The 57,223-nt window shown below is 41.5% G+C and carries 60 protein-coding genes (1 of these 60 cut by a window edge); 19 read left to right on the top strand and 41 right to left on the bottom strand.

From position 1 onward, the window contains the following. The 3 genes from abbA to AS29_RS06755 all read right to left on the bottom strand — a co-directional run. Window positions 1-9 carry the start of an antirepressor AbbA gene (abbA, locus tag AS29_RS06765; protein ID WP_035407108.1) on the bottom strand. It extends 180 nt beyond the left edge of the window, so 9 of the gene's 189 nt are visible here — the first part of the coding sequence; the start codon lies at window positions 7-9; its stop codon lies beyond the left edge, outside the window. An 87-nt stretch (window positions 10-96) separates the two neighbouring features. Continuing rightward, window positions 97-615 (bottom strand): ribonuclease H-like YkuK family protein, encoded by a 519-nt coding sequence (locus AS29_RS06760; protein WP_035407105.1) that lies wholly within the window; start codon window positions 613-615, stop codon window positions 97-99. A gap of 100 nt (window positions 616-715) precedes the next feature. Beyond that, window positions 716-955, bottom strand: a complete 240-nt coding sequence (locus tag AS29_RS06755) for a YkuJ family protein (RefSeq protein ID WP_035407102.1) — start codon at window positions 953-955, stop codon at window positions 716-718. A gap of 371 nt (window positions 956-1,326) precedes the next feature. Here AS29_RS06755 and AS29_RS22035 point away from each other — a divergent pair, with 371 nt between their 5' ends. Both AS29_RS22035 and AS29_RS06750 read left to right on the top strand, forming a co-directional pair. Next, window positions 1,327-1,704: an MBL fold metallo-hydrolase gene (locus AS29_RS22035; protein ID WP_442854520.1), complete on the top strand. Its 378-nt coding sequence runs from the start codon at window positions 1,327-1,329 to the stop codon at window positions 1,702-1,704. Window positions 1,705-1,880: 176 nt separating this feature from the next. Next, the gene (locus AS29_RS06750; protein ID WP_035407098.1) at window positions 1,881-2,114 is read left to right on the top strand and encodes a glutaredoxin domain-containing protein; all 234 of its coding nucleotides are present in this window, start codon (window positions 1,881-1,883) and stop codon (window positions 2,112-2,114) included. Between the two features lie 24 nt (window positions 2,115-2,138). Here AS29_RS06750 and AS29_RS06745 read toward each other — a convergent pair whose 3' ends face one another. From AS29_RS06745 to fadH, 5 genes are all read right to left on the bottom strand, one after another. After that, the gene (locus tag AS29_RS06745) at window positions 2,139-3,032 is read right to left on the bottom strand and encodes a manganese catalase family protein (RefSeq protein ID WP_035407096.1); all 894 of its coding nucleotides are present in this window, start codon (window positions 3,030-3,032) and stop codon (window positions 2,139-2,141) included. A gap of 260 nt (window positions 3,033-3,292) precedes the next feature. After that, the gene (locus tag AS29_RS06740; protein WP_082883763.1) at window positions 3,293-3,820 is read right to left on the bottom strand and encodes a DUF3993 domain-containing protein; all 528 of its coding nucleotides are present in this window, start codon (window positions 3,818-3,820) and stop codon (window positions 3,293-3,295) included. 128 nt (window positions 3,821-3,948) lie between these two features. Continuing rightward, window positions 3,949-4,179 (bottom strand): hypothetical protein, encoded by a 231-nt coding sequence (locus AS29_RS06735; RefSeq protein ID WP_051860653.1) that lies wholly within the window; start codon window positions 4,177-4,179, stop codon window positions 3,949-3,951. Between the two features lie 50 nt (window positions 4,180-4,229). Continuing rightward, window positions 4,230-5,447, bottom strand: coding sequence for an EAL-associated domain-containing protein (locus tag AS29_RS06730; RefSeq protein WP_035407087.1), 1,218 nt, complete (start codon window positions 5,445-5,447; stop codon window positions 4,230-4,232). Between the two features lie 466 nt (window positions 5,448-5,913). Further along, a complete protein-coding gene (gene fadH / locus AS29_RS06720; protein ID WP_035407081.1) occupies window positions 5,914-6,678 on the bottom strand; it encodes a 2,4-dienoyl-CoA reductase in 765 nt (254 codons plus the stop codon). 155 nt (window positions 6,679-6,833) lie between these two features. Between fadH and AS29_RS06715 the strand changes: the two genes are divergently transcribed. Further along, window positions 6,834-7,700 carry a metallophosphoesterase gene (locus AS29_RS06715; RefSeq protein WP_035407079.1) on the top strand — a complete coding sequence of 289 codons (867 nt, stop codon included), beginning with the start codon at window positions 6,834-6,836 and terminating at the stop codon, window positions 7,698-7,700. A 32-nt stretch (window positions 7,701-7,732) separates the two neighbouring features. On the opposite strand, the gene AS29_RS06710 is transcribed toward AS29_RS06715, so the two are convergent. Next, window positions 7,733-9,838, bottom strand: a complete 2,106-nt coding sequence (locus tag AS29_RS06710) for an RNA degradosome polyphosphate kinase (protein ID WP_035407076.1) — start codon at window positions 9,836-9,838, stop codon at window positions 7,733-7,735. Between the two features lie 133 nt (window positions 9,839-9,971). Further along, complete coding sequence (gene ppx / locus AS29_RS06705) at window positions 9,972-11,510, bottom strand: exopolyphosphatase (protein WP_035407073.1); 1,539 nt, start codon at window positions 11,508-11,510, stop codon at window positions 9,972-9,974. Between the two features lie 150 nt (window positions 11,511-11,660). Here ppx and AS29_RS06700 point away from each other — a divergent pair, with 150 nt between their 5' ends. The 4 genes from AS29_RS06700 (at window position 11,661) to AS29_RS06685 (ending at window position 15,740) form a co-directional block, all read left to right on the top strand. Next, window positions 11,661-12,155, top strand: a complete 495-nt coding sequence (locus tag AS29_RS06700; protein WP_035407070.1) for a L,D-transpeptidase family protein — start codon at window positions 11,661-11,663, stop codon at window positions 12,153-12,155. Window positions 12,156-12,271: 116 nt separating this feature from the next. Continuing rightward, on the top strand, window positions 12,272-13,567 hold the full coding sequence (locus AS29_RS06695; protein ID WP_035407067.1) for an MFS transporter: 1,296 nt from the start codon (window positions 12,272-12,274) through the stop codon (window positions 13,565-13,567). Between the two features lie 113 nt (window positions 13,568-13,680). Next, window positions 13,681-15,189, top strand: a complete 1,509-nt coding sequence (locus tag AS29_RS06690; RefSeq protein WP_035407065.1) for an HD-GYP domain-containing protein — start codon at window positions 13,681-13,683, stop codon at window positions 15,187-15,189. Window positions 15,190-15,275: 86 nt separating this feature from the next. Further along, window positions 15,276-15,740: a YkyB family protein gene (locus AS29_RS06685; protein WP_035407062.1), complete on the top strand. Its 465-nt coding sequence runs from the start codon at window positions 15,276-15,278 to the stop codon at window positions 15,738-15,740. A 26-nt stretch (window positions 15,741-15,766) separates the two neighbouring features. Here the strand turns inward: AS29_RS06685 and AS29_RS06680 are convergent, their stop codons facing one another. From AS29_RS06680 to AS29_RS06665, 4 genes are all read right to left on the bottom strand, one after another. Next, window positions 15,767-16,318, bottom strand: a complete 552-nt coding sequence (locus AS29_RS06680) for an HD domain-containing protein (protein WP_035407058.1) — start codon at window positions 16,316-16,318, stop codon at window positions 15,767-15,769. Window positions 16,319-16,499: 181 nt separating this feature from the next. Further along, the gene (locus AS29_RS06675) at window positions 16,500-17,405 is read right to left on the bottom strand and encodes a chemotaxis protein (RefSeq protein ID WP_035407055.1); all 906 of its coding nucleotides are present in this window, start codon (window positions 17,403-17,405) and stop codon (window positions 16,500-16,502) included. 81 nt (window positions 17,406-17,486) lie between these two features. Then, window positions 17,487-18,137, bottom strand: a complete 651-nt coding sequence (locus AS29_RS06670) for a glycoside hydrolase domain-containing protein (protein ID WP_035407052.1) — start codon at window positions 18,135-18,137, stop codon at window positions 17,487-17,489. 58 nt (window positions 18,138-18,195) lie between these two features. Further along, window positions 18,196-19,527 carry an MFS transporter gene (locus tag AS29_RS06665; RefSeq protein ID WP_051860651.1) on the bottom strand — a complete coding sequence of 444 codons (1,332 nt, stop codon included), beginning with the start codon at window positions 19,525-19,527 and terminating at the stop codon, window positions 18,196-18,198. Between the two features lie 194 nt (window positions 19,528-19,721). Between AS29_RS06665 and AS29_RS06660 the strand changes: the two genes are divergently transcribed. Then, window positions 19,722-21,029, top strand: coding sequence for an NCS2 family permease (locus tag AS29_RS06660; protein WP_035407049.1), 1,308 nt, complete (start codon window positions 19,722-19,724; stop codon window positions 21,027-21,029). 26 nt (window positions 21,030-21,055) lie between these two features. Here AS29_RS06660 and AS29_RS06655 read toward each other — a convergent pair whose 3' ends face one another. Beyond that, window positions 21,056-21,520, bottom strand: a complete 465-nt coding sequence (locus tag AS29_RS06655; protein WP_035407046.1) for a DinB family protein — start codon at window positions 21,518-21,520, stop codon at window positions 21,056-21,058. A gap of 46 nt (window positions 21,521-21,566) precedes the next feature. After that, a complete protein-coding gene (locus AS29_RS06650; RefSeq protein WP_035407043.1) occupies window positions 21,567-22,823 on the bottom strand; it encodes an ATP-binding protein in 1,257 nt (418 codons plus the stop codon). Window positions 22,824-22,999: 176 nt separating this feature from the next. Here AS29_RS06650 and AS29_RS06645 point away from each other — a divergent pair, with 176 nt between their 5' ends. The 3 genes from AS29_RS06645 to AS29_RS06635 all read left to right on the top strand — a co-directional run bounded on the left by AS29_RS06645 (window position 23,000) and on the right by AS29_RS06635 (window position 26,147). Continuing rightward, window positions 23,000-24,526, top strand: a complete 1,527-nt coding sequence (locus AS29_RS06645; protein WP_051860650.1) for an MDR family MFS transporter — start codon at window positions 23,000-23,002, stop codon at window positions 24,524-24,526. 155 nt (window positions 24,527-24,681) lie between these two features. Continuing rightward, window positions 24,682-25,653: a GGDEF domain-containing protein gene (locus AS29_RS06640; protein WP_051860649.1), complete on the top strand. Its 972-nt coding sequence runs from the start codon at window positions 24,682-24,684 to the stop codon at window positions 25,651-25,653. An 80-nt stretch (window positions 25,654-25,733) separates the two neighbouring features. After that, window positions 25,734-26,147: a hypothetical protein gene (locus AS29_RS06635; protein ID WP_035407040.1), complete on the top strand. Its 414-nt coding sequence runs from the start codon at window positions 25,734-25,736 to the stop codon at window positions 26,145-26,147. A gap of 62 nt (window positions 26,148-26,209) precedes the next feature. Here the strand turns inward: AS29_RS06635 and AS29_RS06630 are convergent, their stop codons facing one another. After that, window positions 26,210-26,764, bottom strand: a complete 555-nt coding sequence (locus tag AS29_RS06630) for a TIGR00725 family protein (protein WP_035407037.1) — start codon at window positions 26,762-26,764, stop codon at window positions 26,210-26,212. A gap of 142 nt (window positions 26,765-26,906) precedes the next feature. Here AS29_RS06630 and AS29_RS21885 point away from each other — a divergent pair, with 142 nt between their 5' ends. Beyond that, window positions 26,907-27,035: a hypothetical protein gene (locus AS29_RS21885; protein WP_269449390.1), complete on the top strand. Its 129-nt coding sequence runs from the start codon at window positions 26,907-26,909 to the stop codon at window positions 27,033-27,035. A gap of 15 nt (window positions 27,036-27,050) precedes the next feature. Here AS29_RS21885 and AS29_RS06625 read toward each other — a convergent pair whose 3' ends face one another. Further along, entirely contained in the window at window positions 27,051-27,254 is a 204-nt protein-coding gene (locus AS29_RS06625; RefSeq protein WP_035407034.1) for a hypothetical protein, read from the bottom strand. A 51-nt stretch (window positions 27,255-27,305) separates the two neighbouring features. After that, window positions 27,306-28,280 carry a magnesium/cobalt transporter CorA gene (gene corA, locus AS29_RS06620; RefSeq protein ID WP_156505881.1) on the bottom strand — a complete coding sequence of 325 codons (975 nt, stop codon included), beginning with the start codon at window positions 28,278-28,280 and terminating at the stop codon, window positions 27,306-27,308. 188 nt (window positions 28,281-28,468) lie between these two features. Between corA and AS29_RS06615 the strand changes: the two genes are divergently transcribed. Then, on the top strand, window positions 28,469-29,629 hold the full coding sequence (locus tag AS29_RS06615; RefSeq protein WP_035407028.1) for an aminotransferase A: 1,161 nt from the start codon (window positions 28,469-28,471) through the stop codon (window positions 29,627-29,629). An 86-nt stretch (window positions 29,630-29,715) separates the two neighbouring features. On the opposite strand, the gene AS29_RS06610 is transcribed toward AS29_RS06615, so the two are convergent. From AS29_RS06610 to AS29_RS06605, 3 genes are all read right to left on the bottom strand, one after another. After that, complete coding sequence (locus AS29_RS06610; RefSeq protein WP_035407025.1) at window positions 29,716-31,500, bottom strand: PAS domain-containing protein; 1,785 nt, start codon at window positions 31,498-31,500, stop codon at window positions 29,716-29,718. 651 nt (window positions 31,501-32,151) lie between these two features. Further along, entirely contained in the window at window positions 32,152-32,322 is a 171-nt protein-coding gene (locus tag AS29_RS21565; protein ID WP_197491585.1) for a hypothetical protein, read from the bottom strand. A 108-nt stretch (window positions 32,323-32,430) separates the two neighbouring features. Continuing rightward, entirely contained in the window at window positions 32,431-34,599 is a 2,169-nt protein-coding gene (locus AS29_RS06605; protein ID WP_082883761.1) for a peptidoglycan D,D-transpeptidase FtsI family protein, read from the bottom strand. 382 nt (window positions 34,600-34,981) lie between these two features. On the opposite strand from AS29_RS06605, the gene AS29_RS06600 reads away from it, so the two are divergent. Next, on the top strand, window positions 34,982-35,869 hold the full coding sequence (locus AS29_RS06600; protein ID WP_035407022.1) for a CAP domain-containing protein: 888 nt from the start codon (window positions 34,982-34,984) through the stop codon (window positions 35,867-35,869). 46 nt (window positions 35,870-35,915) lie between these two features. On the opposite strand, the gene AS29_RS06595 is transcribed toward AS29_RS06600, so the two are convergent. The 11 genes from AS29_RS06595 to AS29_RS06545 all read right to left on the bottom strand — a co-directional run bounded on the left by AS29_RS06595 (window position 35,916) and on the right by AS29_RS06545 (window position 47,908). Continuing rightward, a complete protein-coding gene (locus AS29_RS06595; protein ID WP_035407019.1) occupies window positions 35,916-36,794 on the bottom strand; it encodes an NAD(P)-dependent oxidoreductase in 879 nt (292 codons plus the stop codon). A 29-nt stretch (window positions 36,795-36,823) separates the two neighbouring features. Beyond that, window positions 36,824-37,609 carry an SDR family oxidoreductase gene (locus AS29_RS06590; RefSeq protein WP_035407015.1) on the bottom strand — a complete coding sequence of 262 codons (786 nt, stop codon included), beginning with the start codon at window positions 37,607-37,609 and terminating at the stop codon, window positions 36,824-36,826. Between the two features lie 217 nt (window positions 37,610-37,826). Continuing rightward, complete coding sequence (gene splB, locus AS29_RS06585; protein WP_035407013.1) at window positions 37,827-38,855, bottom strand: spore photoproduct lyase; 1,029 nt, start codon at window positions 38,853-38,855, stop codon at window positions 37,827-37,829. A 28-nt stretch (window positions 38,856-38,883) separates the two neighbouring features. Further along, window positions 38,884-39,129 carry a transcriptional regulator SplA domain-containing protein gene (locus AS29_RS06580; RefSeq protein WP_035407008.1) on the bottom strand — a complete coding sequence of 82 codons (246 nt, stop codon included), beginning with the start codon at window positions 39,127-39,129 and terminating at the stop codon, window positions 38,884-38,886. 112 nt (window positions 39,130-39,241) lie between these two features. Beyond that, entirely contained in the window at window positions 39,242-40,786 is a 1,545-nt protein-coding gene (locus AS29_RS06575; protein ID WP_035407005.1) for an ATP-binding protein, read from the bottom strand. A gap of 213 nt (window positions 40,787-40,999) precedes the next feature. Next, window positions 41,000-42,718, bottom strand: a complete 1,719-nt coding sequence (ptsP, locus tag AS29_RS06570) for a phosphoenolpyruvate--protein phosphotransferase (protein ID WP_035407003.1) — start codon at window positions 42,716-42,718, stop codon at window positions 41,000-41,002. Next, entirely contained in the window at window positions 42,718-42,984 is a 267-nt protein-coding gene (locus AS29_RS06565; RefSeq protein ID WP_035407000.1) for a phosphocarrier protein HPr, read from the bottom strand. Before AS29_RS06565 ends, ptsP begins: the two co-directional genes overlap by 1 nt. Before the next feature lie 102 nt (window positions 42,985-43,086). Next, window positions 43,087-45,186, bottom strand: coding sequence for a glucose-specific PTS transporter subunit IIBC (gene ptsG, locus AS29_RS06560; RefSeq protein ID WP_035406997.1), 2,100 nt, complete (start codon window positions 45,184-45,186; stop codon window positions 43,087-43,089). Window positions 45,187-45,423: 237 nt separating this feature from the next. After that, entirely contained in the window at window positions 45,424-46,269 is an 846-nt protein-coding gene (gene glcT, locus AS29_RS06555) for a glucose PTS transporter transcription antiterminator GlcT (protein ID WP_035406994.1), read from the bottom strand. Window positions 46,270-46,387: 118 nt separating this feature from the next. After that, the gene (locus tag AS29_RS06550; RefSeq protein WP_035406991.1) at window positions 46,388-46,798 is read right to left on the bottom strand and encodes a DUF6843 domain-containing protein; all 411 of its coding nucleotides are present in this window, start codon (window positions 46,796-46,798) and stop codon (window positions 46,388-46,390) included. 45 nt (window positions 46,799-46,843) lie between these two features. Further along, complete coding sequence (locus tag AS29_RS06545; protein ID WP_035406988.1) at window positions 46,844-47,908, bottom strand: Gfo/Idh/MocA family oxidoreductase; 1,065 nt, start codon at window positions 47,906-47,908, stop codon at window positions 46,844-46,846. 138 nt (window positions 47,909-48,046) lie between these two features. On the opposite strand from AS29_RS06545, the gene AS29_RS21880 reads away from it, so the two are divergent. Then, a complete protein-coding gene (locus tag AS29_RS21880) occupies window positions 48,047-48,172 on the top strand; it encodes a hypothetical protein (RefSeq protein WP_269449389.1) in 126 nt (41 codons plus the stop codon). 327 nt (window positions 48,173-48,499) lie between these two features. Here the strand turns inward: AS29_RS21880 and AS29_RS22030 are convergent, their stop codons facing one another. The 3 genes from AS29_RS22030 to AS29_RS06535 all read right to left on the bottom strand — a co-directional run bounded on the left by AS29_RS22030 (window position 48,500) and on the right by AS29_RS06535 (window position 49,384). Continuing rightward, window positions 48,500-48,583: a putative holin-like toxin gene (locus tag AS29_RS22030; protein ID WP_426845114.1), complete on the bottom strand. Its 84-nt coding sequence runs from the start codon at window positions 48,581-48,583 to the stop codon at window positions 48,500-48,502. A 258-nt stretch (window positions 48,584-48,841) separates the two neighbouring features. After that, window positions 48,842-49,084 (bottom strand): hypothetical protein, encoded by a 243-nt coding sequence (locus tag AS29_RS06540; protein ID WP_035407134.1) that lies wholly within the window; start codon window positions 49,082-49,084, stop codon window positions 48,842-48,844. Between the two features lie 90 nt (window positions 49,085-49,174). Continuing rightward, window positions 49,175-49,384 carry a hypothetical protein gene (locus AS29_RS06535; RefSeq protein ID WP_035406986.1) on the bottom strand — a complete coding sequence of 70 codons (210 nt, stop codon included), beginning with the start codon at window positions 49,382-49,384 and terminating at the stop codon, window positions 49,175-49,177. 115 nt (window positions 49,385-49,499) lie between these two features. Between AS29_RS06535 and AS29_RS06530 the strand changes: the two genes are divergently transcribed. Both AS29_RS06530 and AS29_RS06525 read left to right on the top strand, forming a co-directional pair. Further along, entirely contained in the window at window positions 49,500-49,715 is a 216-nt protein-coding gene (locus tag AS29_RS06530) for a WYL domain-containing protein (protein WP_035406982.1), read from the top strand. A 142-nt stretch (window positions 49,716-49,857) separates the two neighbouring features. Next, window positions 49,858-53,022: an efflux RND transporter permease subunit gene (locus AS29_RS06525; protein WP_035406979.1), complete on the top strand. Its 3,165-nt coding sequence runs from the start codon at window positions 49,858-49,860 to the stop codon at window positions 53,020-53,022. A gap of 43 nt (window positions 53,023-53,065) precedes the next feature. Here the strand turns inward: AS29_RS06525 and AS29_RS06520 are convergent, their stop codons facing one another. The 4 genes from AS29_RS06520 to AS29_RS06505 all read right to left on the bottom strand — a co-directional run bounded on the left by AS29_RS06520 (window position 53,066) and on the right by AS29_RS06505 (window position 54,224). Beyond that, window positions 53,066-53,260 carry a YvrJ family protein gene (locus AS29_RS06520; RefSeq protein WP_035406975.1) on the bottom strand — a complete coding sequence of 65 codons (195 nt, stop codon included), beginning with the start codon at window positions 53,258-53,260 and terminating at the stop codon, window positions 53,066-53,068. 53 nt (window positions 53,261-53,313) lie between these two features. Then, a complete protein-coding gene (locus AS29_RS06515; RefSeq protein ID WP_035406972.1) occupies window positions 53,314-53,532 on the bottom strand; it encodes a DUF2922 domain-containing protein in 219 nt (72 codons plus the stop codon). Between the two features lie 17 nt (window positions 53,533-53,549). Then, on the bottom strand, window positions 53,550-53,768 hold the full coding sequence (locus AS29_RS06510) for a DUF1659 domain-containing protein (protein WP_035406968.1): 219 nt from the start codon (window positions 53,766-53,768) through the stop codon (window positions 53,550-53,552). Window positions 53,769-53,858: 90 nt separating this feature from the next. Beyond that, on the bottom strand, window positions 53,859-54,224 hold the full coding sequence (locus tag AS29_RS06505; protein ID WP_035406965.1) for a PilZ domain-containing protein: 366 nt from the start codon (window positions 54,222-54,224) through the stop codon (window positions 53,859-53,861). A 156-nt stretch (window positions 54,225-54,380) separates the two neighbouring features. On the opposite strand from AS29_RS06505, the gene AS29_RS06500 reads away from it, so the two are divergent. Further along, window positions 54,381-54,845: a membrane protein gene (locus AS29_RS06500; protein ID WP_035407131.1), complete on the top strand. Its 465-nt coding sequence runs from the start codon at window positions 54,381-54,383 to the stop codon at window positions 54,843-54,845. A gap of 37 nt (window positions 54,846-54,882) precedes the next feature. On the opposite strand, the gene pfkA is transcribed toward AS29_RS06500, so the two are convergent. Beyond that, window positions 54,883-55,842, bottom strand: coding sequence for a 6-phosphofructokinase (gene pfkA / locus AS29_RS06495; RefSeq protein WP_035406962.1), 960 nt, complete (start codon window positions 55,840-55,842; stop codon window positions 54,883-54,885). Window positions 55,843-56,033: 191 nt separating this feature from the next. Between pfkA and AS29_RS06490 the strand changes: the two genes are divergently transcribed. After that, window positions 56,034-57,056, top strand: coding sequence for an EAL domain-containing protein (locus tag AS29_RS06490; RefSeq protein WP_051860647.1), 1,023 nt, complete (start codon window positions 56,034-56,036; stop codon window positions 57,054-57,056). The last annotated feature ends 167 nt before the right edge of the window (window positions 57,057-57,223 follow it).

Raw genomic sequence — 57,223 nt, 5'->3', positions numbered from 1 at the left:
CAAACCCATATTTTTGCCCCCCTGCTGCCTGTTGTCACTACAAGCATAATCAAAGGGGTTTTCTTCGTCAAACGCAATTTTCGACATACTTTTTCCTTATTTTGTATATCGATTTGCATAGCTGAAGGCTGTGTAAGAATCTGGTTTAATTCTCGCTTCGACCCCCATTGCTGTAATTCTCCCTGTCATTTCCTGAATGAGGTCTTTCGTAACGCCTTTTCTTCCGATATCCAAATGGATTTCGAAGGAAAAATCAGCCCCTTCATCTGAAAACGGGATGAGAATATCAGTCAGTTCTCCCAAATAAAGGGTGATGAAAGAATAAGCCAATTCTTGACTGAGCGCGGTTTCCGTCGAAATTTTTTCATGTACACTAGTAATCGGCCTGGGCAGGATATAATTTTTCAGACATCCCCAGGCCCCTTTTCCCACTCGATGAAGATGAATGGCTGTAATAAATTTCGTTTCCTTGTAATGAACATGGGAGTCTGTACCGATCGACAACACATAAACAGAGCGCGGATCCTTGAGAATAAAGGATTTCAAGCGTAAAATTACATCCTGAAGTGTCATGTTCTCTTCCGTTACATTATAAAAGGCAACCGTATCGCTCATCATGCATCTCCTTAAAAGGTTCTTGTTAACCTTATACGCAATCTAAAACCGATATGTTATCCTTTTCTCCCAATCATGTTAAAAATATGTAAATGCCTAATTAGGCTTGTAAAAGGTCGAAAATTTCAATAGCAATGATATCAATATTATCAAATTGATATGTCTGCGGTTTTCCGCCTTTTTCAAATACTTCAAGTTCAAACATTTCGTTTTTCTCGAAATATTTTACGCTGCAGCGCTTCTCTCCTTCAACTTCAAAAAAACGCTGGGAAGGTTCATTCCCCACTGCTGTTTCCTGTAGACTTTGTAGACGGCTGATAATACCTGTTAATTGAGACATTTTTTTCTCCTTCCAAAGAACAACCTGTTCTTATCAGTTATTTTCCTCATATTTGCTATTCTTAACCATATTGCTTCATCCTATTTCTATTAGAAAGTTTACCACATTTGCCTTCAGGATAATATGTCCGCAGTCATCTAATTTTCTTACAGCTTTTGCCGGACAATAATAAAAGAGGAATGGCAAAAGGGAGAAGGAAAATAAGATTTGTAAAACGATGATCAGACCCAACGGATGATTGGTACCCATTACTTAGGGAATAAGGGCGGGACATCTGCATATTTGTATCATGAAGGTTTATTAAGAACATTATGATGTTCTTTTTGATCCGGTTCTGCCTGTCCAAGAAGAACGGCTTCTAATTCTTAAGGATAAAAAAACAACTGGCGATTAGCGAAAATTGTGCACTGGAGTTTATTGATTCACCCGGACATGCCAATCATCATTTCAGCATATTTAATCCAATAAGTAAAGGGATTTTTACCGGAGACGTTCTAGGGATTTTTAATGAGGGTGATTTATTCGGAAGATTTTGTCTTCCTTCCACCTCTCCTACCCAGTTCAATCCTGAGGTAATGATTGATTCTGCAGCACGCCTGGAATCTTATCGCCCTGAAGTATTTTTTTTGAGCCATTTTGGACTCATAATGTTCCAAATCAGGTACTTGCCGAATTTCGGATCATGCTGCATGTCTTCCTTGGGGCTGCCGATGCAGTATTTTCGAGCGCCGAAGATCTGCCTCTATTAGGTATTGCATGTTAAACAGAGAAAGAATGAAAGAAACGGGTGTTCAAAGCTCTTAAAGACAAAATCATTCCCAATAATCATCCTGTATATGATATTCTAAGTCTTGATTTGTCTGTAAGCGCAATGGGCCTTGTCCATTAATATCATAGTTTAAGCAAAAAGAAAGCAGGGATAAATATGACTAAAAAGGTTTTGGTGTACACTCAGCCCGACTGTCCCCCATGTAAAATCGTCAAGCAATTTTTGGATCACCACCATGTGATGTTTGAAGAGATAGATATCACGAAGGACGAAAAAGCGAGAGACCACTTAATTAACGTCTTGCAATCCTATTCTACACCTACGGTTACTGTGGATGAGGTCGCTGTTAAAGGTTTTGATCTTCCTGCACTTGAAAAATTAGTCCTGTAAAAAGAAGAAGCCGACCGGCTTCTTCTAAATGCCCGCTGATCTTTGTAGACGGCGGGCAATTTCCTGAAAATCCTCCTCCGAAATTCCCGGAGCGAACTCTTCAGGAATCTCTTCAAGGTCTGGGACAGGTACACCTTGAGGATGGCCAATTATCACTTCGAGAGGCTCTCCCTTTGGCCCCCTTCCCTTCCAGATTTTATAGATATCCCTATAATATTGATCACTGAACGTATAAAGCCTTCTATTCACTCCTAAGTCTTCAAACTTTTTAGCAGAAGCAAATTTCGAATTATCCAGATTTGGAATAGGGAGCATTTTCATTACATCAACGCCTGTAGCTATTTCCAAAGCTTTTGCATAAGCAACAACATGCACGCCCCCCCTTACAAGCAGGTAGCCGATCATTTCCCTCGCAACAGGGTTATCTGTCATTTCATATACCCTCATCTTGTGAGTGCGCGCTCCGCATTCCAAGAAAAAGTTGTGAAGGAGATCAAGCACAAGATTACCGCTGTTGAATACGTTATCTCCAGTCCACGCCCGCCCCATTGAGTCAAAAGGAAAAGCGGTTTGAGCAGTAGAGATAAAATGCAGCGTGTTTCTTTTATTGACTGCTTCTCTCATAGGGGTAGAGTCTGGCGGACCAGGGTGAGTGGTCCCAATAATCATCAGATTAATTGTATTTGCCACAAGCTCTACATGACCCATTTCTTCTGCGGTTATACTTGCTACAAGATCATAGAATGGCTTTAGCTTTTTTTTGCTGCGAAAATTAAAAGACTGGTACAGATAATTATTTAAGGTAGACATCTCACCGAATTTTCCACCAAGCAGCTCCTGCACTGCCGCTGCTGCATTTGCATCTGGATTTTTGGGCTTTGGAAGATCAATGAGCAGGCGGTCGATACGAGTAAACACGCAAATTCCTCCCTTTTATAAGGCACTGTTATTTACCTATGTGGGAGGTGCATGGCCATATTCTTTATTTAAGACAATTCTTCAGGCTATAATTGATACGGTTAAATTCATATCTTTCTTTAACCTATAAAAAAACAAGAAAAAACCCGGTCAAAAAGGACCGGGTAGATTATTCCTCACTTTTTGGGGGAGCGGGAACATAAAGCAGTTTATTTGTAACTCAATGATAATGATTATCATTCTCTGTGTCAACATCCATTTTACTTAGGTTCCTCTTTGCTTTCCGTGATGGATGACACCTTCCATTTCCCACCCGTTTTAGTCAATGTTACTGCTTCATAATGATTATCGTAAGAAACGGGTCCCTCATCTGTTTTTTCGAAAAATTGATAGATAATTCTTTTATCACCCTTATCCTTGAGTTTTGTCTCTGGACCATAGCTGAAAAACGGAATGGATAATATAGGGAAATCAGTGCCGTATACGATAAATTGTTTTTGCCCTTTCACAGCATTATGCTTTAAATAGATATCTGCCATATCATCCGTAAAATATGGAGCCAGAATACGCTTCATTTCTGATTTGGTGCGTTCTTTGCTGCTTAGTGATATTTGAGTCTGATATGCAGCCTGAAGCATGTTAAAAGAACGCTGCTTTACAGTAGTTTGATCCTGAACAGATTGATGCGGACGATCGGTTTTAACCGATACGGTTTCACCTGTGGCCGGGGATCCCATTGAAAAAAATAAAACAGATGCTGCAACAATAGTTGATAACGCTTTCATCATTTATTCCTCCCTATCATCCTTTAGCACATCGATGTAATTTACCGGCTCCAATCATTTATATCTTTGTTATTCCACTATTTTTTAAAACGAAACGTAAAAAAACAGAGCGTGTGAAAATACTCTGTTTCCTAATAACCACCATATTTAAAGACAAAATAAAGAATCAGTACGATTACAAGAAGCCCCGCTCCTAAATAAACGAGAAAAATCGGGTTAAATAGATAGGGGTGTGCTTGAACCGGCTTTGGAGCTGAAACATCAAATTCCTTGTTCCTGGCCTGTGTCCAAATCCCAGTACGGAATGTGATAACAAGTCCTGCCACCAATATAAGCAGAGCAATGACACCTAAAGCTATCATAAATGCCTCCATTATTTTTCCCTTATTGTCTGCCTATTGCGGAATTTCATTCACAGCATCCCGTTTTGATCGTAGAGGTACTGATAGGGCAGATCAATAAAAAGGTAATGGCCATCATCGAGAGGGTAAGAGTAAGTTCGGATGGTTTCACCGGTTTCGATGTCGCTGTATAAATCACTAAAGAAGCCTTTTCTGCCAATTCTCATCTTCATGAGATTTTCTAAGAAATACGGGCGCCAGCTCCAATTTTTATTCTTATATTGCTCCTGAAAGACCCAGCCATCGCTCCCCTTGAAAATATTGCCGGTTGTCTGGAAACCATCTGAGTCACAAATATAAATACGGAAGCTGCAATCGGAAAGCTCTTTAGACAGGATGGTAATTAATTTGTCCTGGCTGTCGCACAGCTTTTCATTGATTAGGGCAAGATGATGAACTCTTTGATAAAATTGTTCGGATAACTCATAAAAGGTTTCTAATTTCTTCTTCTCATGAACGATAAAGTGATGAAATTCACTGGAAAGCTTCTTTTTCAATAAATCCTTTTTAAGAAACTGTGCTTCCGGTTTGGTTAAGTAAAAGCCCTGGAAATAGCGCCCCCCGTTTCTCCAGGCATACTGAAGCTGAAAATTAGCCTCAATATCTTCAAAAAGAATGGACGCACCTATTTTTCTTGCAAGCAATGATATGGAATACAGCACATCATTGTAAGATGCGGATGCAGAAGTCATTCTTAGCGGCTGAAGATCAATTTTCAAAATGTCTGGTGAAAGCTTGCCAATTCGATCCAGGTTACTGCTTTCCCTGCCAATATTAGCAGCAGCAAGTTTAATTCCGTATGTCCTGTAATAAAGAATCAGATGCTGAAGACGCTCAATATCCCCTTTAAACTGATGCTCTGTTACCTCGATAGCAATTTGCTCAAGCTTCAAGCCTTTTGCCTGAAAACGCAGCAATAGTTCAAGAAAGCTTTCTCCGTGATCCATCATAAGTAAATTAGCATCCCGGTTAATAAAAATTAGGGCATCCAGCTTCTCTGCAAGGGCATACTCAAGTGCCTGTTCAACTATGTAATCATCAATCTCAATTTTGTATTCATCGGGAACATTTTCATCCTCAAAAAAGTCCTCCAGACTTAAAATCTCCCCACGGGACTGGATTCTCCCAAGCACTTCATAACCTGCAATGGTTTGTTCATCGGCACTGAATATAGCTTGATAGTACGGCACAACATCTTGTTTATTCGAAAGAATATCCAGAGCATCCATGCTTCTTTCCCCCTCATTCTGTCTCTATTATGCAAATTATATCATAATTCTGACGGGGAGCTCTTTGTCCAATCCTACCCTTTTTTTGCCGGCAAGTGGTTTCTATTAAGAATGAATTTTCAAGAACGTGCAGCGTTATGGGTGTTGTTAAATCCCTGTATCTGGCCGGTGGTACTTTAATTACGACCGTTCCGCTCTTCAATTTAGCCAATGATCCCCCCTTTTGCAGCCGGTCATTACAGGCTTTGTCCGTAAAGGGGACAGTCAAGTTCGCCGGCTGCGATCATCATTGATTCAGAATGCTGATCCTTACGCTCAAGAGGGCGGAACCTAAGAAATCCATCTCTTTGTTGAACTAAGCCAAATAGTCGATATCCGCTCAAAATAGCCGATATCTTTCCCGCTGCCCCACGAGGAACCTGCTCTAATTAAAAAACCTGCAGAAATTCTGCAGGCTGATCTTCTGTCAAAATGGATGCTGATTAAGCCATTGACCCCCATCCATCGTGATGCATTCTCCATTAATATATGCAGCTTCATCTGACATTAAAAAGGCAGCAATACCTGCGATTTCTTCAGGGGTTCCAAGCCTTTTTAACGGAACGCTTGCTAGTGTGCGTTTAGCTGCTTCTTCTGATTCCCACAATTTATCGGCTCCGCCTGTCCGCTCAATTGGTCCAGGCGCTATTGCATTCACCCTTATGCCATAGCGGCTGCCCCATTCAACAGCCAATGTGCGTGTCATGGAATGTACACCTGCTTTTGCAGCTGCTGAATGAATTACTCCGGCTCCCGCTCCCCATGCATATGTAGCAAGCATGTTGATGATTGCCCCTTTTTGTTTTTGCTCAATCCAATAGTTTCCAACACTGGAGCTTAAATAAAATGTTCCATTTAGGACGATATTGATTACGGAATTCCAGCCGTTAACCGATAGTTTTTCTGCCGGGCATATAAAATTTCCTGCAGCATTGTTGATGAGCCCGTCTATTCTCCCGAATTGGGCATGAACAGCCTGGACGAGCTCTAATGCTTGTTCAGGCTGTCTGACATCCATTGCAAAAGTCATAACCTGCCCCTCCGACTGCTGAATCTCTTTTTTCGTTTGTTCAAGCGTTTCCTCAGTTCTACCGGTTATAACCACATTTAGTCCATCCTGTGCAAATCGTTTTGCCATGGCTTTTCCCATCCCGCTGGATCCGCCCGTAATGATTATAACTTTTTCTCCCATGAATAATCCCCCTCATCTAGTGAATGAATACTCATTCATATCTTAGCATACACAGCCATCCATTTTGAACTATTTTCTTCTTGTCCGCCATTCGATCATTTTCTTAAAAAAACCATGGTATAATTAGTCATTACTTATTAGGATGGTAGGGAAATATGAATAAAAAGATGTCCCGGCGGTTATTCCTAAAGAGTTTTCTGTCTTTTACTGCTGCTGGTTTTTTTTGCTCCATTGGCGGATATAGCTACGCAAGGTACTTGGAGCCGAAGCTGCTGGATATTCAGGAACTGGAGCTGATCAGTCCTAAAATTCCAACCGGATTCAATGGAATGAAAATCGTGCAATTCAGTGATACGCATTTAAGCGAGTATTACTCAATCAGCCAGCTTGCGGAAATTAAAGATACGATCAATGGATTTACCCCTGATTTAGTCGTCTTCACTGGTGATTTAATGGACGATCCTCTTCATTACAGCCGAACGGAAGAGATCATTCCGCATCTGGAGGATATTAAAGCTCCACTTGGAAAATATGCTGTATACGGGAATCATGATCACGGGGGCTATGGCAGCGATATTTATGCGGAAATTCTGAAGCGCTCAGGCTTTAAAGTCTTGAAAAACGAATCTGAAAAAGTCAGTCTCCTGGATGGCTCGTATATAAACATCGCAGGTTTGGACGATTTGATTCTTGGGAGACCAGACTATCAAAAAACAGTTCGCTCATTTACCCCTAACACATACAACATTCTTCTAGCTCATGAACCGGATGCCTGGATTCAGGCAAAAAAGCTTCATATCGATTTGCAGCTCTCCGGCCACAGCCATGGAGGCCAAATACAGCTTCCTTTATACGGCCCGCTTATCACCCCTCCATATGCTGATAAATATACAGAAGGTCTGTATGAATTCGGTTCTAAAAAGCTTTATGTAAACCGGGGGCTAGGAACAACCAGGCTGCCTTTTCGCTTTTTATCTGTACCTGAATTAACTGTATTCACATTAAAAGGTGTCAGCACATAAAAAAAAGTCCGGGAAATATCGGACTTTTTTTGTTATTCTTCATCTTCAAGCACTTGATAGGCCATCCCAAACATTATAAGCTGACTGTCGATCTCAGGGGCATCCTTATCTTTTTTCACATAGCTGTATATCCCGTCTGAGTCCTGCTCCCTTGATTTCATATTATCTTCAAGCTGAATAGCAAGGATCCGATTAATGCGTTTTTTAATGTGGCCATCAAAGATTGGAAAGGCGATTTCCACCCTTTTTTCCATATTTCTCGTCATCATATCGGCTGAGGACAGGTACATTCTTTCTTCTCCATTGTGATGGAAATAGTAAATGCGGCTGTGCTCAAGAAAACGGCCTACAATGCTGCGTACCCTAATGTTTTCGCTCACACCTTTAACTCCAGGACGCAGACAGCAGATTCCTCTCACGATCAGGTCAATCTTTACGCCTGCATTCGATGCTTCATACAGTTTCATAATGATGGATTTATCGGTCAGTGAATTCATTTTGGATATAATACGGCCATTTCCATATTTTTTTTGAAAGGCAATTTCCTCATCAATCAGCTGAATAAAATCTTTTCTGATGTCGAAAGGCGCAACGGATAGATGGTGGAACTCAGGTTTTTCCGTATAGCCGCTTAAATAGTTAAAGAAGTTGGTGGCATCTATGCCAAATTTTCTTTTTGAAGTAATCAGCCCCATATCGGTATAGATATTGGCTGTCTTTTCATTGTAATTTCCTGTCCCAAGATGGACAAACCGCTCAATCCGGTTGTTCTTTTTGCGGACAACGAGGGTGATTTTGCTATGGGTTTTTAAATATGTCATTCCATAAATAACATGGCAGCCTGCTTTTTCAAGCTCTTTCGCCCATTGAACATTATTTTCTTCATCGAACCTTGCTTTTAGTTCAACCAGAACCGTTACCTGTTTCCCGTTTTCTGCAGCTCTCTTCAGCCCTTCAATAATGGGAGAACCGCCGCTCACACGGTAGAGAGTCTGCTTGATTGCCAGTACATCGGGATCATCTGCTGCATCCGCTACAAAGTCAACAACAGGCTGAAACGATTCATAGGGATGATGAAGAAAAATATCACGTTCTGAAGCTTGTTCAAAAACGTGCTGATCAGAATGGAGGTCTTTAGGCGGCTGTGGAATCAGCGTCTGGAATTCAAGATGGTCATGCTTTGCAGAAAGCTCTTTAGAAAAACCGAATAAAAAGGTTAAATCCAGCGGCCCTTCTACTTCGTAAACATCTTTTTCATGGATTTCAAGCTCATGCAGCAGATATTGAAGGACATTTCTGTCATATCCATCTTTTTTCAGTTCCAGACGGACCGCTGCTCCCCATTTCCTTTTTTTCAGTTCTTTTTCAATCTCTTTCAGCAGATCACGCGCACCCTCTTCGTGGATGGTCATATCGGCATTTCTTGTAATCCTGAACTGGGTAACAGATTGCACTTGGAATCCTTTAAAGAGCTTAAAAATAAAATGAGCAATAATATCTTCAAGCAGAACATAATGATCTTTTTCAGGATGCTCCAATTTAACAAACCGCTCAAGGACTGATGGAACCTGAACAATCGCTGTTTTCTGGCGAAGCTCATCCGGAGCATCCGGATCACTTAATACAATCGCAAGGTTCAAACTTTTATTCAAAAGCATCGGAAACGGCCTGTATGCATCTACAGCCATAGGGGTTAAAACCGGAAAAATCTGCTCGTCAAAATAATCTTCCAGCTGATTCAGCTGCTTTGAAGACAGCTGATCAAACGTTAAAAACTCAATTTTCTCTTCTTTCAGTGCCGGAAGAAGTGTTTTTGTAAAGGTACTGCTTTGCACGGCAACCAGCCGGTGATTAAGCTCTGCTATTTTAGCGAGCTGTCTTTTCGGTGTCAGCCCTGCCTTATTTTCCGGCTTATTAAAACCGGCTTTCACTTGATCTTTCAAGCCTGCAACTCTTACCATAAAAAACTCATCAAGATTGGAGCTGAAAATTGCAAGAAATTTAAGTCTCTCAAGCAAAGGGTTTCTTATATCAATCGCTTCTTCTAATACTCGTTCATTAAACGCAAGCCAGCTAAGTTCCCTGTTGTTATAATAAGCAGGACTGCTTAACTCAATCGCATTCTTCGTTGTTGTCATTAAATTATCCGCCACCCTTCTCTATTAGTTATCCTAGCAAAGTATATTCAAAGCTATGTAAATTTTTTGTTATAATTGTGTGAATGAAGAAAAACCGATTTGTTCAATTCCTACTTACCCTCAACAAGAAAGATTAAACTCTTTCAGAATAACTAAATATAATCTCTACAGGCATTCTGAATAATTTTTCCACATGCTTTTTATGTTTTTCTGCCTGATACGCCTCCGGTCCCCAGTCAGCGGAACAATAGGCATGAACCGTTAAAACACCGTTTATAATCGCCAGGTCCAAAGAGTCAACAATGTTTCGCTTCGTTGAATTAAAGCTGTATATGAATTTTAAAACAGCTCCGGATGTCCGGATGTTTTTTTGTTCTTCCTTTGTAAACCAATCCTGAAATGGCTCCAAATATTGCTTTAAGGATGCTTTGCTCACGAATGATGCAATTAAGGCTGTTTTAAGCCTTTCCTTATGTGTCAATCCATCTATGGTCCGGTTGGCAAGCAGATAGAAAGTATGCTTGCTGCTTGATTCTGAATCAATATATTGTCCTAAATTAAAAACAAAGGCACCCCTCTTTAAGTCGGTCAGTTCTTCATCTGAGTAGGAAACAAGAGAATGGTGCTCCAGTAGCCGGACGAAATCAAAAACCATGTTTGTAACCGGTATGACGTGATTTAAATCAATACGAAAGTCAGCAGCCATTTCATAAAAGCTCTCCTCTACCACGTTCGGATAAGCGCTGATTCCATACTCCCTGGAAAGGTCTTCAAAGAACACGCCGTCTCTGAGTCCTTTGCGGCTCATGACGAATCGATCCGCTTGTACCTGGCTGCAAAGAATTTGAAACACCATCCCTGCAGGAATAATCAGATCGGCACGGTCTTTGGACAGACCATCTACACGCTGTAAGTCTTCGAACGATTGTGACTTCAAATATGTGAGGACGTTTTTTATATCCTCCGGTGTCATTTCATATTGGTGAACGCCCGCAAACGGATATTCCTTTAATGCCTGATCGACTTGTACAAGATTCCGCGCGCTTCCTCCAATTCCAATCACCGGCAGACGTTTATTATTAAGCCACGGAAGAGTTTGAAGCTGCTCTTTAATATAAGCATTCAAAAGGGCCGATTCTTTTTCATCTGGAAGTTCTCCGTTAACAAACCTTTTTCTTAAGGAAAGGGCTCCAAAAGGAAAGCTGTGATATTCCTTTAGCTCCCGGTTTTCAAAGAGGGTTATTTCTGTACTTCCTCCCCCAATATCAATTGTAATTCCATTTTTAATCGATGTGGAATTAACGACTGCCAAGTATCCGTAATAAGCTTCTTCATATTCTGAAAGCAGCCGGATAGAAAAGTCTGTTTCTGTTTCTGCGCGCTGTAAAATTTCCTCTTTATTAACTGCTTGTCTAATTGTTGCTGTCGCTACTGTATGGACATTCTTCATCTGATGATGGCGGGATACCTCCTGGAAGCTTTTAAGGGTATCCAGCATTTTTTTTATGCCTTCTTCTTCCAGTACATTTTCTTCATTAAGATAATTCCGCAGACGCGCTACAGCTTTTACGTTTTCAATTTCTTTAAGCCTGCCGCTGTTATCGCGTTCATAAATGACGAGCCTCATTGTATTAGAACCGATATCCACTATCGCAAATTTTTCTTTTTCCATTTTAAACACCCTTAATTCAATATGAATTTTGCACCTCATTATACCATAATCTGCACTATTGACTTCATTCCCAGAAGGAAACAAACGGATGCATTTGCATATTTTGTTTCCATGGGCACTCATTATGACGCAGCAAGGGGGAGATTATGATTGATTTATACGGTCAAGGCTTTAGAAACAGTAAGTTCTATCGCAAAAGATTTCAGAATCAGTCCTGAGGCACTGGCAAAAGCCAATGGTCTCACAGTTCAGTCTGCCCTCTCACCAGGCAGATCGCTTTTCATTCCCGGTCTTCGTGATCCGAAAACGATTCCTTATCATATTGCTGTATCGATCAGCAAAAAAAAGCTGGGGCTTTACAAAAACGGAATTTTAGTAAAGCAATATCCGATTGCTACCGGACGCATGCTGTATAGTACACCTACTGGAGAATTTGTTATTGTGAACAGAGAGCCGAGTCCCGGCGGTCCCTACGGAGTGATGTGGCTTTCCTTATCAAAAGCAGGTTACGGAATACACGGTACAAATAACCCTTCTTCCATAGGTCAATCCGTTTCAAAAGGGTGTATAAGAATGTATAATAAAGATGTTCTTGAGTTAGCTGCTGCGGTTCCGAATGGTACACGAGTGTCCATCATCGGCTAGATGGGCCGATGTAAAGAATTTTGTAGTTAAAAATTTACAAACATTCCATGTTAAAAAAAGATTGAATCACTTATAATAACAATTGATTGGACTTAAAGGTGAATAGGAGCGTTTGAATGGAGATTTTTAAGAATCCTAATTTCGTAAAGCTCTTTTTTGCAGCCCTTTCCTCGCAAATGGGTACAACCATAGGCAACATGGCCTTTGCTTTTTACATGCTGGAGCATTTCAGCAGCCAGCCCTATTATGCGACGCTTGCAGAGCTTATGTACTCTCTCCCGACTATCTTTGTATTCTTTGTAGTAGGAGTTGTAGCAGACCGGTTTGACAGAAAAAAAGTAGCTGAAAATTGTGACTGGATCCGTGCCGGGCTTAGTGTTGTCCTATTCGGAGCTCTGTTTCTGAATTCAATTCCTCTCATCTTTTTTATTCTATTTTTAAGAAGTGCTGTTACGAAATTTTTCTTCCCGGCTGAAAACAGCCTCGTTCAGGGAATATTAAAGAAGGAACAATACGCACAGGCAGCTGGTTTGAACCAAATCCTTTTTAGTTTATTTATGGTGTTTGGCGTCGGCCTTGGCGCAATTGCATACAAAACGATTGGGATTCATGGTGCAGTTGTTATTGATTTTATTAGCTTTGTAATCTCTGCATTATTAATCAGAGCATGCAAAATTCCAAAAGGTGCAAGACTTCCAAATGGCAGCCCTAACTGGAAGGACATTAATTTCAAAACATCTTTCAAGGATTTTAAAGATGGAATTGTTTATATCATTCAAAACAAGCTTCTAGCTGTCATCATTTTTGGGTTCTTTGTATTTGGATTTGTTAACGGGGGTTTTGCTATACTCCCGATGTTTACAATGAAATACAAGTTATCACCTGAAAATTACGAATGGTATGCTTCATTTTTTGCCATATCGCTCGGAGTCGGCCTTCTTGCCGGCAGTGCGATTGCAACATTCATTGAAAAAAGAATTAAACCTCACCTCATGATGATCGTTCCCATCCTGGCGGCTTCAGCACTCATTGTTCTTCTGGGCTTTACCGACCATTTATGGGTATACTTAACAGCTGTTTTCTTTATTGGCATATGCTTAGGTCCGATAAATATTGCAATTGGCGGCTGGATGCCTAAAATTGTGAATCCTAAGCTAATGGGAAGAGTAAGCGGATGGATTGATCCGCTTATGATGACAGCACAATCACTGACTTTAGGATTCATCGCTCTTGTTTTCCCTAAATTCATTGAAACGATTGATTATATTTATTATGGAATGGCTTCCGTAATTTTTCTTGTTTTTATCTTCTATGCGCTAACGCTCCCTAAACTCAGCGAGCAGGCAGACCTGGAAGAAAAACGGAAAAATCTCCGCGAAAAAAAAGCTAAAAAAACAATGAACACTATATAATAGACGGCTGATTCGATATCAGCCGTTTTTTTATTATTTTTAGTAATGAATATCCTTGTCGAATTTAGTATAATTAGGGATATCATGCTATTGCTTCCAAAGGTTGTGAAATATTGAAGACTTATGCAAATTTTATTAAAAAGGTAATTTCGAACTATATTGCCGGCTCACTGATTGCAGTTTTTGGTGTAGGCTCTGTTTTTATTTTTTCTACCATTTCAATCACTCCAAAAGAAATACTTCTTTTGTTTGGTATTATGATGATTTCTTTTCTGTGTATGATCGCTTCCGATATTGTGTTTCTTAAGTTCCAGCTAATACCGATCAAAACAGGTCTCCAGCATGATGCTTCTCTAGAGGAAATCAAAAAAGCATTTGATCAAGTACACAGATTTCCTTTGCGTACAATCTTCAGGATCAATATCCCCCATTTGCTTGGCTTTTCACTGCCTGGTTTCTCCCTAGCTGTCTATTTGTATCAATTAGGTTTATTCAGCTTTCCATCGTACTATATGATACTTGCAATGGTTGGGGCCATTCTTATAGCCGGTATGCATAGTGTCATCGAATATTTTCTGACGACCAGTTCCATCAAGCCTTTGCTTTATGACCTTAGAAAAAGGGCACTCATGCTGTATGATCAGGATTTGGCACAGCCTTCCAAGATATATACATCCATTCGAAGCAAGGTTTTATTCACGGCCATATATATCGGCATTTTCCCCCTCCTCCTCTTCAGTTTGGCAACCCAAGTACACCTTTCCGAGGCTGCTGCTGAAATGACCCAGGAGTACTGGAGCTGGGCAGCAATTGTTATGTTTATGTCCATTGCATTTTCATCCTTTGTATGTTTTCTCTTGCTGAAGGATATAGGCGAACCGATAGCAAGCCTTGAGAAAGGAATGCGTCTCGTTAAAAAAGGAAAATATGAATACCGGAATGAAGTTTATTCAGATGAATTCTCCCGGCTTATCGCTGGCTATAATCAGATGCTGGAAGGACTGAAAGCAAAGGACCGTATAAACAGTCTTCTGACGGAAAGTCTATTCAGGACTCTTGCTATGACTTTAGATGCAAAGGATCTATATACAGCGGGCCATTCCATCCGGGTTGCCGAATACGCGTTTATTATTGGTGAACATTCGGGTATGAGTAAAGAAGAATTAGATTTGCTGAAGAAAACCGCCCTGCTGCATGATATCGGCAAAATCGGAATAAAGGACAGTATCTTATTAAAAGACGGAAGGCTTACAGAAGAGGAATTTGAAGAAATTAAGCTTCATCCGGTCATTGGAGCAAATATTCTCGCCAATGTAGAGCCGGCTTCTGCAATGGCTCCCCTAATTCCAGGTGTCAAATACCATCATGAAAGATATGATGGCAAAGGGTATCCAGAGGGGCTTAAGGGCGAGAACATCCCTAAATTCGGCAGAATTCTTGCGGTTGCTGACGCCTATGATGCCATGACCTCTGACCGTCCCTACCGTAAAGGTATGCCGGTCTCCAAAGCCCTTTCTATTCTCCGTGAAGGAAAAGGTACACAGTGGGATCCGAAATATACTGACCTGTTTTTAGAGCACATGGAAAATCAAGGTTATTTGGGGGAAGAAGTTAGTTCGTGATTCTCCTCCCTGGTTGCATTTATTTCAAGGTTCCGTATAATTGTACTAAACCAGTTATTATAAATGGAATATTAAGGAGATTTCGTATGATGGATAGACAGAAGGAACAATCCCTGCCCATGACAGCTGACAATATTGCAAAAGCCATATATACCGTTAACCGTCATGCAAAAACAGCTACAAACCCTAAATTCCTTTATTTTTTAAAGAAAAAAGCCCTGATAAAATTAATTTCTGAAGGCAAGGCCGAAAAGAGAGGGCTCCACTTTTCTCAAAACCCCAAATTCAGCAAACAGCAGTCTGATGTTTTAGTATGTGCAGGCTCCTATTACTTTCACATGCCCCCTACAAAAGAAGATTTTCATCAACTACCGCACTTAGGTGCACTCAACCAATCGTATCGCAACCCTAAAACCCATTTGTCATTGCAAAAAGCAAAAGATTTGCTTCAGATGTATACTGGAATAAGGGAAGAAAAGACAAGTAAGCCCGTGCAGCAAGCCCGTACATACGTGAAACCTGTATTTAAAAAACTTGGCGAACATTATTAAAAAGCCGCGCAATCATTTGCGCGGCTTTACTTTATTGTCTCAGAGAACAGCCTCTTCTGAAGCCTTTGAAGCGAATAAAAATACGTAGGAACCTCTTCTGGCTTTAAATTTGCGTACAGCTGCTGCACAACCTGGCTGTAATACCAAGCCTGCTGTTCCTTCCCTCTGCTAAAGTGCTGCCACACCTGATCCCCGTATTTTATTATCTCATGATCTATGCTTTTAAGATTATCTAATTTATCTGCAGCTAACAGCATTTTTTCTTCCAGGCTTGCGGATGCTGCGTGATCAATTGTAGCTTGTTTGCGTTCTTCCCAGGATTTTGTTTTATCTTCCGTATTAAAGGCCACCAGTGCTGCCACAGCAGATCCGAATTTTTCTTTAATATCATCGAGTTTAGTATCTGTATCTTCCACAATATCATGAAGATATCCTGCTGCGACTAATTCCTCAGAAGCTCCTGCTTTGAGCAGGATGGTCGCGGTGTTTTCAACGTGAACAAAGTATGGGACTCCGGACAATTTGCGCACCTGGCCCCTATGCGCAAATTCTGCAAACCTCTTCGCTTCGCTTATCATCCACATCCCATCCTCTCTTTCTTAATCATGTGCAGCTTTGAAGAAAAATCCAGTTAAAAGCGGAATCTAGTGCAGGTCAGATTTTTTAATTTCCTTCTCTCTGATTCGAAGAAGATTAAGCATAGTAAATACCTATGTAAAAAATCGCCTTATTATAGTATCATTCTCTAGCATAGCCTAACTATAAGATAAATTGATCAATTAATGCAACCAGCTTATCAATCTCTGGTTTGCTTACCTGAGCAGCAGCTCCAACCTTTACACCTTTATGCATTAAATCGTTTGTAATTAAGGAAGAAAAAATAATGACCGGAAGCTCTTGCAGCCTGGTGTTCTCTTTAATCCTCTTTGTCAAATGATGCCCGTCCATCTGCGGCATCTCAATATCCGTGATAACAAGCTGAATGCGATCACGCATCGGGCCGTCAGCAGACGCCATATTCTCAAGAAATTCAAGCGCATCTCTTCCGTTTTCGAAAAACTCCACTTCTGAAAATCCAGCCTCTTCCAGCGTTTCTTTCAAAAGCTTCCTCAGCATCGGAGAATCTTCTGCAACCACTATTTTCTTGCCGGATCGCTCTCTTTTTCCAAGCTTCTTTATCCTGTCTATTGTCAAGCCTGAAGACGGATCAATATCTACCACTATTTTTTCGAAATCCAGCATTAATACCATTTTCTCATTTAGCTGAACCACTCCTGTAACATGAGCTTCAAGTCCCTGGTACATGGACGAAGGCTTCTCAATGTGATCCCATGTAACCCGATGAATTTGTGTAACTCCATGAACGTGAAAAATGAGTTTTTGATTATTAAACTCGGTAACAATAAATTTGTCGGCTCTCGTTGGTTCTTGATCAGGTAAATTTAGAGCTTTTGCTGTATGAATTACAGGAAGCACCTCACCCCGGAGTTCCATAATTCCTGCAATATTTGGATGAGAATGAGGCACCACTGTTACTTCAGCAGGCTGAATGATTTCTTTAACTTTTATTACATTAATACCAAAGCGGTTTTCTCCAATTAGAAACTCAACCAATTCCAATTCATTTGTCCCGCTGTCAAGTAATATTCCTTTGTTCATATCCATGCTGTTCTTCCTTCCATTGACTGTTATAGCGATTATATCGGCTGTTTTTGCTTAGAGATGAAGTATCTGAACTTAACAGCATTAATATAAATATTTTAAAAGGCGGTCATCTGCTAGATTTGTATCAATCGGGCAGTTTTTAGCGTCTCTTCCATATTGCCAAATCCAGACATTCCCTTTGCACGGAGGCTTTGCAGGATTAAACGGAGGTGCCTCATATTCCTTGCTTGTTCCCGTTTCAGGCCTTGTACTCCAAAGGATACTCTGATTGGCAATTTTACTGTTTTTACTAACAGCAGCGCAATACGCTTCAGAAAAATCTCCTTTAACCGGATCATGATAAAATCCTGGACGATAGCCGGTTTCTGACATTTTTTCAGCCCACGCTGCAATCCATTCCGGCTGTACCGAGAAAAAATGCTCGATATTAGCAAAAATGACTGTACCCTCTGCAATATCCAGACGCCGGGCATGAAATACAGCATTTCGGACAGCGATCGCTCCTTTATCATATTGTATTGCTTGATCAAAGACGTTATAAATCGGCAAAACCTTTATACCCTTGCTGTGAATAAAACTTATCTCAAGCTTGGATAATCCTCTGGATACTCCCGGAACATCAGCCAAGTACCTTCCCCAGTATGCAGGGGTACCGTAATATTTTTTCACACAATTATATAAGTCCTGATCTGCCTTTTTGGCAGAATCAATTCCCCAAGCCTTGCGCGCCATGCCTTTCACGTCCTCCCGGGTGCTTATCACTTCATGTATATGCAGGAGGAGGCATGTTCTAATCCAATAGCGATGGCCGTGTGTATGGTATACGGTTATGAATGACTAATCCCGCAGCAGCCATGACCATTAATGAAGCCAGTGCTGCCCTGCTTGCCAAATCGCCATAATCAGCGAGGAGCAGTGTAATCGTGCCATAAATGAATGGTCCCACTACCGATGATACTTTCCCGGAGAAAGCAAATAAACCGAAAAATTGTCCGCGTTTTTCCTCAGGGGTAAGTTCCACAATAAGCGTTCTCGATGTTACCCAAACCGCTCCAAGTGATATGCCGAATAAGCTTCCTGCCATCCAGAACATCCACTGCTCAGTTGCTGCCACAGCAATTAGAAGCGCAGCAATCAGGATAAAGCCTACTGCCATAACCGCTCTTTTTGCGCCTTGCGCTTTTGTGATAAATCCAAATAGAAAGGAGCCGCCAATACTTGCTATCGTAGAAACGAGGTAAAGCAAAATGAACTGGCTGTTTGAGAAGCCGACGATGGTTTTCGCATAAATTGCCATCATCGCAATTGCCGTCGCAAGAGCATCATTAATGAAAAAATAAGCAATCATAAACAAAAAAGCAGGCCGGTATCGTTTCAAATCATTGAATGTTTCAAAAATTTCTTTATACCCGCTCATGAAATGCTTTTTCTGCTCCTGATTATGTATGGGCTGATCCTTAGTAAAAAAAAGAAGCGGCAGGGTGAATACAGCAAAGAGAATGGCCGTTGGAATAAAGGCGAGATGAAAATTTTCACCGCCTATGAATGGATAAACAGTCAGACCTGCAAGGGTTCCCACATAACCAACCGCTACCCCAAACCCTGAAATGATCGGCAGGCTCTTCGCATTACTCACATCCGTAATCATAGCATCGTAAAAAATGAGACTGGATGAATAAAAGAATTTTGCAAGGATAAAAAGGATGACGACCATACCAAGTGAAGCAGGTAAACCGAGCAGGCTTCCGGGCAGCTTGACCGAACCAAAGATTCCCATAAGCACCGTACATAGGACCGTTACAGCAGTAAATCGGATGATATATGTTTTCTTTTTGCCGGTCCGGTCAATTTCAACACCAAACAGCGGTGAAAACAATACAAGAAACATCCCAGCTGCGGCATTTGCATAAGAAAGAAACGTACTCGCAATCTGATCCATTCTTTCACTGCTTCCGATCGCTTCTTCCAAATAGAAGGGGAAAAATATCGTGATCATATTGGAGGAGAAAATGGTATTGGCAAAATCATAAAGGGCCCAGGATAAGACTGGCAAGGAAAAGAAGATGGGCCAGGATGACTTAAGCATAGATCCCTTATTTGAAGCGGTCTTGATTTCAGGCATGGATACAGCACCTCCAACAGAATAGGCTAACTTTGAATGATTCGATACAACCGGTCCTGCTTCCTGTCTCTTTACGGAGTTTTAACATTCTTTTTCAATAACTGGTGAAAAACGAAGGTGCAAAAACAGCGGCCTCCTGATATAATGCTTAATGTGAATTGGCATATCGCCGATTGTACGGGTTGGGTCGAGGGATGACAAACAAGGAAGGATTACTGTTGAAATCAATTTTTCAGCTTAAAGAAAATGAAACAACGTTTAAACGGGAAGTACTCGCAGGTCTTGTATCGTACTTGACAGCGGTTTACATTATTGCCGTGAATGCATCTATTCTCTCAGATGCAGGCATTCCGCTTGAAGCAGGAATGATTGCCACTGTACTCGCATCTTTTATAGGGTGCCTGCTAATGGGACTGATAGGAAACACCCCCATCATTTTAGTACCTGGCATGGGCGTAAATGCATTATTTACGTATACCATTTGTCAATCAATGGGGATTCCCTGGCAGCAGGGATTGGCAGTAGTGGTGATATCAGGGGCGCTGTTTGCAGCCGTTTCATTCACAAAACTGACAGAGCTTCTAACCGCTTCCATTCCCTCCTCTCTGAAAGAAGCCATCACCGTAGGAATTGGAATTTTCCTTACCTTTATCGGTCTTCAAAAAGCAGGTCTTGTGCAAGCGAGCGAAACAACGTTCGTCCGGCTTGGGGACTTAACGGATCCTGCTGTTATAGCATCGATATTGACCCTGATTGTGACAGTTGTCCTTTTTGCCAGAGGTGTGCCGGGACATTTCCTGATCAGCATACTTGCAGGAACATTGATTGCCTTTTCTTTCGGATTGTTTAACACGGGAATGCCATCTGAACGTTCCAAAGGATTCAGCAGCTACATTGAAGTGCTTGGGTCTATCTCATTCACTGGAATAGCGGACCTTGCTTTCTGGATCGGTGTTTTTTCTTTGACTATGGTTATCGTTTTTGAAAACGTAGGACTCGTTCATGGTCATACTGCTATGATTAAACGAGGTGACCGTTTCAAACGTTCGCTTCAGGCGAATTCCATTTCAGCCATTACATCAGGTTTTTTAGGAACAAGTCCAACGGTAAGCACCGTTGAATCTGCTGCTGGAATATCTGCCGGCGGAAGAACCGGGCTGACCGCTATAACGACAGGTTTATTATTTTTGGCATCCTTGCTTTTCCTGCCTTATATTAAACTGATACCTGATACCGCGATTGCCCCAATTCTGATTTTAATCGGGGGACTAATGATTCAGAACATCCAGAACATCGACTTGCAGGATTTCTCTGAAAGCTTTCCTGCATTCCTGATTATTGCTCTGATTCCCCTCACATACAGTATTGTAGATGGAATGGCTTTCGGTTTTATTGCTTATCCTATTTTGAAAATGGCGATGAAACGTTCAAAGGAAATCGCTTTTCCATTATATATAATTGCCTTGCTCTTTTTAGCAAGCATGATCTTTCATTCTGTATAGTAAAAGCCGCCATTTTTTGGCGGCTTTTACATTTCTTCTATACCCACAGCTTTATCGATCTGCTTTCTATGATGGCGGTCGTGCTCTAAAAAATCCTCTATATAAGATTCGATAGTGAACCTATGACTTCCAATCCAAAAAGACTGCTTCCGCTTTTCCTCCGGCATACTCTCAACATATTGTATAATGCGCAGTCTTGTTTCCATAAATTCTCTGATTAACTGCGATTTGTCAGCTCCATTCCTCGCCTGGGCTGCTGCCTTGGCATTAAATGAATCAAAGTCAGGAAACGGATCAAATTGTACCATTCCCTCTCCTATGCTCTCAAAATGCTGTTCAAGAGTATATTGATCCCAAGCCGTCAAATGAGCAAAAATTTCAGCAGGAGAGCATTTTCCTTCTTGAATCGGCATGAAAAAAAGTTCTTCCTTCACTTCATTTAATTGCTCCACCCAATCCACCATCAACCTAGATTCTTCCAATTGATTCATCCTGATTCCTCCACACGAATGTGCTTGTTAATAAAAAGAAATATTATTAAGTCAAGCTGGTATAAGCTTTTAAGGTAATTGTGACTACTGTTCCTTCATTTATCTTGCTGGTGTATTCAATTTCTCCGTCCATATCGTGAATGAGGCGGCTCGTAATCATCGTTCCAAGACCCGTACCTTTTGTTTTCGTTGTATAGAATGGCAAACCGATATTCTGAAGCTGTTCCTCCGTCATTCCCTTGCCGGTATCAGCAATTGTGACAATCACTTTGCCATTAAAGTAATCCGGTTTTTTAGCTACAGTGATCCGGCCCCCTCCCTCGATGGATTCGATTGAGTTCTTCAGCACATTCATGATTGCCTGCATTAAATGCTCAGCATCTCCTACAACATCGTTACTTGGAACCAGTTCCAATTTTATTTCAGTATTTTCATAGATAGCAAGCGGTTTAAGCAGCTCAACTGAATCACGCATCAACTCATCGATTTTCACTCTTGAAAGCGAAAATTCATATGGTTTCGCTAGCTTTAAATAATCTGTAATAATTTTATTCGTACGGTCGAGTTCACTCAGAATTAGCGGAGAGAACTCCATCAGCTTCTGGTCGGTTGTATCTTCCTGCAAAAACTGAATAAAACCTCTTACAGCGGTAATCGGATTGCGGATTTCATGCGCAATGGATGCAGCCATCTGCCCGATTGTTGTTAATTTATCAAGGTATATCATATTGTCCAGGTTCCGGTTTATACGGATAAGGGCTTCAATAATAGCGATGACCGCCATCGTAACCGCAAAGAAAAACACGAAATAAATCATATAAAAGTCAATGCGCAAAAACGTGATAAAACGGGAAACAATCCATATATAGAAGAAGAAATAAAGTAACGTAATAAAAGCTCCCGCAATAAGACGAACCTTGGATTTCAGAAAGATTCTTCTAAAAAGCAATCCCGCTGCATAGGCAGCCGCATTTATGAAAATTCCAACAAAAACGAATTCTCCTCCAAAGCCGTAGCGGACGGCACATACAAAAAGCAAGGCAATTCCGCCCGCCAGCCATCCAGAATATAGCGTAACAATCAGTATGGCAATCATTCTGAAATCAAAAAATGTTTCCCCCAGGTCTTCAATTGGATATAGCATGCAGAGCATTGCGCCAAATCCGCTGATAAGTCCATATATAATCTGCTGCTTCACCTTGATTTTTTTCCTTGAGTGAAAGGGAAACATTAAATTGGCGTTAAAAGTAAATGAAAACAGAATGGCCATGTTAACGATAAGTGGTTTTAAATAAATGAGCACTCGCTACCTCCGTCCATCATAATACTTTCAAAATATATCATGAATTTCCTTTAAGCCGTACAAAAAATTGGATAAGAAAAAATAATTGCGGGTTTGCCCATTCCTTTCTGTACAAATTTGGATAATCAATTCATAATTCAAATGGAAAGACACTTTATTTTAAGGGAGCAAACAATATGAAAGAAAGCAAAAAGGGCCTTGTTGTCACGGGTCTCCTGCTTGGGATTTTAATGGCCGCGATGGATAACACAATCGTGGCTACCGCGATGGGAACCATAGTAGGGGATCTGGGAGGATTGGATCAATTTATATGGGTAACATCAGCCTACATGATTGCAAGTGTTGCGGGGATGCCTATTTTCGGCAAGCTCTCTGACATGTACGGCCGAAAAAGATTTTTCATTGCAGGATTAACCATCTTTATTATCGGATCTATTCTTTGCGGCACCGCTCAGGATATGGCGCAGCTAAGTATTTACCGTGCTATTCAGGGGATTGGCGGAGGTGCGCTAATGCCGATTGCATTTACGATTATGTTCGATATTTTCCCTCCTGAAAAACGGGGTAAAATGTCAGGTTTGTTTGGAGCTGTTTTTGGAATATCCAGTGTATTCGGTCCGCTTCTCGGAGCCTATTTAACGGATTTTCTAAATTGGCGCTGGGTATTTTATGTAAACATTCCTCTTGGCCTGATTGCTTTTTTCCTAGTCGTAAAATTTTATTTCGAATCACTTGAACGCAGGAAGCAGAAAATTGACTGGGCTGGGGCCTCCCTGCTCGTAGCTTCTGTATTATGCCTTATGTTTTCACTCGAGCTTGGCGGAGATGAAATTCCTTGGAATTCCCCGTTAATGGCGGGTCTGATTGCCGGTTTTGCCATTTTGCTTATATCATTTATATTTGTTGAAAGAAAAGCCTCAGACCCTGTCATTCCATTCGATTTATTTAAGAACAGGCTGTTCGCAGCCAGTCAGGCAGCGGGATTCTTTTACGGATCCGCTTTTATTCTGGGCACAATATTCATTCCGATTTTTGTACAGGGCGTTTATGGAGGATCTGCAACTAATGCAGGATTTATCCTAATGCCTATGATGCTTGGAAGTGTTGCAGGCAGCCAGGCTGGAGGAGGTTTTGCATCGAAGACCTCCTATCGCAGCCTGATGCTGATCTCGGCTGTTCTGTTCATTGCCGGCCTGTTTCTCCTTGGCACGCTTTCAGCAGATACTCCAAGAGTATATTTAACCATTTATATGGTGATTTTAGGGCTTGGCGTTGGATTTTCATTCCCGCTGCTCAGTATGGCTTCTGTGCATGGCATCAGCATGAGACAGCGCGGAACAGCAAACTCCACGAACGCCTTTTTCCGTACGATTGGTATGACACTTGGTGTAACCGTATTTGGAACCCTGCAAAATAATCTTTTAATGGATGAATTGAAAAAAACAATGCCTAATTTCGAAAAATTCAGCCCTACAGGGGATTCTAGAGCTATGCTTTCCCCTGAAGCAAGGGAGCAAATGCCGCCTAATGTACTCTCTGCCATTCAGGATGCTATGGCTGGATCCATTTCGGAAATGTTTATGTGGTCCCTGGCTGCAGGCGTTCTTGCTCTCGTTTTTGTTGCACTTATGCCTAACGCCAGACTCGAAGTACCAGGCAGCCTGCAGCAGAACACTAAAACTCCTGTTAAACAGGCTAAATAGTCATTCAATCGACCAGCTCTCTAATAAAGAGCTGGTTTTTTATAATAGCAAGGAACTTTTCCTTTCTTTACATAAAATTAATATAATTTTGTCGAGCCTTATAGTAAAATAGTAGTAATTAATGCACAACGCGAACTAGTCAAGGAGTCATGCTCATGATAAAGATTGGAGAAATAACCGAAAAAGCACCGGTTATTACAGGGGATGTCAAAACCCAAACCGCCGGTTCCATATTTGAAGAACAGCCTTCCGCCCAAGGGATTGTTGTCTTAAAAAATGACCGCCCAATTGGACTCGTGATGAAATCCCGCTATAACCACAAGCTTTCAGCCAAATATGGGTATGATCTTTTTATGGGGCGCCCTATTGAATTAATTATGGACTCCAAGCCTCTGATTGTAGACCAGGAAGACAGCATAACCGAGGTAAGCTCTCTTGCCATGAACCGCGAAGAGCAGCATCTTTATGATTACATTATTGTGACTTCAGAAGGTAAATACTCCGGAATTATCAGCATCAGGAATCTCCTCATCAAATTTGCAGAAGTCCAAGCCGATCTTGCCACGTGGACGAACCCGCTCACCGGTTTGCCCGGAAATGTGCTCATTGAGCAGAAGCTTAACGAAATCATTAGTACGGAGCATCCTTTTTCCCTTCTTTATGCAGACCTGGATCATTTTAAAGAATATAATGATTTGTTTGGTTTTAAGAGGGGTGACCTTCTTATAAAAGAGACAGCCAATATTCTAATCAAATATCTTTTTTTCAAAAAAAACGAAAACGCTTTTTTAGGCCATATTGGCGGTGACGACTTTCTTGCCGTCGTACCGCATTTCGGGTACGAGCAGCTTTGCAAAAATATTATCAATGAGTTTACTGTTGTGGCAAAAAAGTATTACGAAGAGGAGGACTGGGACCGCGGATATACCGTTGGGCTATCCAGAAAAAATGTGTATGAGGAAATTCCCCTCGTAAGCCTTTCCATCGCAGTTGTAACAAATCAAACGATGCACTTTTCATCAAGCGAAGAATTGAGCAACGCGGCTGCACAGACCAAAAAGAAGTGCAAATCGATTCATCACAGCTGCTACTTTCAATATTCTCCAAAGCAAAAAGTTCATATGTAAATTCAGGCGGGCAAACACCCATTATTGAATTTATGCATAGGGTACATTGACTACACTTTCCCTCAAGAAGGAGGAAATTTATGTATCCCTATTTAGCAAATCCCTATGAATTTTATCCATACGCTCCTAACGCATACGATCCATATTCCTATGCTTTCAATCCATTTGACCGTCAAATGATGCCACCACCTCCGCCACCGCCAGGAGGTGGTGGATTTCCTGGTCAAGGACAAGGGCAGGGACAGCCTCCAGGTCCACCCCCTGGTTTCACCCCACAGCAGCAGGCAACTGCTTTTGCTGTTGACCCTGGTGGAATCCGCAGGTGTTTATACAGAAACACTTATGTATGGCTGAATAACGGACAGCAATTCTGGTTCTATCCAACATTTGTCGGCAGAAATTCTACAGCAGGATTCAGATGGTTCCCAGGCTTTAGACAATGGGGCTACTTTGGCATTGATCTCCGCCAGATCAGTTCATTTACTTGCTTCTAATACAAAAAACAGACTGATTGGGTTTACCCATCAGCCTGTTTTTTTTGCCCATTTCAAGCTCCTTAATCTCCGGTAAGTCCCGTATTTTTCACAGTATCCCGTTTCAGATCAAGGAGTTCGAATGCTCTTTTAACAGCTGCTTTTCCGGAATGGGCATAATGCATTTCCACGGTTCTCCGTTCATCAAGATAGCTGCCTTCAAATGCAGCATCTTTTATCTTAGCTGCCCAGCCTCCCGAGGTTTCGACGATAACGACCGGCTTACTATTCATATAAGCTGCTGACAACTCACCGAGAGTTCCGTTCCCTCCCCTGATCATAATGATCGCATCACAGGAATGAACGAGTATGAGACTGCGATAATCAAAGCCCAGGCCTGTCGTAATAGGGATATCCAAATAATCATTTGCCACATCTGTCTTATCGCCGGCTAAGATACCGATAACAAGTCCCCCTGCTTCTTTAGCCCCCTTTGAAGCATGCTCCATGACCCCGCTCCCGCCGCCTGTAAGGAGAACAGCCCCTCTTTTCGCAACCTCAGCTCCTGCTTCCTCAGCAATTGTGCATATTTCCTCAGGTATAACTCCAGATTGACCGATAATCGCTATTCTAATCATACATGCCCCCCGCTTTGATCTATTATCTTTATTATACTTGAAATAAGCAGCTTTTAACGGCGGCACATGAAATTCACCTTTCTTTTACCAGTAAAATGATTTGAGGATCTGGCCATCATAGTTAATGAAAGGAGGGATCATCATGACAAAGAGAAACCGCAAATCGAAATCCGGCCTGCAGCACACAAAAGCAATTACAGATACAGAATTTTCAGCTGAAGCAAAAACAGCTAATTCGGCCGCCAGAAAATCACACCCTTCTGCTAAATAAAAAAATTCGGTCTCTCTAAACGTGAGACCGAATTTCTTCTTCCATCTTTTTCATTTTTTCTTTAAAAGCTTCTCTGCGCTCAGCTTGTTCATAGATTTTTTCCATTTCTGCTTTATAAAATTTCATATGCTCTAAGGTCATTGCATTAAACATTTCACTTCTGAGCTTTACAACAAGTATTTTCTCTTCCGGTGTAAGATAGGCATCATCTGGAAGCACAATTTTCACCTTCTTAAGAGGGATATTTAATTTCTCACCTATGAGAAACAGTTAAAACTTAGATTTTTTATAGCGTAGCCAGCCGACCTTCCAAAAGAATCCAATCATGAGCAGAGCGATTACAATCATAATACCTATAACGATGAAATAACTGTTTCTTCCCTGCAGCTCAGGCATGTATTGAAAATTCATCCCGTAAAGCCCTGCAATGAATGTGAGAGGAAGAAATATGGATGACATCACTGTCAGCGTCATCATAATCCGGTTCATTTTATCTGAACTGATTGAAAGGTAGCTGTCCCGAATATCGGCAGTCAGTTCCCTATTTGCATCAATCATTTCAACGAGCTTCAGCAAGTGGTCATAAACGTCCTGCAAATAAATTTCTTTCTCCTTCAATCCGTTCAGCTTCGTTGAAGAAATCATTCTATACAGTAAATCCCTCATAGGGATAATACTCCTGCGAACACTTGATAAATCCGTTCTGATGCTGAAGACCTCTTCCATAATCGAGCTGATTGTTCTTTCCTCAGTTTTATCCTCAAGTGAATTTAATACATCCTCCAGACGGTAAACAGGAGGGAAGTAATCGTCGACAAGTTTGTCTAGAATTTGATACATAATTTGGAGAGGTCCGGCCTGCATCGCAGCGTCCTTTTTGACGCGGAGAAACATATTGCTGATTTCCCTTATAGGTTTTTTATGGAAGGAAACAAGATATTGATCACTTACGAACAAGTCAACTTCCTCTGCATCAAGGGTTTTTTGATGGATTGCATGAAGAACAAGAAAAAAATATCCATCGTAAAAGTCCATCTTAGGTCTCTGGGTAAATTCAACGCAGTCTTCAATCGCTAATGGATGAAAACGGAAAAATTTCGAAAGCAGCTGGATTTCTTTTTCAGTTGGTTCTTGAAAATCAACCCAGTACCACTTATAATCTTCTTTCTTTAAAGAACTTAGCGGCAAATCGTATACTACATCCCCTGTGTTGGTTACGGCTACGGTTCTAATCAATTGCTCCAACTCCGATTCACAGTTTTATTCCATATGAATTTACCCTTTCATGCTGGAATTAAACCATCTTTCTTAAGTATACATATGATTGGACTCCATTGTAAGGAGGACTTTAGCAGCGAAAAAGTTTATCTTTACAAATCCCCGATAAGATTTGTTAAAATGAGACATAAGCACGAGGAAGAAAAGGTGATTGTATGGAACATTTAATCCAGCCGAGAGTGAAAGAACTTGAAATGTCAGGAATCCGAAAATTTTTCAATTTAGTGGCAGACTATGATGATGTCGTGTCGCTAACGATTGGCCAGCCTGATTTTTTCACTCCTCATCATGTAAAAGCGGCAGCTAAAAAAGCAATTGATGATAATTTTACTTCTTACACCCATAATGCAGGGTTTTTAGAGCTTAGAAAAGCAGCCAGTGATTATTTATTTAAAAAATATAAGCTTTCCTACCGGCCAGAGGACGAAATGATTGTAACAGCCGGCGCCAGCCAGGCGATTGATCTTACTCTGAGGACCATCCTAGCTGAAGGCAGCGAGGTTATCCTGCCCGGTCCGGTATATCCAGGCTACGAGCCGATTATAAAGCTATGCGGTGCCATTCCGGTCCATGCTGATACGACGAGAACTCAATTTAAGCTGACAGCTGAGCAAATTGAAGCGCGGCTGACAGATCGAACGAGATGCGTCATCCTGCCGTACCCCTCTAACCCAACCGGTATGACACTTGAAAAAGAGGAGCTTGAAAAAATCGCCCAGCTGTTAAGAGGCAGAGATATTTTTGTTCTTTCTGATGAAATATACAGTGAGCTAGTCTTTACCGATGCCCATTCCTCCATAGCATCCATGCTTCCTGAGCAGACCATCGTCATTAATGGGCTTTCTAAATCCCATAGCATGACGGGGTGGAGGATTGGATTCGTTTTTGCACGTAAAGAAATAGCAAAGCACATGCTGAAGGTTCATCAGTACAACGTATCATGCGCTTCATCAATTTCACAAAAAGCTGCATTTGAAGCGCTGACAAATGGAATAGATGATGCCCTAATCATGCGTGACCAGTACCGAAAAAGAATGGAGTATGTATACGGAAGGCTTATAAAAATGGGTATCGAGACAGCGAGGCCTACTGGAGCTTTTTATATTTTCCCTTCGATTAAAAAGTTCGGACTCTCCTCATTTGATTTTGCGCTATCCCTTGTAAGCGACGGCGGGGTGGCTGTCGTTCCGGGAAGTGCTTTTTCAAAGTACGGAGAAGGATTTGTCCGCATTTCCTATGCTTATTCAATGGAAGAACTAGAGAAGGGGATGGACCGCTTGGATCACTATATCCGCCATGTGGTTCAGCCGGTTTAATACAGTTAAATTTGTCTGTTGATTTCCGCTGCAGGCGTTAAAAACAGCACCAGGCTTTAACAGATCAATAAAAAAGGACGCTCATTTTATACCGGGCGTCCTTCTTTTATTGGGAACCAGATTGTAAAGATTGTTCCTTTTCCTTTCTCACTGGCAAGGCTAACCTTTCCAAAATGATTTTCAATAATATTATACGTAATCATTAATCCAAGTCCCGTTCCTTTTTCCTTCGTTGTAAAAAACGGATCTCCCATTTTTTTAAGGACGGCTTCGGGAATGCCCTCCCCTTCATCCTGAACGGTAACTTTAATTTGATTTTGATTCAAACTTGTGCAAATTTTTACTCTTCCGCCCTTTGGCATCGCATCAATGGAATTTTTGATTAAATTTATAAAGACCTGTTTAAGCTGGTTTGGATCACCAAAAAGGATGGATTCATCCTCCGAATGGACGTTTTCAATAAAAACACCGTTCAAATTTGCCTGAGTCTCAAGCAACGTTGTTACTTCTAATATAAGCTTCTTCAAATCCGTTTCAATAAACATGCTGTTCTGAGGCTTTGCAAGGACCAGAAGCTCGCTCAAAATGAGCTCGATGCGGTTTAATTCCCCAAAGACGATATCAAAGTACTGGTCGCTGCTTCTTTCTTTAGTCCTCATTAACTGTAAAAACCCTTTAATCGCTGTGAGAGGGTTTCGAATTTCATGGGCAATGCCAGCAGCAAGCTGTCCGGCTACAGATAATTTTTCAGATCTCAGCATTAGTTCTTCGGTCTTCTTCTTTTCGGATAAATCCCTCAATATCACTTGTACGGCAGGCTCTCCGAAATAAGAAGTTGGGATGCAGACCATTTCTGTATAGATCAGCCTGTTTTCATATGTTCTCCAGATCACTTCTCCTATTTCGGAATCTGATTGGCCAATCAGAATTTCTTTAATTAGCTTTTGCGCAATCTTCTCCTGTTCTTCCTCCATGAAATGGCAGTAATTCTTCCCGAGCATATCCTGATACCCTGAAGCCTGGAACAGCTTGACACCGGATTCATTGATAAATACCCATTTATTCCGATGGATGACCGCGATGGTGTCCAATGAATTTTGTATAAGCCTCTGATAGCGTTCACGGCTTTTCTGCAGGATCTTCTGAAAACGTTTGCGGGCAGAAATATCAAGCAGAACAACAAGCTCAGCTCGTTTATGTTCATATTGTATGGAGGAGGTCTTCACCTCAATTTCAATCGGGACCCCATCAAGTCGTCTCCATGTTTGCTCCACAGTGCCGATCTTGCCGCCTTTTTGGAGCCGCTCTATACGGTTTCGGAATATCTCCCTGTATTCATCCTGAATCAGCTCAAGAGAATTGAGTCCAATGAGTTTGGAATCATCAGTCCCTGCATTTAAGAGTGCTATGGCTTCCTTATTCGCATATTGAATAATTCCATTTACAGTAATTAAAAGCGGGCTTGGCAAATTATTTAAATATCTTTTTTCATCCATTCCATCCGCATTTATTATCCACTGCTCGTTTGGTATTCTCTGCTTTCCATTACAATGAATAACTTTTAGGACGATTTCTTCCCGGTTTCCATCCCCAATCATACTCCTGATGTAATCCAGCGTAGCTTTTGCCCACACAAAATCATCTCCACATCGCATCCTGAAAGTACAAAGATCCATATGATGCTGATTCTGCATGTAACTTTCCAGTGTCTGAACATCTTCACTATGTACAAAGTCAGAAAAATAATTTCCAATTAGCTCATCATTCTTAACACCCATTAAATCAATGGTATTTGCTGAAGCATAAAGTATCTTTCCATGTGAATTGAGTACTGTGTACATGGAGTCTGTTTTTTCTTTTTGCTGATCCATGGCTTCCCCCCCTTTTCGGAAAAGCAATCAGATGAATCTATTTATCTTTGTTCTTTCTAATAATCTCTGTTCCCTTTTCAGGATCGAGTAATTCAACATGGAGCTTTAAAACGGCTGTTTTGAAAACGTTGTTCTCTTAGTCGCTATCCAACATTGCTTGATAGCAGCTCTCAGGCTGCAAGGGCGGAGAATATCCTCAACGCGGTGTGAAAGTTCCCGCCAATCACACAGCATTTCACAAGCCCCTTTATGCATCATGTCTATCAGCTTAAAGACCATGAATATTAGCAGCTGAGCTAATGAGCTTAATGTTTATAAAACATTCGAGAAATGATTGCTGAATCCTTCAAATACTTTCAAAAGTTTCCATAATTATATGAACAAACTCATAAGTTCCTTTAGGGTTATATCCTATTGAATTGAACCCCGACATGGTTTCCCTGTGCTGAAAATAGCTATGTATGGGACCATTTTTGTAATTGGGATGTGGACAGAGAGACGTGTTCATAACTTTTTGCGGGTATTCAAAAGGCTGATTTCCGCTGCAGAATGCCCGCTTTAATCAGCCTTTTCATTTTTCTCAATAAAATAAATAAACCACCGCTATTAGAAAGCAATTTTGCTTATACAGCGGAAATTTCCTCTCTGTTTTTAATATCCGCCTTGATTTTTAGATGCCTTTTCCTTTTTTGCCTTCTCATGATGAAGTTTATTTACATGATGGCTTCCGGATTCATGAGCAAATTCAGTATCCGACTTTGCAGAGTCAAACCCTTTCTTATTCTTTTGATCTGCATCATGTTTCTTTGTACGCTTGGCCATTAAGACTCACCTCTAATTCGTGATAATTGTGTTCAATTTATTTTGCAGCTAAAATCCAGAGAATATAGATGGCAAAAAAAAGAACCGCAGGCTTCTGCGGTTCTCCATTTAGTTCAGTTCTGATTCTTTACTTTCTTCCATTTTAACCTGTGATATATTTTCCTGGCCCTTGTATTTCTTTTCAAGCTCAGTGTAAGCCTTCATTAATCGGTCAGCGATGACTCTGCTGGCAGTTGTAGCAGATGATTTCTCTCTGACTCCAGGAACGGTGACACTAAATGCAACCTTAGGATGGTCTGTCGGGTAATATCCGACAAAGGTAACGTTGCTTACAGGCTTTGCTTTGATCCCCAATTGAATATTTGTATAGAAGGATTGGGTTGTGCCTGTTTTTCCTGCTACATCCAGTCCTTTAAAGTAAGCTCTCGCTGTTCCTCTGGATCCTTTTGTAACAAGCTTCATGCCGGCCTTAATCCGTTCGATTTCATTCGGGGTGTTGTTAATGGCATTTAAAATTTCAGGTTCTTTTTCAACAACGAGCGGACCAAGTTTGTTCTCATTGACCGGCTCATGAATGGACTTTACCACTCTCGGCTCAATACGGTAGCCGCCATTAGCTATAACAGAAATATATTGTGCCATTTGTAAAGGTGTATACGTGTCGTACTGGCCAATCGCAACGTCCAGCAGCAATCCCCCAACTGTATCGGGATGGGAACGCTGTCCATGTGCCTCTCCCGGTAAATCAATGCCTGTTGGCACTCCCAGTCCGAACTGGTCATTTAAATTCCTGAACTTCTGCAAAGCAGCAGGTCCAGCCGGAAATTTGCCGTTCGGTACATACGGAATATCGGCAATTTCCATTGCTGTCCGGAACATATAGACGTTGGAACTTACTTCAAGGGCTTCACGGTCATCTACCCAGCCGCTAGGATGAAGCGATTTTTTCGGCTTGGCACCTTTAAGCAAAATTGGCACACTGTCATTGAATGAAGTTCCAGGCTGCAATCCTTCTTGATAGCCTGCCAAAATTGTCGCACCTTTGACTGCCGATCCCATTTCATATTGGGTTGTATAAGCTCCGTAGGAAAAATCATAATATTTTTTCGAGTTATAGCGGTCATACCCTTTTCCTGCCATCGCGATAATATCGCCTTGGTAAGGATCCATCATGACCGCAAATGCCCGATCAGCATATGGGCTGACAGCCACGACTTTTTTCAGCTCTTCCTCTATGATTTTTTCTGCTTCCTTCTGCAGTTCGGCATCAAAGGTAAGCTGAAGATCCAGCCCTCTTCTTCCCGGATCGACTACTTTTTCGGAAATCGTGTTCCCGTTTTTATCTGTTACGTATTCAACCTTTGCTTTGCGGGGATTTAAGTATTCTTCATATTGATATTCCAGTCTTGATTTACCGACACGGTCGTTGCGTGCATAACCCCGTGCCTGGTAATACGCCTTCCGTTCCTGGAGAATTCCTTGTGAGGAAGACGTCACTCCGCCCAAAATGCTGCCGAGTGTATCACCGTAAACATAATTCCTGTTCCAATCCGTTATGATATTGATTCCAGGCATGGATTCAATGTTTTCAGAAACTCTGGCCATTTCGTCGTTCGTCAGCATATTTTTAGCACTTGGCACCTTATCTTTAGGGGGAGCCTGTGATTTAATCACTTGCGGTTCATATTGGTATCCTGCTGAAAACCGTTTGAAAAGCACCGCCATTTCGAGTTCTTCCGGATTCCTGCGGATCTCGTCCACTTCATTGGAGGGCACCCGTTCTACCTGCAGCTTATATTGCTCATTGCCGCTTTTCTCCAAATCCTTCTTTGTTAATAGAGTTTTAGCTTCTTCCTCATTTGCGGCAAGCCAATAATCACGGATATCACGTTCGCTTTTTTGTTCAGCCGTATATTGAAGATCTTTTTCTTCTACCTCAATAAATTCTGCCAGTTTTTTAGCTGTCTTCAGCTTATCTGCAGTCTTCGTGCTTTTCTCTACTGTATAGGTAATCGCAGGTACACTAACGTTATCCACGACAACACGGCCATACCGGTCGTACATTTTACCGCGCGGGGCGGGATAAGAAGAAATATTGGCTTCTGTTCTAGAGACTTCTTTTGTATACTCTTCCCCTTTTACGATTTGAATAACTCCAAGCCGAATAATGAGGAGAGTAAATATCAGGAATACACCAAAGAAGAAAATGTTGATTCGAAAGTGGCGGGATCTTTTCAGCTTTCGATTCTCAGAGGAATTAGCAGCTTGCTCAGTCAATGTATTGACTCCTTTCATCGTTCATCTCTATATAAAGGGCAGTTTTGTAAAATAACATTCCTATTGTAACACTTACGTAACAGTTGTCATATGTCGAACGGCCTATTTTTAGTGTCAACATTAAATTCAATGAAATAACTTCAAACGATTGAATTTTATGGAAGAAAAACACTATCAAAAAATCCTTAACTTACATAAAGAAAGCTCTCTGATCCCTTATAAAATAAGAGTTTGCGAGAAAAGGAAAATACTGTTTCAAAGCGTGCCATGTCAATGGAAAACGGTGGTTCTTATATTACGAATCTAGCGTGTTATGATGAGTTTGTGCAAGAGAGCAGCACAGAAAAACAAAAACACATATTTTTTAGGAGGGCTTTATCTTATGAAAAACACTACTAAGAAATCTTTCATTATATCAGTCGCAGCAGCGGCAGGATTTGCAACTTTCGCTGGAGGTAACCCAGCAAGCGCACAGGAGCTTTCTCAACAGAACGTACAGGCAAAAGTGACGCAGCTAAGCGAGAAATTCAATATCAGCCCAGAGCAAGTTCAGCAAGCAGCTGAAGGCAACGGCAGCCAAAAACAAATTCAAGAACAAGTTCAGCAGCTTCTTGGAAAACAAGCGCAAGCAGCTCAAGGACAGCAAGCTCAGCAAGGCCAAGGACAAGAGCAAGCACAGAACAGCCAAGGTCAGCCATGCCCTGCTGGACAGCAGCCTGAACAGAAGCAAGCACCTGAGCAAGCTCAGCCGAAACAAGAAGCAGCACCAGTTCAAGGTGAGCAAGCTCAGCCTAAGCAAGAAGCCCAGGCTCCGGCTCAAGGACAGCAGCAAGCACCTGCAAAAGAACAAGCTTCTGAGCAGCCTAAGCAAGAAACAGCTAAATCCGGCGCCCTAAGCGAATTCGAACAGCAAGTTGTTAAACTAACGAACAAAGAGCGTGAAAAGCAAGGTCTTAAACCGCTTGCAGTTGATGAAAACTTAAGCAAAGTAGCAAAAGAAAAATCTGCAGATATGCAAAAGAACAACTATTTTGATCACAACAGCCCAACTTACGGATCTCCGTTTGATATGATGAAAAAATTCGGCGTTGAGTACCAAACTGCCGGTGAAAACATCGCTATGGGCCAAAAATCTCCAGAAGAAGTTGTACAAGCTTGGATGGACAGTGAAGGACACCGCAAAAACATCATGAATCCTGAATTCACTCACATTGGTGTCGGACATGTTGAAGAAGGCAACTACTGGACTCAGCAGTTCATCGGTAAATAATAGAGTTTGAGATGAATAGACAGCCGCTTTTAAGCGGCTGTCTTTTTTATGTTAAATGTTCCTGTTTCCAAAGCTTATAAAGGGCATGTGTCCCGCTATTTTCTTCTCCCAGTGCTTCAAGCTTCTCATATAGAGTAAGAGCCAGATCAAGTCCTGGTGACTTCATTCCAAATAGCTCGGATTCTTCTTTGGCGATTCTCATATCCTTTATAAAATGCTTAACGTAAAATCCAGGTTCAAAATTGCCATGAAGCATGCGAGGAGCCAAATTGGTGAGAGACCAGCTTCCAGCTGCCCCTGTAGAAATGCTTTTCAATACATTCTCGGGATCAAGTCCTGATTTTTCCGCATATGAAACAGCTTCGCAAACCGCAATCATTCCGGCAGCAATCGCAATCTGGTTGCTCATCTTTGTATGCTGCCCTGATCCTGCATCCCCCTGATACACAATATTGTTCCCCATTGCTTCAAAAAGAGGCAGACATTTTTCAAAAGCTTGTTTATCTCCGCCAGCCATAATCGCAAGTCTTGCTTCTTTCGCTCCCACATCTCCTCCGGATACGGGGGCATCCATAGCATACAGCCCTTTTTCGTAGGCTGCAGCAGCAATTGTTTTTGCTAAAGAAGGCTTGGAAGTGGTCATATCAATCAGATGCGCTCCTTTTTTGGCTGATTGAACAATTCCGTTTTCCCCAAGGTAGATATTCTCCACATCATGTGGGTAGCCAACCATCGTTATAACAAAATCAGCATCTCTCACGGCCTCTTCTATTGTCTCTGCCCAAATTGCCCCTTCATTAAGAAGCTCTTCCGCCTTCTCTTTTGTTCTTGTATAAACGGTCAGCTTATAGCCTTTATCCATTAAATGACCCGCCATACTTTTCCCCATTACACCTGTACCAATAAATGCAACCGTTTCAGTCATCGTCTCTTCCTCTCTTTTAGAACATGTTATTAAACGGATTTTACCATACCGCCATCAACCAGCAGGGTTTGTCCCGTTACATATGTATTGGCGGCAGACAGCAGGAACACCGCATAGTTTGCAAATTCCTCCGGTTCTCCGTATCTTCCTAAAGGAATCATCGCTTTATTTTTTTCCGTCATTTCCTCAGCCGTAATTCCCTGCCTTTCAGCTGAGGCTTCATCAAGATAGGCTACCCGGTCTGTCGCTATCCTGCCGGGAGCTAGCGTGTTGATCAGAATATTGTGGGAAGCATATTCCTGTGCAAGGGTCTTTGTTAATCCGACAATGCCCAGTCCGAATGTATTGGAGAGCAATAATCCTGTGATCGGTTCTTTTACAGAGGAGGAAGCAATATTGACAATTCTTCCGCCATTTTCTTTCATAAAAGGAAGTACTTCGCGAATGACCCGAACATAGCTGAGAAGATTCAGTTCAAATGCTTCATACCAGTTTTCATCTGTCATTTGTTCAAAGGATCCAGCTGGGGGTCCGCCTGCATTATTAACAAGCACATCAATCTCCCCAAACTCATCTACCGTATGTTTTACCAGTTCTTTAATTTGTTCAGGATTGGTAATATCACATTGTTTACTGATAATCCGGCCATCTCCAATGTAGGCAAGCTCCTGTTGAACTTTCTCAATCTTCTCAGCGTTTCGGCCGGTTATGACAACGTTCGCGCCTTCTTGAGCAAGTTTTTTCGCAACAGCTTTTCCAAGACCCTGGCTCGAGGCAATGACAAGAGCAGTTTTGTGCTGCAAATTTAAATCCATTTTTACCACTCCTTGATTTTAATTAGGTATCATTTACAAGTTTGCTGATGGTGAATAGTGGTGAAACCCGTTCCAGACAGCTCATCCAGCCAGGTTTTGTTCATATCCAGCAAACTTTTGCAAAAAACCTTCTAATAACCCAATTTTATCACACCTAAGCAGCTCCTGATAATTTCCGGGCATCCAGAAAAAAAGGACAGCCATTTAAGCTGTCTATTCATGTAAAATATTCAATTTTTGCTTGAGGAAAATATTGTTCAATATAATCTTCGAGCGTATCCCTTAGTTCTTGCTCCTCGTCCTTTTGATAAATATATTTCCCTATACCATACCGGCCCCACTTATAACGCCGTTCCTCTTCGCTCATCTCGAGCTTTGTTTTCGGATAGTTTTTTTCAATTACCCGTTTTGCAGGCTTTGTAAAACGGTGCTGGATCATTTCAAAGGTGATATCGTGTACGGCATCCTTAGGAAGGGATTCATGGAGCTTTACAAAAAGCTGCTTATACCCCTCCTGCCATGCTTCATGTATATATATAGGTGCTACAATAAATCCAAGCGGATAGCCCGCTCTTGCCACCTTTACAGCTGCCTCTATTCTTTGGTCAAGTGGTGAAGTGCCGGGTTCAAAATTCTTAATTACATAATCCGCGTTTATGCTGAAACGAAAACGGGTTCTCCCATTATGATTTGCATCAAGGAGATGATCAACGTGATGAAATTTAGTAACAAACCTCAATTGCCCCAGTTCACTCTGGCCAAAGTATTCAATTGCCCTTTTTAAAGAGTGGGTCAGATGGTCTACGCCAACAATGTCAGAGGTACAGGATGCTTCAAATCGGGTAATATCAGGTGCTCTTTCTATCATGTATTCATTTGCCTGATCCAAGATCTCTTCTACATTTACGTACGTTCTTATATAAGGCTTGCTCCCCATTGTTGTTTGCAAATAACAATAATGGCAATGTCCCATACACCCTGTTGCAAGCGGGATGGCATATTCTGCAGAGGGCTTGGAAGTATCAAATTTCAGGGTCTTCCTCACTCCGACAACGAGGGTTGATTTTGCATTGCGGTATTGCTGAAGATGATTCTTCCCGGGAATGTTTCTAACCTGGTTATGAGAGGTTGTTTCCCGGATTTCCAGTCCCATTTTTTCAAATTTCTCTTTCAATTCTACTCCGAGCGGATATTCAAGAGCCCTGGGCTCTATGTATACAAGCTGCGGAACAAACGGTTTAACCATGATGGTTTCCTCCTTTATTGACGTTCACTCAGCCTTCGTATTGGTTATGATTAAACAGCTCATTATATAGCTGCTCCGCTTCTTCATAGGAAGAGAAAACCGCATCATCCGGAAGCAGCTCGTGATACGTCTCATATAAAAACAATGCAACATCATTTTCATCTTCCGGATGCTGCACCACTTCAGCCTCTTTTATGACGGCTACATTCGCGGTATGGGGATTCCGATAAATAACATAGACAGTATCTCCCGCTTTTGGCTGCTGTCTGTCCATCGCTTCTGTCAGCTCCTTTGCTCTTCGTCTTCTGTTTTAATCTTTGCGGATTGATCCAATATTATGATGGATCCGTAAAAAAAAGGAACTGACCAATTAGAGTCAATTCCTTTTAAGGCAGCGGCAGATGAAGTTTTACTTTTGTCCCTTTTCCTTCCTCACTCTCAATTTCCATTGAGCCGCCATGCTGATTCATTATTTTTTCAGTAATAACAAGACCGAGTCCTGTTCCTTTTTCTTTTGTCGTAAAGAAAGGTTCTTTAATTTTCTTTAAAACGTTTGACGGGATCCCTTTTCCGCTGTCATGAATGATTAAAGTTACCTTTCGATCCTCTGTTTTTATCAAAGAAACATTAATGGTTCCGCCGTTTGGCATTGCATCACTCGCATTTTTCAAAAGATTAATCAGAACCTGCTTAATTTGATTTCCATCTCCATTTATCGAAAACGACTGAATTTCGCTAATCTCAATTACAATGTTATTAAGAGCCATTTCAGAACCAAAAAAAGTAATCGTTTCATTAAGGACATCCCTCAAATTAAATAATTTACGGGTTACGGATTGAGGTTTTGAAAGGATAAGAAACTCACTGACAATTTCATTCAAACGTTTGAGTTCCGCAAGCATGATTTCCGTATACGGGTAATCGGCAGGTGCATTTTCCTGAAGCATTTGCAGAAAACCCTGCAGAACCGTCAACGGGTTTCTAATTTCATGTGCAACACCTGCCGCCATTTCACCCGCTACTTTAAGCTTTTCAGCCTGTATGAGCATGAGCTCCTCTGTTCTTCTCTCCGTCACATCGCGGATAATTTCTGAATGGGCTATTAATGCTCCCTTGTCTCCGTAAATAGGTGAAACAGCCACTTCCACTTCTACGAGTCTGCCATCCCCGGTACGGTCCGTGCGGCTGATCCGGCTTTCCAATCTTTCGTATGTAAAATCATGAAGGAATGCATATTCACCGTGCGGATAGATCTTGCCTTTCAGATCATCTTCCGCCATTTGATATAACTTTTCAAATGCCGGATTCACAGCCGTTACCTTATATTCAGTATCAAGCAAAGCAATTGCATCTTTACTTTGGGAAAAAAGCAGTTCCAGCTGTGCCTTCGTTGATTCAAGAGTTACAGCCATTGCATCCTTTTGCTCATTCACCTGTTTCCAAAGCTTTCCTAAGAATTGAAGATAGTACAGCTGGAAAAAAAGAACCAGAATCGTGAAAAGCAGATAATACGCAATTTCTTTATTTGTTACACTCAGCATAAGAGCATTATAATCTGCATAGAAGAAATACAATTGAGCAGCTGCTGTGAAAAGACCGGATGAAATCAGGATTCTGCCATCCTGGTAAATTGTGCTAACCAATATAGGCAAAACTAGAAACATGATGTTAACAAAGGATGGAACCGTCACATTCAGCATAAATAAATAACTGTATAAAAGAGCAATCAGCGCGTACATCTGCCACACAGGATTCATCTTTTTTTCGGTAATAAATAGGAGAATAAACGGAACTCCAAAAAAAAGGCATAAGTGCCAGTAATCCCGAACCCCATCAATTACGTAAATAAATCCAAGGTCCAAAATGTAAAAAAGACACAGCAACCTAATTAAAAAGTGGTTCCTTTTTATTATTAACTGCTTGTTATCCATTATAAAACCTCTTCTTCATGAGATTAATCGCAGCCAGACCTGTCATCCCTTTTTCACCCTTCAAATATATGAGGATGGAATGAGAAGCGTATCTATAATCCCGTTCATATGTATTTGATTACAGCCATTATATCAGTAAATTCTATCCAATAGCCCATTTTTCTACAAAAATATGCAAAAAAAGACAGGCTTTCGCCTGTCCTTTAAGCAATCTTATTTTACGTCAAATGTTTTCTTTACGAAATCAATAACCTCTTGCGTCGTTTGCATTCCAAGGATCTGCTCTTTATGGGAAGCAGCTTCTTCTTTGGAAAGATTAAGGATCTGTGTTCTTGCCGGAAGAATGGAAGTAGCACTCATGGAGAACTCGTCCAGTCCCAGTCCGAGAAGAATCGGAATCGCAATTGGATCTCCAGCCATTTCTCCGCACATTCCAACCCATTTGCCCTCTTTATGCGCCGCTTCAATTACAAGTGTGATCAAGCGCAGGATAGCAGGATTGTATGGCTGATAAAGGTAGGATACCCGTTCGTTCATCCGGTCCGCAGCCATTGTATATTGCACAAGGTCATTCGTTCCGATGCTGAAGAAGTCTACTTCCTTAGCAAACACATCTGCCATCACAGCTGTGGATGGAATTTCAACCATTATTCCGATTTCAATATTCTCAGAAACTACTGTACCTTTAGATTGCAGCGCTGCTTTTTCTTCAAGAAGAACAGCTTTTGCCTGCCTAAACTCATCAAGAGTGGCAATCATAGGGAACATGATGCGCAGGTTTCCGTAAACACTTGCACGAAGCAATGCGCGAAGCTGTGTTCTGAAAATGTCCTGCTCTTCCAGGCAAAGACGGATTGCACGGAAACCAAGGAATGGATTCATCTCCTTCGGAAGGTGAAGGTAAGGAAGCTCCTTGTCTCCTCCGATATCAAGTGTACGAACGACAACAGGCTTGCCTTCCATATTGGTTAGAACAGCCTTGTAAGCTTCGAACTGCTCGTCCTCTGTAGGAAGCTGATCGCGGCCCATGTAAAGGAATTCAGTACGGTAAAGTCCAACTGCTTCTCCGCCGTTTTCAATTACGCCTTTAACATCTTTAGGAGTACCAATGTTTGCTGCAAGCTCAACGTGCTGTCCGTCTTTAGAGACGGTCGGCTCGTTAACAAGCTTCGCCCACTCGGCTTTTTGAGCTTCGTGCTGCTGCTTCTTTTCTTCATAAGCAGCAATCGTTTCTGCAGATGGATCAATGATCACATCACCGCTAAGCCCATCTACAATAACCATTGTTCCATTCTGAATTTTCGCTGTCGCTTCTTTCGTTCCAACAACAGCCGGAATTTCCATGGAACGGGCCATAATGGCTGAGTGAGAGGTACGGCCACCGATATCAGTAGTGAAACCTAGTACATATTGGCGGTTTAACTGAGCTGTATCAGAAGGAGTTAAATCTTCAGCTATAATGACAACCTCTTCTGAAATTAGAGATGGATTAGGAAGCTCTACGCCAATCAGATGAGCAATGACACGCTTCGTCACGTCACGGATATCTGCCGCACGTTCCTTCATGTATTCATTGTCCATTGATTCAAACATGCTGACAAACATGTCAGCCGTTTCTTTCATTGCAAATTCAGCATTGGAAGCATCACTGCTGATTTTATCTTTGACTGGATTTAAGAGCTCAGGATCGCTTAGTACAAGCAAGTGAGCAGCAAAAATTTCTGCTTTGTCTTTTCCAAGTTCTTTAAAAGCATGGTCTTTAATTTTTTCAAGCTCTGATTTTGATTTTTGAATAGCTTCTTCAAACCGGCGAATCTCTGCATCCTGATCCGCAACTGTTGTTTTGGAAACAGTAAGCTCTGGTTCTTCAAGGCGATACGCTTTCGCAATCGCAATACCGGCAGAAGCTCCGATACCTTTAAGCTCGAGCATTATTCTCCTAGCCCTTCGTTTTTCATTGTTTCTTCAAGAGCAGAAATCGCTTCGCTTTCATCAGAACCGCTTGCAGTGATTTTGATTTCAGAATCCTTTGCAATACCAAGTGACATAACACCCATAATGGATTTAAGGTTTACTGTTTTACCGTTGTATTCAAGGTTAATATCTGCATCAAAACGGCTAGCCGTTTGTACCAATACTGTTGCAGGACGTGCATGAATTCCGGATTCCGCAGTTACTTTAAATGTTTTTTCAGCCATGTTAATCTTCTCCTTTATCATTATGCGTATTTTTAATTGTTCACAATATGTTATCTTACCAGTCCCGCTCATCATCTGACAAGTGAGACGGTACGATGCAAATTATTTTGTAATTTTCACAATGTTTTTCTGTTCAATTTTCACTTCGCCTGTTTCCAGAAGCTCAAGTGTTTCTCCGTCCTTAAGATTCGTGAAGACAATCGGAGTAATCGTAGATGGTGCATTAGCTTTTATGAATTCTAGATTGACTTCAAGAAGTTTTTGTCCTTTTTTCACTCGGTCTCCTTCAGAGATGAACGACTCGAAACCTTCACCTTTCAGGCTAACCGTGTCAATTCCTACGTGAATTAATATTTCATGGCCGCTGTCGGAAAGAATTCCAATCGCATGCTTCGTAGGGAAGATGTTCAGGATTTTTCCATCTACCGGAGATACGACTGTACCTTCAATTGGCTCGATGGCAAATCCGTCACCCATCATTTTTCCAGAGAACACTTGATCAGGCACCTCTGTAATCGGGTGAATACGGCCGTGAATCGGAGAAACAAAATGCTCAGAATCAAAGTGATTTTGAAGAGCTTCTGGATTCACTTCTTCGATTTGCTGTTCTATTTCCTCTTTCACATTAACAGGCTGCTGCGGACGAGGACGTTTCCCCGCAATGACATCTTGAATCTGTCCTTTAAGGTTATCGGATTTAGGTCCAAAAATAGCCTGAATGTTGTTACCGACTTCAAGGACACCTGATGCTCCAAGGTTTTTCAGACGGTCTTTTTTAACAGCTTTCACATCTTGAACTTGCACACGAAGTCTGGTGATACATGCATCAAGATCCTTAATGTTTTCCTGTCCTCCAAGAGCTTGAAGAATTTCGTAAGGAAGATCTCCTTCTCCAGCTTGTGCGCTGTCGCCGCCTTCTTCAGCTTTGACTTCTTCACGGCCAGGAGTTCCCAGATTGAACTTGCGAATCGCAAAGCGGAAGCCGAAGTAATAAACAACAGCCAGGACAAGTCCTACCGGAATAACAAGCCACCAGTCTGTCCGGTTTGGAAGAATACCGAATAGGACATAGTCGATAACCCCACCGGAGAATGTCATACCAATTTTAACATTAAGCAATTGCATAACCATAAAGGAAAGGCCTGCAAACACTGCATGGATACCAAAAAGTATTGGTGCAACAAACAGGAAGCTAAACTCAAGGGGTTCTGTAATCCCTGTTAAGAAGGAAGTTAATGCTGCAGAACCCATGATACCTGCAACAAGCTTTTTGTTTTCAGGACGTGCTTCGTGATAAATGGCAAGAGCCGCTGCAGGAAGTCCGAACATCATGAACGGGAACTTACCAGTCATAAATGTACCAGCTGTCAATTCAGCGCCGTCTTTAATTTGTGCCATGAAAATACGCTGATCACCGCGTACAAGCTCTCCTGCCTGATTCGTATAGTTACCAAATTCAAACCAGAACGGTGCGTAGAAAATGTGATGAAGACCGAACGGAATTAAAGAACGTTCAATCAAACCAAATACGAATGCCGCAAGAGTTGGATTTGCATCAAGCAATCCTGTTGAGAATGCGTTTAGGCCAGTTTGAACCGGAGGCCATACAAATAGCATGATCAATCCGATAATTAAAGCAGAAACAGCGGTTACAATTGGAACAAAGCGCTTTCCTGCGAAGAACCCAAGATACTGAGGAAGCTCAATATTATAAAAACGGTTGTACATGGAAGCCGCAAGAACACCTATTATAATCCCGCCGAATACCCCGGTCTGAAGTGTTGCCATCCCAAGGACTTTGGCATATTCAGGATGACCAGCCTTGAAGAAGTTCGCCAACTCAACAGCATCTGTTGGAAGCTGTCCAGTTTGAGTAAGAACGGCGCTCATTGTCGCGTTCATGACCAGGTAACCGATGATTGCCGCGATTCCCGCAACACCATCACCTTTAGCGAGTCCTATCGCTACCCCTACTGCAAAAAGAAGCGGGAGATTAGAAAAGACGATGTCCCCTGAGGATTCCATCACCTTTGCGATTAATGTAAAGGTTTCATTTGTTAATGCAGGTATTTTTGCTGTTAGCTGAGGGTTTTGCATCGCGTTACCAAAGGCAAGCAATATTCCTGCCGCTGGCAAAATCGCTACCGGAAGCATAAGTGCTTTACCGATTTTCTGCAAAACGCCAAATAAATTTTTGAACATTCGATTCAATCCTCCTTGACCCTATTTTGTGCGTGCAGACGCAAAAAAATCCTATAAATGCATGTTGCAACCGTTTTCTTATTAGCCGTTAGCAAAAATCGCTAAAAAACAAATAAAAAAGGCATGGTGAAACAAGGTGTGAAGATTCCCCGAATAAACCATTCCCAAAACAGGAAGCCGGAAAACCTAAGCCTTGATCACTCATGCCTGATCGAATCAGTTACACGCTGATACCGGTTACGTTATTTTATTGGATAGACGGTATAAATGCATGGTCAGGTATACTGCTTCTGCATTATATACAGGCTTTTTAAGCGTTTGCTGCATCACTTTTACTAATTTCCAAGCAGTATTATAGCATAGAGGATATTCGTTTTTCAACAGGTCTGCCATTTTTTCTGGTTCTTCGAGTTTTTCTCCTGCCTGTACCCGGTCAATTGTAAAACGAATATGCCGGACAAGCCTTAAATAATTGATGCTTTCGCGATCAATTTGGATTTTTAAAGAGTCCTCGATAATTCCTGTTAAAAGGGCGATCAGCTGTGAAGATTGGTTCACTTCACGTAAAGGCTTATCTGTAATGGCACCATGAATATGAAGAACAATAAATCCTACTTCTCCTTCAGGGAGACTGACATTCAAGCGCTTCTCAATCATATCAACCGCTTCTTTGGCAAGCTCATACTCCAGAGGATACAATGTTTTTGTTTCAATCATGAAAGGATTTTTCAGATCCATCCCCTGCTTTTTTCTTTTCAGTGCGAAAGAGATGTGGTCTGTCAGGCCAATATGAATGTGTTCATTCAGCGGCTGATCCAGCCTGGCCTCAATATGCTGAATCACTTCATGAATGACGGCAATAACCTCTTCATCAATATAAGGAAGAAGCATTTTATATTGTTCCTGTTCCTTTTCATTTTTGAGCACAAACATTTTTTCATAGGAATGTTCTTCAATTTGATCGCCTTTAGATCTGCCAAAACCAATTCCCCTGCCTATAAGGACAACCTCATGAAACTCCAGGTGATCAGCAATCAGCACATTATTATTAAGGACTTTCTTAACGATAAAGGGCGTACTCACGACCTACCCAGCTCCTTTTCATGCTATAACCCTTCATATCGTACAGGTGTTTAAGCCTGACGTCAACGAATATTGTCGGATATTGTTGAAATTAAGAGTAAGAATCAAAAAGGAGCCATTAAGGGTGTTCAGGTTTGTATTGATTTTTCTGAAACTCTTCTTTCGTTCCAATAAAAAAATATTGTTCGGTTCTTTCATTTGACTCTCTTCCGCTGGAGTTCCCATGAATCATTTGATCCGGATTCAATTTCTTTTTTTCCCCTTTTTCATTCACATAGAAATAGTCGCTTTCAGCCCATCCTTCATGAATGTTGCTGCCGCGCGTTTTAATTAATCCTTTGGAATCTGCCTTCAGGACTTCCCCTTCATTTTGGGAAGTAGAAGCTTTTACTGTGCTGTCGTATTCGATTTTCACCCAGCCGGTATACCCTTCAGGAATTAAAAAAGTTCTTGGAGATGCCTGATCATCCTCCTTGCATCCTGATGAAATCAGCAGGGCGAATGCCGCGGCTATATAACGTTTTTTCATTATACTCACTCCTCTTTTTACTAGAGTGGCATAACCATCATATATCTATTCAGCAGCCTGCTGTTCAGAAAAAGAAACGGTCCTTTTTGCTGCCGCGCTGATTTTAGCGCATTCGATGATTTTGATCACATCTGCAGCATCCTCAGCCTGAACAGGTGCTGCCTCCCCTTCCCGGATTGATCGGTAAAGGCCGTCATAAAATGACATGTATTGTCCTGGAAGCGTTTCAATCTTCCCTTTATAATGGAGCCCGTTTATATCAGTGTTTAATATTCCCCACATTTCTTCTTCCTCTATGCCGATTCCATCATCATCGGGCATCATTCCTGCACCCAGTCTTTCTTCCTGGGGGTCAATTCCGTATTTTACATACGAACCATTGCTCCCATGAACTTGAAAGCGAGGCCCCGGCTCCCTGACAAGCATCCCTGATTTAAGGACGGCAGTCAGTTCCGGATAGTAAAGCCTGATGGCAAAAGCATCATCTGCGGCACCGCCTTTTCTCTGAATGTCAATGTCTGCACTTATTTCTATTGGAACTCCGAAAAGTGAGAGAGCTTGATCAATTAAATGAGAGCCCAAATCATATACAATGCCTGATCCAGGATGATCCTTTTCCCGCCAGGCACCGGAGCTTACATTCTTTTCGAACCGATCGAAATGAGCTTCATAAGCGGCAGGTTTTCCAAGCATCCCCTGCTGAAGCAGCGCTCTAACTGTAAGAAAGTCTCCATCCCACCTGCGGTTGTGATACACAGCCAGAACCTTCTTTTGTTCCTTTGCAAGCCTGGATAGTTTATAGCCTTCTGAGGAAGAAATGGTGAAGGGTTTTTCTACGAGAACATGTTTCCCTTTTAATAGCGCCAGCTCAACCATTTCATAATGATGTTTATTAGGCGTTGTAATAATCACCAGTTCGATCGAGTCATCCTCAATTATTTCCTCATATGAAGTCACTCTTTCCGTATAAGGATAGTTTTTTTTAGCAAGATTTTTAGACCGCTCCATCACCATTGATAAATCAAACCGAGGGTTTACATGCAAAAATGGCGCATGAAAAACCTGGCCTGATAATCCATATCCAACTAATCCTGATCGGATCTTTTCCATTTATAAGCCCCTCCTTTAAGTAAATGCGGATTTTCAACTTAAATCCATGTATAGAATGATAAGAAAAGGTAAAAATAGGATGCGTACGTGATGATTTAATACCCCTTACGTAACTTTTTAAGCAAAGGAGGATAAAAAATGACTAACAACAACCAGAATGAAAGTAAAGAACAGAAAAACCAGCAAAACCAGCAAAACCAAAAAGCTGATACTGAATTCAGCAAAGAAATGAATGCAAAAAAAGAAAATAAACAGCAAAAATAAAGCTACATAAAAAGGCAGAGGATGGATTCACCTTCCTCTGCCTCTTCTTTTTACTCTGTTTTTTCAAACCTTTCTTCTATGGGATCGGCTTTATGCCGGCCCCGGAAAATATATCTAAATGGTCTGCCCGCTGATAATATTCATTAATACGCAGATTTCATTTCTAAATTATTCCTTTATGTAAATGAAAAAGAAGGATAGTCAGGTTAGAAAGTGTGATATACTTTAAATGGATTGAAAACCGGTATAAGGCTGATTAGATGCGCCAACATCTAATACAGCCACAGCAGAATTACTCAGTGTGTTAGCCTTCTCTTTTTGAGAAGGTTATTTTTTTCTCGGAAAAGAAAGAATCGCGATAACCACAGAACCAAACGTGAGCATCAAAATCAGACTCTCATAAATGGTCATGCCACCTCACCCCCTTTCCGCAAGGGGATTCTCCCGTTATCCGGGCAACCTGCTGCAAGTCCATTATAGCACATAACCAGCCCAAAACAGAACACACGTTTGGTAAAATAAGTCCTATAGCCCACATTTTACAAGGGGAGCCCAATGACAATCGTGACCAGCCAATAGATACGGAAGGAAGTCCGCCTTCATTTTGCGGGCACTGGCACAAGCCTAAATAAATCCGTTTCTAAAATTAGAAACGGATTCACTCGATGTCTATTGATTGTTTTGTATTGCATTATAGGATATTCGCACCTTAGCCAGTGTCCCTTTCAATAGATCCTCGTGGCAAACATCTCGTTTATCATGCATGACCGACAAGTCCCCAACTGATCTCGACAAAAGCTCAACTGCTTTCCTTAATCCCCTGTTATCACCCTCATACCCATCCTTTAAAAGTGTTCTTAAGATATCCTGCGACAGCTTATGAACTTCCTGGATTTGTTCCTTTTCCGACATTGCCAACACCCCTTTGTAAAGTGTATGCCCTGCAGTAAAAAGTCATTTCTCTATTGATTAAGTAATTCGATACCGCCCCTCCCCCCTCCTTCATTTTTTTGTTTTTGGCGGGTAATAATCATAGTGGCCTTCATTAATTTTCCTCTTAAACCCTTCCAGGTCCATTGCTAATTCATAATACAGCCCTCCCTCTTCCCATTCTGCAACAGAAACCTCTATAATACGTCCTTCCTGGAAATCCATAATCTTCATAAATCTCTCGCCTTGTATAACATATGTGTACATAATGTAATGTCTCATATCCATTTCCCTCCAGAAATACCGTATACTTTTAAGAACATGCGTTCTATTATAATAGCATTAAGTACACATGTTCGCATATAATGTATTTAATGAACTCAATGGAGGGTAAAAAATGGGCTATTTATTCAGGGAAAGCATGGATCATCAAAAACCTATACAAGTGATTTATCTTTCAAAGAAAGGTGAAATCAGCCAGAGAAACATCATTATTATGAAGAAAACTGCCACATCAATCATTGCAAGATGTCTGCTTAGAGGAAAAATGCGGACATTTCGTGTGGATCAGATATTAGCCGCAAGTTTCACCTCCTCGGATTACTCCAGCTAATTCAGGAGGGCTTTGAATTGAATGGGGCCATGATTACAATTTCGTCACAAATAATTTACGTTTTATAGATGCAATTTCACGAAAAAGGGAGTATAGTAAATCTTGTATAACTTTTGTATAACTAAAACAAAGAGGTGTAGCCATGAATTTTTTAACAAAATTTAGCCTTAAAAATGCGGTAGCTGTTTTTATTATTTCCTTTCTCCTGATTCTTGGAGGGCTATACAGCTTTACACAGCTTAAGGTAGATCTCCTGCCGAACATTGAATTTCCTCAAGTATCGGTCGAAGCTGTGTATCCCGGTGCATCTCCTGACGATGTCAGCGAACAGGTAACATCCAAGCTTGAAGATGAATTTAAAGGCATTGATGGTGTTAAAAGCATCACAAGTTCTTCTTATGAAAGTGTCGGAATTATAAATCTGGAATTCCCGTTTAATACGGACATTGACAAGGTAGAAGATCAAATCAACACCTTAATTGGTGAAGCAAATCTGCCTGATACAGCCGAGACGAAAGTCAACCGTTTTTCATTTGGAACCTTCCCTATCTTCAACATATCCCTTTTCACAAAAGAGGATGCCGATATTGAAAAACTCCTTCAGGACGATGTGATTCCAGAGCTTAATAAAATTTCCGGAATCAATAGTGTATCGGTCGGAGGATTGAAGGAAGAAGTTGTCCGAATAACAGTTGATAAGGAAAAGGCTGAAAAAAGCGGACTTTCTCTTTCACAAATAAAAGACAAAATTAACGAAAAATACTTATCTTTCCCTGCTGGAAACGTGGTTGAAAAAGATACCGAAATTCCAATCAGGGTTCAAGAAGGCTTAAATGAAGTAAATACATTAAAAGAGCTGCAGCTCACCACAGCAGCTTCTGCCCCATCAGCTCCTCAAGAGGGAGCATCACAAGGCCAGCAAGCTCCAAGCACCCAATCACCAGCGGGTCCTCCTCAAGGAGATGCGCCTTCTGCAGCTGCTGGTTCAGCACAGCAAGCTCAGCAGGAACCGGTTAAATTAAAAGACATTGCAAAGATTGAAACTGTAACCGACCGTCCGGAGCTGACAAGATATAATCTAAAAGATTCTTTATCAATGGCGATAACAAAGAAACAGGATGCTAACACGGTTGAGGTTGCAGACGAAGTAATCAAAACCCTTGAGAAATACAATGATGAGCTTGATTATTCCATCGGATTTGATCAGGCTGAAGGAATTGAGAAATCCGTAGAGACGCTGATTCGCGAAGGTCTGCTTGGAGCTTTGTTTGCATCGCTTGCTGTATTGGTTTTCCTGCGGAATTTCCGGGCAACGATTATTGCGATAGTATCCATCCCTCTTTCACTGCTAGTAACATCCATTTTCTTAAATCAGCTTGATATCTCATTGAATATCATGACGCTTGGCGGAATGGCAGTTGCAGTAGGCCGGGTTGTCGATGACAGCATCGTTGTAATCGAGAATGTATTCAGACGAGTAAGGAAAACAAATACAGGTGTAACTAATGAACTAATTGAGGACTCCACAAAAGAAATATTGAAGGCTATCACATCTTCAACCATTACCACGGTTGTCGTATTCCTGCCGCTCGGGTTTGTCGGAGGCATTACTGGAGAATTCTTCCTTCCTTTTGCACTAACGATTATCTTTTCACTGATCACATCCCTTCTTGTATCGGTTACCATCGTACCGATCCTAGCAAGGTTTTCATTTAAAAAAGTACCTAAGGAAGAAAAAGAAGGACCGCTTCAAAAGTTTTATGCCGGCGTGATTGAATGGTCTCTTAATCACAAAATCACTGTAATCGGTCTTTCCCTTCTCCTGCTATTTGGATCTGTGTTCCTAGTAAGCGGGCTTGGCTTTACCTTCATTCCAAACGAAGAACAAAAAACATTGGTAGCTAGTATTGAACTGCCGTCTTCCACTACTCTGGATAAGACAAACGAAGTCTCGCTTGAGCTTGAAAAAATGTTCGATAAAGAAGAAGCGATTGAAGAAATCACCGCAGGAGTCGGAAGCCGTGATTTCACTACCGGCTTAAAGAGGGAGAATAAAGCCAGTTACTTTATTACCTTGAAAGACGGAACAGAGGTTTCAGAGTATATTAAAGATTTACAGAAAAAGATGGAAAATATCGCAGAGGTGCAGGCACCCGAAGCTAAGCTTGGCATTCAGGAGCAAAGCAGCGGTGGCCCGCCTTCCAATAACAATGTAAATATTGACCTTTATTCCAATGATTTAAATGCTTTATCAGATGCTGCGAAAAAAGTAGAGGATTACTTAAATAAAAACAAAGATCTGAAATATGTTTCCAACAACTTTGCTGATAAACAAAAGCAGGCTGTTGTAACAATCAAACCTGAAAAGGCTGATGAATATGGCGTTTCAGGCTTCCAAGTGCTTGGCACCGTTTCTGATCAGACCAAACCGGTCGATGTCGGGGATTTGAAGTTGGACGGAAAGGAACGGAGCGTTGAGTTAAGTTATGGTGAAGATGTTACATCGGTTGATAAGCTGAAAGATACTGTGATTTTCAGTCAAAAGGGTCCTATTAAGCTTTCTGATGTGGCTGACGTGAAAGAAACGGACGCTTATACTTCCATTCAGCGATTAGATGGTAAAGTGTACGCTCAGGTTAGTGCGCAAATTACATCAGATAATATAGCAGAAGTCTCTTCCTCTGTCATTGAAGGGGTAAAAAGCGATGTTGATCTTCCTAAGGGAGTATCTTTTGAAGGAGGCGGAGGAAGCGATGAAACGGTTCAGACATTCCAGCAGCTTGGGCTGGCAATGGCCGTTGCAATCGGGCTTGTATATATTACAATGCTGATTACATTCGGTCAGGCGCGTATCCCATTCGTCATTCTTTCTTCCTTGATTTTTGTACCGGTCGGGTCTCTCTTAGGCTTATATTTAGCGAAAGAACCGCTTAGTGTCAGTGTTATGATCGGCCTGCTTATGCTAATTGGAATCGTGACGACGAATGCCATTGTTATGGTAGACCGAATTGGACAAAACCGTGAACAAAAAGGGCATGTTATTCGCGAAGCGCTTATTGAAGCCGGTAAAACACGTTTGCGTCCAATACTGATGACGGCCTTTGCAACGATTGCGGCACTTTTGCCTTTAGCATTCACGACTTCTTCCGGAACCTTGATTTCTAAGGGTCTTGCCATCACAGTAATTGGCGGATTAACTTCATCAACATTGCTTACTCTTATTATCGTACCAGTTGTTTACGAGTTATTTTTCATTAAACAAGCCAAAAAGGAACGTAAAAGAAACAGCATGTCCGCTGAAGTATAATAACTGATTTAAAGCCCGGTCTCAATATGAGACCGGGCTTTTTTCATTGCACTTTTTCAGTTAAATGGATTCTGCCCAGCCGATCTCCAGATTCCCTGTTTTCCTCCTGCATACGCACCGGAAGCATTTGAATGGTTTGGATTAACACATCAAGCTTGCCTTCAATCCTATGCATCAAATACATGGTTACGACAATTGGAAATCCCGTATCCCCAATTAACTGAAGCCATTGTTCCATCAGGCTTCCTCCTTTCGAAACAGGGGACTGACAATGTCAGCCCCCTGTTTCAGTTATTTTATTTCCATTTCGGTAACCGTTCGGTCAACCGTTCTTGCCCCTTTTTTCGATGTCAGATTTCCGCCTCCGGAAATGAAGACATTTGCTGCCATCAACCCGTCCATCGCTTCAGCAATTTCATCCTTTGTTAATGAATCTTTGGGCGCGTCTACACTGATGGTAACGGTTTTGCCCTGCTCGTTTACAAATTGCAGTTCAAGCGTCTTTGCCATTTACAACACTCCAATTCTTAGTTTTGAATTTCATTTGTATCCATCCGTTCTGCTGCGAAAAGCGGGTATTTCTGCAGTCCGGAAAGAATAACTGCTGTTGCCAACAGCTGTTCTGGATCAGCTGCAGGTTTTACATTACTGTACGTCTTTGACTTAAAAACCTGCTTGCCTTCCATATTAAGACCGAGGTCATATACAAGACGCAGCTGTCTGTCGATAAGTACTGCTTGTGCCATGTTTCTCACCCCCTTTCGTTATAGCAATACAGCGGAGGAATGAAAAAGTAGCGAAAAAAAACAAGCTTTTATAAAAAAAGCCTGTTCCGGTTAATTTTTAGGTTTGGTTTGTGCGTATTCTTTTAACTCTTTAACAATCCTGTTTTTTAGAATCTGATCATTGAGACTTCTGATTCCATACTGAAATCCTGAACCGGTTGGCTTTTTCCACATCGGCTCTCCCTTCAGTTCAATTTCCTCATCTCTAATCTTAAAGGAGATATGTAAAATTATCGGTTCCTCCATCGGCAGCTCCAGATGTGAGATAAGCTTCAGTCCCGATGGGCTGATGTCCATAATAACAGCTTCACCTGGTTTCGTGTTGATTTCCTCACCCGCTTTTTCAGTAATAGAAAATGAGGCATCAATAGGATCTGAGAATACAAAACGGAATGATTCAGAACGATTGTAGCGCATGAGAAAAGTCCCCTTTCTTGCAATTCATCTATTGTAAAGGTAGCTGATAAAGGAAAATATTTCAATCTTTTTTTGCATTCCTCAATTGTTTAGCCGGGATGTATGTTCAGGCAGGATGCGGGAAACCTATTAAAAACGAGTGAACGGAGCTTTTTGATGAAAAAAACAGGCAAACTGGAAGCCATTTTGTGGAGCATTGCCCTGCCTGGGTTCGGGCAGTTTTTAAACGGACATTTCGGAAAAGGCGTAGTCTTTATTGCTCTCGAATTTTTAATAAATCTGAATGCACTCTTCAATCTTACAATAAAATACAGTTTTAACGGGGACATCACTAAAGCATTTAATACTTCAGATCCTCAATGGCTTATGTTTTACCCATGCGTATATATGTTTGCTATGTATGATGCTTACAAATTCGCAGATGGACCATCCCCCCCGCTATCCTTCCTTCCATTTGCCTTTTCCGCCTACTTTGTTACGATTGGAATCATGTTTTCCGACCGCGTTTCTTTTTTTGGAATCATGCCTGGACCAGTCTGGCTTCCTATGCTTTTTCTTATACCCGGACTTGCAGCCGGCTTCGGTATTAGATTTCTGCTCATCAGATTTTATAAGGTATAGCAAAAGCCCGCTGGCAGCAGCGGGCTTTTTGCTATAGTCAGATTGAAAGCTCCTGTGATAAAGTGTACAGTTTATCTGGAAGGGGATCTTTTTGTCCGGCAATTTCCATTAAATCACGGTCTGTTATTACTTCATTTACAATTCCAATGGCACGGCCTGCTTTACCTTCCATGAGCAGTTCAACCGCTCTTGACCCTAAGCGTGAAGCAAGGACACGATCCCTTCCAGTCGGCTTGCCTCCGCGCTGTATGTGGCCGAGGACACTAATTCTCGTTTCAAGATCAAACTTGGTTTTCAGGTCCTTGGCAAGATCATCTGCACTGCCAACCCCTTCTGCGAGAACAATAATCGAGTGCTTTTTACCTCTGCTGATTCCTTTTCGCAGCCTGTCCATCATATCATCCAGTTCGTGAGGATGCTCCGGTATCAAAATTGTCTCCGCTCCTCCTGCAAGGCCCGACCAAAGAGCAATATCTCCTGCACGGCGTCCCATTACTTCAATAATAAATGTACGGTCATGGGAAGTAGCTGTATCCCTTATTTTATCAATTGCATCTACAACTGTATTAAGGGCTGTATCAAATCCGATCGTATAGTCGGTTCCTGCAATATCGTTATCAATTGTACCCGGCAGGCCGATGCACGGAAAACCTTTTTGAGTGAGCTTGGCTGCACCCTGATAGGAACCGTCCCCGCCAATCACAACCAGCCCTTCAATACCATGGGCTCTCAATTGTTCGATTGCTTTATGCTGGCCTTCATCTGTCTTAAATTCTTCTGAGCGGGCTGTATATAACATGGTTCCTCCGCGGTGTATAATATCACCGACAGATCCCACTTCAAGCTTTTTAATCTGTCCCTGCATTAAACCTTGATAGCCTTGATATACTCCGTAAACCTCCAGACCGCTGTATATCCCTTTCCTTACAACTGCCCGGATGGCTGCATTCATGCCTGGAGAGTCTCCTCCGCTTGTCAGTACTGCAATTTTCTTCATTTTTTTCACCTCATATGTATCGTGCTTACTAAGTCCTCTTCTACTATAATCCCCATCAGGGAATTTCTCAAAACAAAAACCTTACCTTACTAAATATAATTTCATTCTGATTTATCGCTGTAAAATTCCCACCGTTTTTGATACAATAGACTCATTACATTTGGTCTAAGAAACCAAAAAGGAGCGACATAATGAACTACTGCACTTCCTGTACACCTGCGCCTCCATTTCCTGATAACGGCTTTTTGATTCTGCATAATCTAGAAGAAAATGTTACTGCCAGAAAATTTTTGGAGAATGCGGATGGAAGCTTATCAATCCCCTATTCAAATGGGAAAGAACTCGCAAGCCTGCTGCAAGACCTTCATGAACAGACAAATACCAGTCTAATAAAAGGGGCCCTGTCAAGAAATCCTGAACAGCCTCTCGCCTATTCTCCCTTTAGCTATATTTATGAACGTGTTATATACAAAGACCTTGTCAGCCTGATTAACAAAGGGGAATTTCTAAGTTTCTTTCAGCCAATCGTGAATTTGGAAAGCGGTCAGATTTTCGGCTATGAATCGCTGCTGAGAAGCTTTAATCCACCTGTGTCGCCTTTTAAACTCTTTGACACTGCGATTAAAACAGGGATGCAGTCTATTCTTGATCGAAGGGCACGGGAGCTTGCCATTATTGCCCGCTCAAATCAAGTTAAGCATGGCATCAAATCTTTCATTAACTTTATCCCGTCTTCTATTTATAACCCCGAGCACTGCCTGCAGCACACCTTTAAAATGGTAAAGCAATACGGAGTCAGTCCGGATGACTTAATATTTGAAGTAGTAGAAACCGAAAAAATCAATGATATGGAACACTTAAAGAGTATACTGGACACATATCGGGCAAACGGCATGAAAGTAGCGCTTGATGATATGGGCAGCGGATATTCTACTTACGAGGTTCTGGAAAACCTGAAACCTGACTTCGTGAAAATCGATCGCCATTATATTACCGATTGCCATAAAGATTCTGAAAAACAAACTTTCCTTAAAAATGTACAAGCTCTGGCTGACGATTTATCCATCACTGTTCTGGCGGAAGGAATCGAAACAGAAGATGAATATACCTTTTTGCAATCAATCGGAATTACACTGGGTCAGGGGTATTTAATTGGAAAACCTGAAGCATCCCCTGCAGGACAAGAAAAATTGTTTGCCGATATGATTCAGTAATGGAACTGCCGGCCATTTCATTTTCTTTTTATAAACATATAAAAACCACGCACATCCGCCTGGACATGCGTGGTTTGGTTTATTCAAAGCTACCCTGAAAATAACTTCTTGAAAAAGACAACGCGAAGCTAAGGGTGCCTAGATTTCGTTTTTTTTTGGTTCCCTGA

Origin of the sequence: Bacillus sp. SJS (assembly GCF_000732485.2) — a bacterium.
Taxonomy (GTDB): domain Bacteria; phylum Bacillota; class Bacilli; order Bacillales; family Bacillaceae; genus Metabacillus_B; species Metabacillus_B sediminis.
Note: the sequence above shows the minus strand (reverse complement) of the source record. Positions and strands in the feature narration are given on the sequence as shown.

Excerpts from the sequence above, each read along its gene's own strand:
- AS29_RS06640 (WP_051860649.1), top strand. The coding sequence starts at position 24,682 with ATGATAAAGATTGGAGAAATAACCGAAAAAGCACCGGTTATTACAGGG.
- AS29_RS06540 (WP_035407134.1), bottom strand. The coding sequence starts at position 49,084 with ATGTCGGAAAAGGAACAAATCCAGGAAGTTCATAAGCTGTCGCAGGAT.
- AS29_RS06740 (WP_082883763.1), bottom strand. The coding sequence starts at position 3,820 with ATGATGAAAGCGTTATCAACTATTGTTGCAGCATCTGTTTTATTTTTT.
- AS29_RS06505 (WP_035406965.1), bottom strand. The coding sequence starts at position 54,224 with ATGCGCTACAATCGTTCTGAATCATTCCGTTTTGTATTCTCAGATCCT.
- AS29_RS06680 (WP_035407058.1), bottom strand. The coding sequence starts at position 16,318 with ATGATAAGCGAAGCGAAGAGGTTTGCAGAATTTGCGCATAGGGGCCAG.
- AS29_RS06520 (WP_035406975.1), bottom strand. The coding sequence starts at position 53,260 with ATGGAACAATGGCTTCAGTTAATTGGGGATACGGGATTTCCAATTGTC.
- AS29_RS06595 (WP_035407019.1), bottom strand. The coding sequence starts at position 36,794 with ATGACTGAAACGGTTGCATTTATTGGTACAGGTGTAATGGGGAAAAGT.
- AS29_RS06655 (WP_035407046.1), bottom strand. The coding sequence starts at position 21,520 with ATGAATCAATTGGAAGAATCTAGGTTGATGGTGGATTGGGTGGAGCAA.
- AS29_RS22030 (WP_426845114.1), bottom strand. The coding sequence starts at position 48,583 with ATGACCATTTATGAGAGTCTGATTTTGATGCTCACGTTTGGTTCTGTG.
- AS29_RS06535 (WP_035406986.1), bottom strand. The coding sequence starts at position 49,384 with ATGAGACATTACATTATGTACACATATGTTATACAAGGCGAGAGATTT.
- AS29_RS06615 (WP_035407028.1), top strand. The coding sequence starts at position 28,469 with ATGGAACATTTAATCCAGCCGAGAGTGAAAGAACTTGAAATGTCAGGA.
- ptsP (WP_035407003.1), bottom strand. The coding sequence starts at position 42,718 with ATGCTCGAGCTTAAAGGTATCGGAGCTTCTGCCGGTATTGCGATTGCG.
- AS29_RS06660 (WP_035407049.1), top strand. The coding sequence starts at position 19,722 with ATGACAAACAAGGAAGGATTACTGTTGAAATCAATTTTTCAGCTTAAA.
- ptsG (WP_035406997.1), bottom strand. The coding sequence starts at position 45,186 with ATGTTCAAAAATTTATTTGGCGTTTTGCAGAAAATCGGTAAAGCACTT.
- AS29_RS06510 (WP_035406968.1), bottom strand. The coding sequence starts at position 53,768 with ATGGCACAAGCAGTACTTATCGACAGACAGCTGCGTCTTGTATATGAC.
- AS29_RS06590 (WP_035407015.1), bottom strand. The coding sequence starts at position 37,609 with ATGGATTTAAATTTGCAGCACAAAACTGCTCTTGTCATTGCCTCGAGC.
- AS29_RS06515 (WP_035406972.1), bottom strand. The coding sequence starts at position 53,532 with ATGGCAAAGACGCTTGAACTGCAATTTGTAAACGAGCAGGGCAAAACC.
- AS29_RS06750 (WP_035407098.1), top strand. The coding sequence starts at position 1,881 with ATGACTAAAAAGGTTTTGGTGTACACTCAGCCCGACTGTCCCCCATGT.
- AS29_RS06755 (WP_035407102.1), bottom strand. The coding sequence starts at position 955 with ATGTCTCAATTAACAGGTATTATCAGCCGTCTACAAAGTCTACAGGAA.
- AS29_RS06530 (WP_035406982.1), top strand. The coding sequence starts at position 49,500 with ATGGGCTATTTATTCAGGGAAAGCATGGATCATCAAAAACCTATACAA.
- AS29_RS06645 (WP_051860650.1), top strand. The coding sequence starts at position 23,000 with ATGAAAGAAAGCAAAAAGGGCCTTGTTGTCACGGGTCTCCTGCTTGGG.
- AS29_RS06670 (WP_035407052.1), bottom strand. The coding sequence starts at position 18,137 with ATGGCGCGCAAGGCTTGGGGAATTGATTCTGCCAAAAAGGCAGATCAG.
- AS29_RS06580 (WP_035407008.1), bottom strand. The coding sequence starts at position 39,129 with ATGGACAGACAGCAGCCAAAAGCGGGAGATACTGTCTATGTTATTTAT.
- AS29_RS06525 (WP_035406979.1), top strand. The coding sequence starts at position 49,858 with ATGAATTTTTTAACAAAATTTAGCCTTAAAAATGCGGTAGCTGTTTTT.
- AS29_RS06710 (WP_035407076.1), bottom strand. The coding sequence starts at position 9,838 with ATGACAACAACGAAGAATGCGATTGAGTTAAGCAGTCCTGCTTATTAT.
- ppx (WP_035407073.1), bottom strand. The coding sequence starts at position 11,510 with ATGGAAAAAGAAAAATTTGCGATAGTGGATATCGGTTCTAATACAATG.
- AS29_RS21565 (WP_197491585.1), bottom strand. The coding sequence starts at position 32,322 with ATGGCCAAGCGTACAAAGAAACATGATGCAGATCAAAAGAATAAGAAA.
- AS29_RS06575 (WP_035407005.1), bottom strand. The coding sequence starts at position 40,786 with ATGGATAACAAGCAGTTAATAATAAAAAGGAACCACTTTTTAATTAGG.
- AS29_RS06760 (WP_035407105.1), bottom strand. The coding sequence starts at position 615 with ATGAGCGATACGGTTGCCTTTTATAATGTAACGGAAGAGAACATGACA.
- AS29_RS06565 (WP_035407000.1), bottom strand. The coding sequence starts at position 42,984 with ATGGCTGAAAAAACATTTAAAGTAACTGCGGAATCCGGAATTCATGCA.
- AS29_RS06550 (WP_035406991.1), bottom strand. The coding sequence starts at position 46,798 with ATGAAAAAACGTTATATAGCCGCGGCATTCGCCCTGCTGATTTCATCA.
- AS29_RS06695 (WP_035407067.1), top strand. The coding sequence starts at position 12,272 with ATGGAGATTTTTAAGAATCCTAATTTCGTAAAGCTCTTTTTTGCAGCC.
- AS29_RS06730 (WP_035407087.1), bottom strand. The coding sequence starts at position 5,447 with ATGGATGCTCTGGATATTCTTTCGAATAAACAAGATGTTGTGCCGTAC.
- fadH (WP_035407081.1), bottom strand. The coding sequence starts at position 6,678 with ATGGGAGAAAAAGTTATAATCATTACGGGCGGATCCAGCGGGATGGGA.
- AS29_RS06545 (WP_035406988.1), bottom strand. The coding sequence starts at position 47,908 with ATGGAAAAGATCCGATCAGGATTAGTTGGATATGGATTATCAGGCCAG.
- AS29_RS21880 (WP_269449389.1), top strand. The coding sequence starts at position 48,047 with ATGACTAACAACAACCAGAATGAAAGTAAAGAACAGAAAAACCAGCAA.
- AS29_RS06490 (WP_051860647.1), top strand. The coding sequence starts at position 56,034 with ATGAACTACTGCACTTCCTGTACACCTGCGCCTCCATTTCCTGATAAC.
- pfkA (WP_035406962.1), bottom strand. The coding sequence starts at position 55,842 with ATGAAGAAAATTGCAGTACTGACAAGCGGAGGAGACTCTCCAGGCATG.
- AS29_RS06675 (WP_035407055.1), bottom strand. The coding sequence starts at position 17,405 with ATGGATATGAACAAAGGAATATTACTTGACAGCGGGACAAATGAATTG.
- AS29_RS06610 (WP_035407025.1), bottom strand. The coding sequence starts at position 31,500 with ATGGATCAGCAAAAAGAAAAAACAGACTCCATGTACACAGTACTCAAT.
- AS29_RS06685 (WP_035407062.1), top strand. The coding sequence starts at position 15,276 with ATGATGGATAGACAGAAGGAACAATCCCTGCCCATGACAGCTGACAAT.
- AS29_RS06635 (WP_035407040.1), top strand. The coding sequence starts at position 25,734 with ATGTATCCCTATTTAGCAAATCCCTATGAATTTTATCCATACGCTCCT.
- AS29_RS06665 (WP_051860651.1), bottom strand. The coding sequence starts at position 19,527 with ATGCCTGAAATCAAGACCGCTTCAAATAAGGGATCTATGCTTAAGTCA.
- AS29_RS06630 (WP_035407037.1), bottom strand. The coding sequence starts at position 26,764 with ATGATTAGAATAGCGATTATCGGTCAATCTGGAGTTATACCTGAGGAA.
- AS29_RS06600 (WP_035407022.1), top strand. The coding sequence starts at position 34,982 with ATGAAAAACACTACTAAGAAATCTTTCATTATATCAGTCGCAGCAGCG.
- AS29_RS06500 (WP_035407131.1), top strand. The coding sequence starts at position 54,381 with ATGAAAAAAACAGGCAAACTGGAAGCCATTTTGTGGAGCATTGCCCTG.
- AS29_RS06715 (WP_035407079.1), top strand. The coding sequence starts at position 6,834 with ATGAATAAAAAGATGTCCCGGCGGTTATTCCTAAAGAGTTTTCTGTCT.
- splB (WP_035407013.1), bottom strand. The coding sequence starts at position 38,855 with ATGGTTAAACCGTTTGTTCCGCAGCTTGTATACATAGAGCCCAGGGCT.
- AS29_RS06735 (WP_051860653.1), bottom strand. The coding sequence starts at position 4,179 with ATGATAGCTTTAGGTGTCATTGCTCTGCTTATATTGGTGGCAGGACTT.
- AS29_RS21885 (WP_269449390.1), top strand. The coding sequence starts at position 26,907 with ATGACAAAGAGAAACCGCAAATCGAAATCCGGCCTGCAGCACACAAAA.